Raw genomic sequence first — 49,324 nt, 5'->3', positions numbered from 1 at the left:
CCCCGCGCCCCCCCCCCCCCGCCCCCGACCGCCCGGGGACGGCCGCGAACCCGGCCGCTGCGCGTCCGGCCCCTCCCTAGGGGTCGGGGGTCGGGGCTGAGTGGGCGGCATGTTGGCGTGGTGGCAATAATCGGGGCATGAGTGAATGGAAGGCTTTTACCGTCGAGATCGCCGACAACGTTGCCCAGGTCACGTTGATCGGGCCGGGTAAGGGCAATGCGATGGGACCCGACTTCTGGCGTGAGCTGCCGGAGGTCTTCGCCGAGCTCGATGCCGATCCGCAGGTGCGGGCCGTGGTCGTCACGGGATCGGGCAAGCATTTCTCGTTCGGTCTCGACCTCGCCGCGACCGCGGGCACGCTGGCTCCGGTGCTGGCCGACGACGCGAAGGCTGGACCGCGCACGGAGTTCCTCAAGGAGGTCCGCCGGATGCAGGCCTCGGTGACGGCGCTGGCCGAGTGCACCAAACCGGTGATCGCGGCGGTGTCCGGGTGGTGCATCGGCGGTGGTCTCGACCTGATCGCCGCTGCCGACATTCGTCTGGCCAGCGCGGACGCCAAGTTCAGCCTGCGTGAGGCGAAGGTGGCGATCGTCGCCGACATCGGTTCGCTGCAGCGCCTGCCCGGCATCATCGGCGAGGGCAATCTGCGGGAGCTGGCGTTCACCGCCAAGGACATCGACGCGGCCCGCGCCGAGCGAATGGGTCTGGTGAACGAGGTGTTCGCCGATCAGGAGGCCGTGCTGGCCGCCGCGCACGCGATGGCGCGCGAGATCGCGGGCAACCCGCCGCTGGTGGTGCAGGGCATCAAGGACGTGCTCGAGCAGCGGACCAGCCCGGCGGTGGCCGAGGGCCTGCGTTATGTGTCGACGTGGAACGCGGCGTTCCTGCCGTCGAAGGATCTCCCCGAGGCCATCGCGGCGGTGTTCGAGAAGCGCGCGCCGGAGTTCAAGGGCGAGTAAAGGCGGTTCAAACGGTTGCCCCGGTGACCGTTCTGCCTACATACTTGCATCACACAACTAATTGATTGATGCAAGTAAAGGTAAAAGTGTGAGTGAGAGTGAGCCCGCGATCGACGCGATCGCGATCCAGCTCGTGCGGCTGCATCGGCTGCGCGACCGGGCGATGGCCCAGATCAAGGACCACTCCGGGATCGACCCGGCGGGGTTCATGGTGCTGTTCCGGCTGGTGTGTGACGGGCCGATGCGCTCGGGCGCGCTCGCCGAGGCGGTGCATTCGGACGCGTCGACGGTGAGCAGGCAGGTAGCGCAGCTGGTGGAGCGTGGCCTGGTGGTGCGCGCCGCCGACCCCGACGACGGGCGAGCCACCGTGCTCGAGGCCACCGACTACGGGCGCGAGACCGCCGACCGGATTCGGGCGCGGCGCCGGAATTCCATCGCCATCATCACCGAGAACTGGTCCGCCGACGATCGCGCGCTCTTCGCCGGGCTGCTGACGCGGTTCGTCGAGGACTACGACGAGGCCCGCCCGGTCCTGCTGACCCAGCCGCCCGCACTGAGCACTACGGAGAACGTTTCGTGACGACAACCGCGGCCCCGGTGGAATCACCGGCCGGCTTCACCCATCGCCAGATCCTGACCATCCTGTCCGGGCTGATGCTCGGCATGCTGCTGGCCTCACTCGATCAGACGATCGTGTCGACCTCCATCCGCACCATCGCCGATGACCTCGACGGCTACTCGCTGCAGGCATGGGCCACCACCGCCTACCTGATCACCGCGACGATCAGCACCCCGCTCTACGGCAAGCTCTCGGACATGTTCGGCCGCAAGCCGTTCTTCCTGGCCGCGATCGGTCTGTTCATCGTCGGTTCGCTGCTGTGCACGCTGGCCACGTCGATGTATCAGCTGGCCGCGTTCCGCGCGTTCCAGGGTCTGGGCGCGGGCGGACTCATGTCGTTGGCGCTGGCCATCATGGGCGACATCATCGGACCCCGTGAACGCGCCCGCTACCAGGGCTATTTCCTCGCGGTATTCGGTATTTCGAGTGTGCTCGGGCCCGTCCTCGGCGGGCTGCTGGCGGGGCAGGACACCATTCTCGGCATCACCGGCTGGCGCTGGGTGTTCCTGGTGAACGTGCCGCTGGGGCTGCTCGCCCTGGTGGTGGTGACCCGGGTGCTGCACCTGCCGCGCAAGCCGCACGCCACCCACCGCATCGACTTCGCGGGTGCGATCGTGCTCGCGGTCGGATTGGTTCCGCTGCTGATCGTGGCCGAACAGGGTCGCGAATGGGGCTGGAGCAGTACCTCTTCGGTGATCTGTTACGCGATCGGCGCGATCGGGCTGGCCGGCTTCGTCGTGGTCGAGAAGTTCATGGGTGACGCGGCGTTGATTCCGCTGCGGATCTTCGACAATGTGACTTTCGCGCTCGGCGTGGTGATCTCGTTCGTAGTCGGTGCGGCGATGTTCGGCGGCATGCTGCTGCTGCCGCAGTACCTGCAGGTGGTGCGTGGCGCCGGGCCGACCGAGGCAGGTCTGCAAATGCTGCCGATGGTGCTCGGGCTGATGACCGGTTCGATCCTCTCGGGTCGGCTGATCTCGAAAACCGGCCGCTACCGGGCATTCCCGGTGATCGGCGCGATCATGCTGACGCTCGGGTTGTTCCTGCTGCACCTGCTCGACGCCGACAGCCCGCTGTGGCTGGCGATGCTGTTCATGGCGGCCACCGGCTTCGGCCTCGGCAACCTCATGCAGCCGCTGACCCTGGCCTTGCAGAACGCGCTGCCGCCCAAGGACATGGGCGTCTCGACCGCGTCGGCGACGTTCTTCCGCCAGATCGGCGGCACCCTCGGCGCCGCGGTGTTCCTGTCGATCCTGTTCTCGCTGCTCACCCCGAACATCACCACCGAATTGCAGCAGTCGGCGGCGGACCCCGCCTACCAGCAGGCCGTGATCGAGGGCGCGCAGAGCACCAACCCGGCGGATGCCGCGCTGGCCAAGGGCCTGCTGGCGCACGACACGTCGGCCGCGGGCAAGGTGCTCCAGGACAGCTCGATCATCCAGCAGCTCGACCCCGACCTCGCCAAGCCCTTCCAGGTCGGCTTCGCCGACTCGATGTCGACGGTGTTCCTGGTCGCCTCCGCGGTGGCATTGATCGCCCTGCTGCTGGTGCTGTTCTGGAAGGAAGTTCCGCTGCGGATGTCGGGTGGAATCCAGGCCGATGGCGATGCCAAGGCCGCCGAAGGGGTGGGTGCGCTGGTCGACACCGCCGCGCAGTCCGCCGCGTCAGCCGGGGACCCGCGCGACGAAGACAAGGGTGGTCGAGACCGAGCCGGAGCGCCCCCGGCATGATCATCAGGTGAGTCGATTCGGCAGCGGCGGTGTGGTGCGGCGGTTACGTCGTCTGCCCGCCGCTGTCGGCTATCTGCTGGTGGGCGGGCTGACCGGGGTGGTGTCGCTGTTCGCGGTGGTCGCGCTGGCGATCGTGGCGGCCGCGAGCTTGATCGGGATCGGGATTCCCGCGCTGCCGGAGGCCGTCAAATTGATCCGGCCGCTGCTGGGGCTCGAGCGGCGCAGGGCGGGCAGGTTGCTCGGCACGCCGATCGTGTCCGCCTACCGGCCGTTGACCGGCGACCTGCGTCATCAGCTCGCGACGCTGGCCGCCGATCCGGCGAATCGGCGTGATCTCGCCTGGCTGGTGCTGCACGCGATCATCGGATTGCCGCTGGCCGCGCTGGCGGTGGCACTGCCACTGAGCTCGGTGCAGCATCTCGCTGTCGCGAGTTATTGGAGTGCGCGGGCCGATGGCACTGTGTCCAGCGGCGGCATCATCGTCGATTCGTGGACCGCCGCCGTGGTGAGCGTGGTGGTGGGCATCGTCTACGGTGCCCTCGCACTGCGCGCGCCCGAGGCGGCGAACGCGCAGGCCAGGGTGGCAGGGGCGTTGCTCGCGCCGGATGAGAACGCCGTGCTGGCCGATCGGGTCGTCGAGCTGACCGTGACCAGGGCCGCCGCGCTGGACGCGCACGGTGCCGAACTGCGCCGCATCGAACGCGATCTGCACGATGGCGCCCAGGCCAGAATCGCGGCGGTGATCATGCAACTCGGACTGGCCGAGCAATTGCGCGGCCGTGATCCCGACGCCGCCGATCGGATGGTGCGGACAGCGCAGGACACGGCTTCGGCGGCCTTGGCCGAACTGCGCGATGTGGTGCGCAGCGTCTACCCGCCGGTGCTCTCGGATCGGGGCCTGAACAGCGCCGTTTCCGCGCTGGCCGCGCGCAGTCCGATCCCGTGCGTGCTCGAATCGAACGGCATCACCCGGCGGCCGATGGCGGTGGAGGCCGCCGCCTATTTCGTCATCGCCGAGGCCGTGACCAACGCGACCAAACACTCCGGTGCCGACACACTGTCGATCGAACTGGGTGGGCCGCCCGATCTGCTCACCGTCGAGATCCGCGACGACGGTGTGGGCGGAGCGAGCGCGACCGACGGGGGTGGTCTGGCCGGCATCCGGCGCAGGGCCGAGGCGCTCGACGGGCAGATGACGCTGAGCAGCCCCGCCGGTGGGCCTACTGTGGTGCGGGTGGAGTTGCCGTGCGGGTCGTGATCGCCGAGGACGACGCCCTCCTGCGGGAAGGCCTCGTCCTGCTGTTGAAGACGGCCGGGATCGACGTGGTCGCCGCCGTCGACAATGCCGACGACTTCCTCGCCGTCGTCACCGCCGACCGCCCGGACGCAGTGGTGGTGGATGTGCGGCTCCCGCCTACCTTCACCGACGACGGCCTGCGCGCCGCGGTACGTGCCAGGACGGTCCACCCCGGGCTGCCGGTGCTCGTGCTGTCGTCCTATGTGGAGGACAGTTACGCCTCCGAACTACTCGGTGACGGTGGCGGTGGCGTCGGGTACCTGCTCAAGGAACGGGTCGGCAAGGTCGACCGGTTCCTCGAGTCCCTGCACCGCGTCGCCGCCGGTGGCACCGCGATGGACCCGGAAGTGATCGCACAACTGCTGGTGCGCCGCAAGGTCGACGATCCGCTGTCCACACTGACCGCCCGCGAACGCGAAGTGCTCGCACTGATGGCCGAAGGGCAGGACAACTCCGCCATCGCGGCACGCCTGGTCGTCACCGAAGGCGCTGTGCTCAAACACATTCGCAGCATCTTCGCCAAACTCGGCCTCGCCGCCGACGAATCGGGCCACCGCCGGGTGCTCGCCGTACTGGCCTACCTGAACTCGCGCCCCGGATCGTCCTGACAGACCCGGTCGGTGTCGGGCAGCGTGCCGTCGCGGAGATAGGCATTGACGGTCGTGTCGACGCAGGTGTTCGGGTAGTTACCGTAAATCCAGTGCACCGCAACGTTTTCCAGGGTCACCAGGCGTGACCCGGTCAGCGCCCGGTGCATCACCTGCGCGCCCGCGTGGGTGGTGCGGGTGTCGCCGGTGGACTGGACGATCAGGCTCGGCAGCGCATGGCCGATCACGGTCGGTTGCTCGACCGGGGGCGACGCCCAGAACGCGCACGGCGGGATGTTGTTCGCGAATGCGCCGAACAGCGGTTGATCTGCGCGACTCGCCTCGATATTGCGCCAGTACCAGGCCGGATCGCGCGGAACTTCCACATCGCCGCACAGGACGGCCAACGCGGGTGAGTAGTCGCGTGGCCGCGCGGTGAGCATGAAGGCGAGCGAGGCGGCCAGCTCGGGTTCGGGCCGCACCTCGAGGCCGTCGGCGGCGTCGGCGAGCTGGCGGATCTGGCGGGCCAGCAGCGGATAGTTGCGTGGGTCGTCGAGCCCGCGGTAGAGCACCATCGGCAGGCTGTGTTCGTCGACGGTGAACTCGCCGATCCGGATCGGCCGGTCATTCGCGCGGCGGACCAAGGTCTGCACGGTCGACCTGACCGCGGAACGGTCCGCGCCGAAACGGAACTCACCGTCGTGGGCGGCCACCCAATCGGCCCATCGGTCGAACGCCGCCTCGTTGACCGGGCCCATGGCGCGGATCATCCCGACCGATCCGTAGTGCTCGGGGTCGACGGCACTGTCGAGGACGAACCGGTCGCTGCGTTCGGGGAACAGCTGGGCGAAGACCGCGCCGAGGTAGGTGCCGTACGAGGTGCCGAAGTAGCTGATTCGTTCCTCGCCGAGGGCGGCACGGATGACGTCCATATCGCGGGCGGTGTTGCGTGTGGTGATGTGGTGCAGCCGAGGTCCCTCGTTCGTCGCGCACAGCGCGGCGAGTTCGGCTTGCTGGGCAGTGCTTTCGGCGAAACCGATGCCGTCGAGACCGGCGGACTCCAGCCCGAATCCGTGCTGCCAGCGGCAGTTCACCGGGGTGGAGCGGCCGATGCCGCGCGGATCCATGCCGATCAGGTCGTAGCGATCACGGACGTCGGAGCTCATCGCCTCGCGCACGTCGATCATGAAGTCGAGGCCGGGAGCGCCGGGCCCTCCCGGATTCGACAGCAGCACGCCGCGACGTTTCGCCGGGTCCGTAGCGGGCAGCCGCGAGATGGCCACGGTCATCGTTTCCGCCTGTGGCGCCGAGTAATCCACCGGCACGGTCACCTCCGCGCACTGGGCGCCCGCAGGATCGAGACGCGGATCATCGCAGGACTGCCAGGCCAGCGACTGATGCCGGAAGCGATCGAGCGGGTCGACATCGGCCGATGCCGGTGTAGCGGTGAATAATCCGGCGGCCATGGCGGAGACCGCGACGGCCAGGATCACGCGTTTCATGAGGCGCAGACCACGGTGTCGAACGCCCGCTCGACAACCTCTGCCTGGTCTTTGCTGTTCGGCAGCTCGTTCACGGTGATGGTTATCGCGACGCCGTCGGCGGTGACCCCGGTGCGGGTATCGAAACCGGGGATGCTGCCGCCGTGGGCGACGGTCTTCTTGCCACACGAGGTGGTCTGCACGACCAGGCCCAATCCGTAACCGGCCGAGGGCATTCGGTCGAACTGCACGGTCTGCCGCATCTGTTCCAGCTGCGCGGCGGGCAGCAACTTGCCGTCCAGCAGCGCGAGGAAGAAGCGGTTCAGATCCGAGCCGGTGGCGATCATCGCACCCGCGGTATCGCCCCATGAGGGATCGAAGTCGGTGAAATCGACACGGGCACCGTCGATTTGCTGGTAGCCGCGCGGGTGCGGTGTACGCAAGCCGATGTCGCCGGGTGTGGGAAAGTAGGTGTCGCGCAAGCCGAGTGGCTCGATGATCCTGGTGGTGATCTCGGTGGCGGCGGGGCGGCCGGTGACCTGCTCGATCAGCATGCCGAGCAGGATGTAGTTGGTGTTGGTGTAGACCGAGCGGGCGCCGGGTTCGTGCCGCGGCGGCATCGTCATCGCGATGCGGACCAGCTCACTGGGCGAAAAGTGGCGCAGGCGGATGACTTCAGGGTCGGGTGCGATCTGCTGCGTGCCGGGGGCTGCGCGCAGGCTCGGATCGCCGCCGGCCAGGTAGTCCGGTAGGCCGCTGGTGTGCTGGAGCAGTTGGCGCACGGTGATGCGGTTGCCGTCGTTGCCACTGCCCTGCACGACGCCCGGTAGGTACCGCTCGACAGGACCGTCGAGTTCGACCTTGCCCTCGGCGACCAACTGCATGACCACGGTCGCGACGAAACTTTTGGTGTTGCTGCCGATTCGGACATACGCCCCATCGGGAATCGGTGCGCCCGTCTCGATATCACCGACCCCCGCCGTGACCGTCCGCTCGCCGGCCGCCGTGGTGATCACGGCCTGGGCGCCGGGGAATCCCGCCTGCACCACCGATTCGAGCGCCTGCCGGATCTCCGGCCGATCCGGTTGCGCCGCCGTGGCGCTGTTCTCGGGGCCGCACGCGGTGACGGTGAGTAGTGCGAGCAAGCCGGTCCCGGCCGCGAAGGCACGCAGTGACTTGCTCGAAAAAGTGGTGGTGAGCTGCATGATTCGAGCCTAGGAACGAGCGGGCGCCGTGCCCATGCCGCGCGCACCCGAATCGAAGGTGGTGCCTGCGCTACCAACCTGGGGTGGGGTAGGTGAAGTGACCAAGGGGAGAGCGAACATACCCCTAGGGTTGGCTGTTCAAACCGCTGCGCCGCAATAACTTCGAGAAGTCGAAGTTGTACGCGTCAGGAGAAACACTATGCGCATCAAATCCACCATCGCCGCCGCTCTGCTGGCCGTCGCGACCGTCGCCGGGGTGTCGGCGGTCGGTGCGGGCAGTGCCGCCGCCGCACCGTACGGAACGTACTACGGCACCTACTACGAGCTCTATCAGTGCCGCGCGGCCGGGGAAGATCCGTACACCGGCGGGTATTACTGGGAGTGCACGGAGAGCTGGGACGGCTGGGATCTCTACATCTGGTACTGACACGAAAAAACGGGAAGTCCGAAAACTCTTCGGACTTCCCGTTTCTCGTAGTTCTATCGGCTCAGTGGCCGGCTTCTTTCAGCCGAGTGAAGGACTCGTCGATGATCTTCTCGGCCTCGGCGCGGCCGAGCCACTCGGAACCCTCGACGTACTTGCCCGGCTCGAGATCCTTGTAGCGCTCGAAGAAGTGCTTGATCGCCGACAGTTCGAACTCCGAGACGTCGCCCAGGTCCTGGATGTGATCCCAGCGCGGGTCGCCCGCGGGGACACACAGCACCTTGTCGTCGCCACCGGCCTCGTCGGTCATGCGGTACACGCCCACCGGGCGGGCCTCGACGATCACGCCGGGGAACACCGACTCGGGCAGCAGCACCAGCGCGTCGAGCGGGTCGCCGTCCTCGCCGAGGGTGTTCTCGATGAAGCCGTAGTCGGCCGGGTAGCCCATGGAGGTGTACAGGTACCGGTCGAGCTTGACCCGACCGCTCTCGTGATCGACCTCGTACTTGTTCCGAGAACCCTTGGGAATCTCGATGGTGACGTCGAACTCCACGCCATCTCCTTGCTCGTTCGAGTGCTGGTCTGTGCCGAATCGCCAGATCGTTCTGGGGAACCGTTGCGCAACGAGGATAGTGTGGTGTGCTGGTACACCGGTGCGGCAGGCGGCTGTAGTCGCGCAGTCGAGGCGTGTCGGTCGGCGTTGAGGGAGACACTGTCGTGGTCGATACAGGCGGCAATCCGGGATCACCGGTGCAGGGGCGCCGGAGGTCCCGCTGGATCTGGTTGTCGGCAGTGGTCGTCGCGCTATTGGTGATCGCGGGCGGTTTCGCGGCGATCGCGCAGCCGTGGACGCCGGAATTCCGGCACGGCGGACTCACCGTGGCGCCTCCGCCGGACACGGGTCAGGTGTTTCCCGAGGTGGCCCCGGCCCGATCGGACGCGCCCGCGCCGACGGTGGCGGGCATCGCCGCGGCGCTCGCCGCGGTGGTCGGCAATCCTGATCTCGGTGCGTTCGCGGGTCAGGTGACCGATCCGGGCAGCGGGACGGTGCTGTGGAGTCAGGAGCCGGCCAAGGCGATGATCCCGTCGTCGACGGCCAAGATCATGCTGGTCGCGGCCGCCTTGCTGACCTTGCCCGATGATCAGCGGGTGACCACCGAGGTGCTCGCCGGTGCGCCCGGCGAGCTGGTGCTGGTGGCGGGCGGGGATCCGACGCTCACCACACGGGCAGCGGGCGGCTACTACACCGACGGTGCCCGGATCGCGGATCTGGCCGCGCAGGTGCGGGCCGCCGGCCGCCAGGCGAACGCGATCGTGGTCGACACGTCCGCCTACTCGGGGCCGACCATGGCCTCGGGCTGGGACCCGATCGACATCCCGGAAGGCTCGATCGCCCCGATCGAGCCGATCATGCTCGACGGTGGCCGGTTCGACCCCTCGGCCGACTATTCCCCGCGCACCGCGAACCCCGCGCTGGACGCCGGGCGGGCGCTGGCCGCCGAGCTGGGTATCGATCCCGCCGCGGTGCGAGTGGGACCGGCCGCGCAGACCGGCGCTCAGATCGCGAAGGTCGAATCGGCCCCGCTGCGGGTTCGCCTGCACGACATGATGATTCACTCCGACAATGTGCTGGCCGAGACCATCGGACGTGAGCTGGCGGTGGCGTCGGGTCAGCCCGCCTCCTTCGCCGGCGCGGTCGCGGCTACCACGGCCGCCCTGTCGACGGCCGGATTCGATATCGCCGGACTGCATCTGGCCGACAACAGTGGGCTCTCCGTCGACGACCGGGTGACCCCGAAGCTGCTCGATTCGATCATCGCGACCGCGGCGAAACCGACCGGCAACGCGGCGTTGGTGCCGACCGGAACACAGGCCAGGCCCGAAAACGACCCGCGCGCAGCGGCTCTCGCACCGATGCTGGACTACCTGCCCGTCGCGGGCGGCACCGGCACACTCGCGCCGCGCTTCGTCACGCAGAACCGGCAGGGTGCGGGGTGGGTGCGCGCCAAGACCGGAACTCTGAGCGTGGCCAGCGCGTTGGTCGGATATGTACTCGACCGCGACGGGCGGGTACTCACCTTCGCACTCATGTCGAACGACCGATTGCCGGAGCAGAGCAGGCCGGCGCTCGACGCGGTGGCGGGTGCCCTGCGCAACTGCGGATGCTCGTAGAGAACGGGTGACTATGACCGACAAGACCGAGCGCAAGAGTTCCGGGTTCAGCGGAGCGGTGGACTGGCGGCTGGCCGCGCGAACCGGGGCGGTACTCGCTCCCTCCGGGCCGCGCGCGTCCCGGCAGACGGCCGAACAGGTCGTCGCCGAGCTGGCATCTGCCTCGATACTGGCCGAACTGCCGGTGCGTGAGGTCAGTGGGCTGCTCGACGACCGGCCGGTTCCCGAGGCGCGGATCGTCGACCGGCCAGGGTGGATCTCCGCGGCCGCCGATTCGATGGCGGTACTCACCGGCACCGAATCCGCCGACGGGGGCAAGTTCGTCGGGAAACCCGCGGGTGTCCAGGCGGGGACCATGCTGGCGTTCCTGTCGACCGCGATTCTCGGGCAGTACGACCCGTTCACCGGCGAGGACGGCACCTTGCTGCTGGTCGCGCCCAATATCCTCGGCGTCGAGCGTGCGCTCGGCGTCGACCCGAGCGACTTCCGGCTCTGGGTGTGCCTGCACGAGGTGACACACCGGGTGCAGTTCTCGTCGGCGCCCTGGCTGGCCGGGTACATGCGCACCAACGTGGACATCTTGAGCGAGGTCGGCGAGGAACCGATGAGCGAGATGCTCACCCGATTACTCGGTGAGGTGCGGTCGCGGCGCAACGGCGACAACACCGACGATCCGAACAGTCGAGGGGTGGTGGGGCTGTTGCGTGCGGCTCAGGCGCCGCCGCAGCGCGAGGCACTGGATCGGCTGTTGATGCTCGGCACGCTGCTCGAAGGGCATGCCGATCACGTGATGGATGCCGCCGGGCCCGCTGTGGTGCCGACCGTCGCCGATATCAGGGCCGCATTCGATCGACGTCGCCAGAAGCCGTCCAATCCGATCCAGCGGCTGCTGCGGGCTCTGCTCGGCGTGGACGCGAAGGTCGCGCAGTACGTACGGGGCAAGAAGTTCGTGGACGCGGTGGTCGAGCGGGTGGGGGTCGCGGAATTCAACACGGTGTGGACGAACGCCGACACGCTGCCGTTGCTGGACGAGGTCGACGATCCGGAACGGTGGATTCGCCGGGTGCTGGGGTAGGTCTCGGTAACCTGCACACGTGACTTACGCGGACGGTCGACCGCCGAGCAGGGCCGCGCAGCCTGCTCGTGGATCGCGGCTGCCGTCCGATGATCGAGCGGCGATCGTTCGGTGTGGCCGATGACATCGTCTCGTCCGATGCGCCTGCCGGAGACAGCGGCGGTGCTCGCGGTGCGGCGGGGTGTGCGCGAGTGGGTGGCCGCGCATGGTGGGCGGGGACCGGTGGTTGTGGGGTTGTCCGGCGGGGCGGATTCGCTGGCCTTGGTGGCCGCCGCCGTTGTCGAGGCGGGTGAGGTGACCGCGGCGGTCGTCGACCATCGGTTGCAGGAGGGGTCGGGGGCGGTGGCCGATCGAGCGGTCGAGCAGGCGATGGGGCTCGGGTGTGCGGGGGCGATGGTCGTGCCCGTCGAGGTCGGGCGTGCGGGGGGTGTGGAAGCGGCGGCTCGGGTGGCGCGGTACGCCGCGTTGGAGTCGGTGCGGGACGGGCGGCCGGTGTTGCTCGGACACACGCTCGATGACCAGGCCGAGACGGTGCTGCTCGGGCTGGCGCGTGGATCGGGCGGGCGGTCCATTCAGGGAATGGTGGCGTGGAATGCGCCGTGGGGGCGGCCGTTGCTCGGTGTGCGGCGGGCTCAGACGGTGCGGATGTGCACTGATCTGGGGATCGAACCGTGGGACGATCCGCACAACGCCGACCTCAGGTACACCCGCGTGCGGGTGCGCGACGAAGTACTGCCGCTGCTCGAGGACGTGCTGGGCGGTGGGGTCGCGCAGGCGCTCGTCCGCACGGCCGACCAGTTGCGTGAGGACGGCGCGGTGCTCGACGTCTACGCGGCCGAGTTGCTGCGGAATGCGCGTTCGCACCGCGCGGGCGCGCTTCCCGATGTCGCCGTGGCGCGCCGTCCCGATCTCGATGATCGGTCCGGCTCCAGTGGCCGCGACGACACTGATCGACCCACGCTGTCGATCGAGATCCTGGCCACTGCCCCGCCCGCGTTGCGTCGCAGGGCGGTGCGCGCCTGGCTCGCGGATGCGGGCGTGACCGGGCTCATGAACGCCCATTTACAGGCGATCGACGAGCTGGTGGGTAATTGGCATGGACAGGGCGGGGTGGCGGTGGCGGGCGGCTCGAGGGACCACAGGTTGGTCGTGACGCGCGAACATGGCACGCTGGCGGTGCGAGCACAGCCGCGCATTTGATGCCACGAAGGGACACCCACTTCCGTGTACGGAGACGACATCGCATCGGTGCTGATCACCGAAGACGAGATCAAAGCCAAGATCGAGGAATTGGCCGAGCTCGTCGCCAAGCGGTACCCGCCCGATTCCCCCGAAGGTGACCTCCTGCTGATCTGCGTCCTCAAGGGCGCGATCTTCTTCATGACCGACTTCGCCAGGGCGCTGTCGATCCCCACTCAGCTCGAATTCATGGCCGTGTCGTCCTACGGTTCGTCCACCTCGTCCTCGGGCGTGGTGCGCATCATGAAGGACCTGGACAAGGACATCGCGGGCCGTAACGTCCTGATCGTCGAGGACATCATCGACTCGGGCCTGACGCTGTCGTGGCTCAAGCGCAACCTGTCCACCCGTAACCCGGCCTCGCTGGAAGTCGTCACCCTGCTCCGCAAGCCCGACGCGCTGCGCACCCCGGTCGACGTCGCGCACGTGGGCTTCGACATCCCCAACGAATTCGTCGTCGGCTACGGCCTCGACTATGCCGAGCGCTACCGCGACCTCCCTTACATCGGCACCCTCAACCCGGCGGTGTACTCCTAGTTCCTCCCGGGGGATCGACGACTCTGATCAGTGCCCGGATATCGGCGTCGATCGCGCGGAACAGCGCGTACGAGCCGAGGAAGGCCACGACGCTGCCGAGGTAGACCACGCGCAGCGAGACCATGGTCGGCAGCAGGTCCTCGGTGGGCAGCAAGGTGATGGCGACCATCGCGATCAGCGGGATGGACGCGGCGACCGCCAGATACCAGCCGCAGCGCCGCAGGAGTCCGCGCAGCGCCGCGGCGTCGGTATGGAACCGGTGGCCTTGCTGCAGGAAGGCCGGGTACGCGCAGCGGACCATGTAGAAGGTGATGAGGAAGAACGCGTAGGTCGCCGCCACGGCGCAGCCGATGGCGTTCGACGTCAGAAATTGCACCGTGGTGCGCGTCTCCAGTTCGCCGGTGCTCACCTTCACCGTGGCGGGCAGGATCGCGGCCGCGGTGACCCAGAACAACAGGGCGACGACGACCGCCCGGTCACCCAGGTAGAGCGATTGCCTGCCTGCCAGGCCCAACGTCGCGGTGCCCACGCGGCGCCCGGCCCGTAACGCGCGTGGAACCAGGATCGCGTGGCGGGACAAATAGACCAGGATCACCGCGCCGAGCGCGAAGGACATCACGTTGGTGACCACCGAGACGATGTGCACCGCCTCGCGAGCGGCGGGCTCGAGCCGCTGCACCAGCAGGCCGGAGTTCTGCCAGGTCTTGTATCGCACGGCGAGCGCGTTGGGCACCGCGATCGCCAGCGTCATCAGCGCAACCATGAAGGGCCGCAAGCGTATTCGGTAGGAGCCGGCAGGCGGGTCGACCAGGTTCCTGCCGCGCGGGTCCAGGCAGAGGTCGAACTGTTCGGCGAGGACGGTGCCGTCGGGCCAGCGGTCGTTGCGGTCCGGCTCGAGGCAACGCAGCAGCACCCGGCGCAGCGCGGGCGGGCAGTCCGGCGGGAGTTGCCGCAGCGCGGAATCACTGACGCCCGTGCTGCGTGCGGAGAGCATCGCTTCGAGTCTGGTTCGATCGCCGCAGTCGGGGTCGTCGGCGCCGGTGTCGTCGAACGGCTTGGCGCCGGTGAGCAGTTCCCACAGCAACACACCCAGGGAGAAGAGATCGGAGCGTGCTTCGAGGTCGGCGGCGCTGCGGTCGTAGCCGGGATGGCTGGCCTCGAGCTGCTCGGGTGACATGTACGCCAGCGACCCGCCGAAATACGAGAGCGGGCTGGTGCCCGCGGTCTCGCTGAAGCTGATGTTGAAATCGGCGAGCTTCGGCACGCCCTCGGCCGTGAGCAGGACATTCGCCGGCTTCACATCACGGTGCAGCACACCCCGATCGGCCGCGTGATCCAGTGCCGCGGCCAGGCGTCGACCCAGCCAGGCCACGGTGTCGGGCCAGCTGAGGTGGGCGATCTCGCGCCGCACGCTCGAATCCGCCGGCCGGATCTCGCCCTTCTCCGTCATCGCCGCGTCGATCGCGTCGAGCAGGAGGCGACCGCCGCGTTCGGCGGGTGGGGTCGCGCGGACCCAGCGCAGCAGGCCGAGCAGGGTGCCGCCGGGCAGGAACTGCATGTACAGCAGGCGCAGCCGGGGCGACCCGTCGCCGGGGGGATCGAGGACGAGCTGATCGAAGACGCGCACGATGTAGTGGTGGTCGAGCTGGGCCAGGGTTTGCGGCTCGGTGCCGCTGTCGGCGGAGATCTTCACCGCGACCAGGCGTTGCATCGACCGTTGCCTGGCCAGGAACACCCGGGCGAACGCGCCCACACCGAGCTCGGTCAGCAGCTCGAAGTCGCCGACGCAGTCGCCCACCTCGAACCGGTCGAGCCCGCGGCGATCGGTGGAGTGCATGGTGGCGGTGCGGTCGAGCGAGGGACGGGTCGCCTCGGTGATGACAGTCGAGCTCACGACGGGTCATACGCGCGGACCCGCACGGAAGTTCATCCGCGCCGGAGATCGTCAGCTGACGACGCGTTCCAGTGCTTTCAGGTCGGCTTCGAGTGCGCGGAAGAGCAGGTAGGAGCCGACGAACGCGACGATGCCGCCGACGCAGAGCACCCGAACGGCGACGATCACGGTTGGGATATCACCGGGCGGGAGGAAGGTGACGCCCGCGACGGCGAGGAGAGGGACCGAGGCTGCCACCGCGAGGTACCAGGTGCAGCGGCCGCTCAGCTCGCGCAGCCAGGTGCTGTCGTCGGTGCTGATCTCGCCGTGGCGAAGGAAGATCGGGTAGATGCAGCGGACCAGGTAGAACGTCACGAGGAAGAACGGGTAGGCGACGGCGATCGCCCCGCAGACCATCAGGGATGCGAGGAAATGGACCACGGCGTGCCCGGGGACGTCACCGGCGGCCAATTGCAGCGCGATCGGGAAGGTGAGTCCGGAGACCGCCCACAGCGAGAACACCACGATCACCACCCGGTCGCCGATGCGCAAGGTGTCGTGTCTGGTGCGGCGCAGAATCTGTGGGTCGTACCGACGGCCATGGCGAAGCCCGCGCGGCACGGAGAGCACGAAACGGGCGAGGTAGATGAGCACCGCGGCGCCCAGGGGGAAGAAGACCAGGTTCACGCCCGCGGTGATCACGACGAACGATTGCTGAGCCGACTCGCTGAGCCGACTCACCACCAGATTCTGGTTGTGCTGGATATTGTACCAGGAGGCCAGGGCATTGGGGATGCCGATCGCCAAGATCATCACCAGTAGCGGCCACTTGCGCCACACCATCCGCCAGCTGTCCGGCGGCGGGTCGACGAGGTCGCGGGCGCGGGCATCCAGGCACAGGTCGAACTGCTTGGCCAGCACCGCACCCTCGGCCCAGCGCCGCGACCTGTCCGGGTCGAGGCAGGTCAGCAGCACGCGGCGCAGGGCAGCGGGGCAGTTCGCCGGTACCCGGTCGAGCGCGGCGGGGTCGACGCCGCCGGTTCGCCGCTCGAGCATGGCCTCGAGGGTGGTTTCGTCGCCCCGGCCCTCGGCCGCGGCGGTGTCGTCGTCGAACGGCTTCGCGCCGGTCAGCAGTTCCCACAGGACCACGCCCAGGGAGTAGATATCGCTGCGGGTGTCGAGGTCGGCGGCGGTGCGGCTGAGGCCGGGGTGACAGGCCTCCAGCTGTTCGGGCGACATGTAGGCCAGCGAACCGCCGAAGTAGGCCACCGGGCTGGTGCCTTCGACGGTGCGGCTGAAGCTGATGTTGAAGTCGGCCAGCTTCGGGACGCCCTCGGCGGTGAGCAGCACGTTCGCCGGTTTCACATCACGGTGCAGCACACCGTGCGAGGACGCGTAGTGCAGCGCCTCGGCCAGCCGCCTGCCCAGCCAGGCCACCGTTTCCGGCCAGCTCAGGGCGGCGATCTCGGAGCGCACGCTCGAATCGGTCGGCCGGATCTCGCCCTTCTCCTCCATGGCGGCGTCCACGGCGTCGAGCAGCAGTTTGCCGCTGCGTTCGGCGGGTGGGGTCGCGCGGACCCAGCGCAGCAGACCGAGCAGGGTCCCGCCGGGCAGGAACTGCATGTAGAGCAGGCGCAGGCGCCGCGAACCCGAGGGCGCCGAGTCGGTGTCCATCAGTTGCTGGTCGAACACGCGCACGATGTAGTCGTGGTCGAGCTGGGCCAGCGTCTGCGGCTCGGTGCCGCGGTCGGCGGAGATCTTCACCGCGACCAGGCGCTGCATCGACGTCTGCCTGGCCAGGAAGACGCGCGCGAAAGCACCGGAACCGAGCCCGGTGAGCAACTCGAAATCGCCGATGCGCTGGCCGATCTCGATGCGGTCGAGCGGCTCGAACACGCCGGGATTCGAGAGTGCGTCCGTCGACGTCGCGGCCGAGGTGGCGGTCGCGGTGAGGTCGAGGTGCGGGCTGGTCATCTGGGTACTACGAGTCGAGTCCGCCGTTTGGTTCATCGTCGCGTCGGGATCGTCGGCCCGGTGGGTGCTCTGATCGAGTTCCTCGGTATTGAGCAGGCCACGCAGACTGGCCGCCTGCTCCGGATACTCGCGCAGGCACTCGCGCGGATCGACCCGTTCGCCGCTGTGCCTGCGGATGACGAATTCCTCGAACACCAGCCCGGCGGGCAGCGACTCCCGGTCGAGCTCGGGGAACTCGGCGCAGTAGTGGATCAGCCGCTTGCGGTCGATGCCGGTGCCGGCGTGATGCAGCCAGCGATGGCGCAGGTCGACCCGGATCAGCTCGTGCAGCGCCTGCGCGCGCAGGGTGGCCGCGTCGGGGAGGAACTCGGCGATGTCGGGCGGGCGTTCGTCGACCGCGCCCCACGCGGCGGCGAACGCCTCGACCATGTCGACGCGCACATTCGTGGCCCGACCGGCCGTTGCGTCGGGTTGTTCCCCGCTTCCGGTGTTATCGCTCATCAACCGACCTAAAGGGTTCGCGCGGATCGGTGCGAAATTCATTCCGCCACACCCGCCGCCATCGCCGGAGAGCTGTACTTGAAATGATAACTTGCGCCTCTAGAGCTGATCACCCGAATTTCGACGACCATGCGACGGGGGCGAATCCGCAGATGAACGAAGACCTCACAGCGGTAGCATGGGAGTCCGTCGACGACGACGGCGTAACGGACGCTGAGGTGACGATGGACTCGTCCCGCCCGCCCGCCGACGAATACCCCATCGGCGGCCCCGCAGCGGCACTGGCCGCCCGCGTTCGCGCGGGCACCATCACCCCGGCCGACGTCACCGCCGACGCGCTCGCCCGCATCGCCTCGGAGAATCGCAAGATCAACGCGTTCACGGTGGTGCGCGCCGAGCGGGCGCGGGCCGAAGCGCGAGAACTCGCCGCCAGGCAAGACCTCGACGAGCTGCCGCTGGCCGGTGTACCGGTGGCGGTGAAACAGAACATCGCGGTGGCAGGCGAGCCGACCCGGGCCGGTTCGGCGGCCACCTCCGCGGACCCGGCGAGCGTCGATCACCCGGTGGTGGCCAGGCTGCGCGCCGCGGGCGCGATCGTGGTGGGGTTGACGGCGATGCCCGAGCTCGGTCTGTGGGCCACTACCGACTCCGCGGGGTGCGTCACCCGCAATCCGCGCGATGTCGGCCGGTCGACGGGGGGATCCTCGGGTGGTGCGGCTGCCGCGGTGGCCGCCGGACTCGTGCCGATCGCGCACGGCAACGACGGTCTCGGCTCGATCCGGGTGCCCGCCGCGGCATGCGGGGTCTTCGGTATCAAGCCGGGTAGACACGTGGTGCCCGCACAGATCGGCGCCGATTCCTGGGCGGGACTGGCCGAGAACGGCGTCCTCGCGACCACGGTGTCGGACGCGGCGCTGGCGCTGTCGGTGCTGGCGGGCCGTTCCGACCTGGCCGAACTACGCAAGCCACAGCGACTACGCATCGGACTGGCCGTGGCTCCGCCGTCGCGTCTGGTCCGGATGGATCGGCATTGGACGGCGGCGGCGCGCACCGCGGGTGCGCGCGCGGCGGTGGCCGGGCACGAGGTGCAACCGGTGGAACTGCCCTACGGCGACGCGGCGCTGCTGATGCTGCTGCGCTGGCCGAGCGCGGGTCTGGCCGACGCCGAGGCACTCGAGAACCCCGATCTGCTCCAGCAACGCACCAAACGTCATCTGGCGATCGGCAGGGTGATCCGGCGACTCGGCCTGGTCCGCCCCAGCCAGATCGACCGGACCGAAGCCAGACTGCTCGAATTCTTCGAGGACTTCGACGTGGTGATCACCCCGACGCTCGCCGCGCCACCGCCCAAGGCCAGGCAGTGGAGCGGGCGCGGGTGGGCCGCGAATGTCGTGTCCTCGGTGCGCTACGCGCCGTTCACCGGACTGTGGAATCTGCTCGGCTGGCCCGCGGCGTCACTGCCGATGGGTACCCATCCCGAGGCGCACACCCCGTTGGCCGCGCAGCTGGTCGGTCCGCCGGGCAGCGAGTCCACCTTGCTCGGTCTCGCCGCCCAACTGGAACTGTCGAACTAGACCGCGATCGGCTGCGGCTGCGGTGTGGGCTCGGAGAAGCCGCCGTCGACGGCGCGACCGGCGAATTCCAGAATGGTCGGGCGCGTGTCGTCGGCCCGCCATGCCACCGCCAGCTCACATGGGGTGAGACCGGCGACCGGACGCGCGGTGAGCCCGGGCCAGCGGTACATCGGCACGTTGTTCTCGGCCAGCAGACACACGCCGAGACCGAGGCTCACAGCCTCGAGCTTGTCCTCGGGGGTGGCCGCCTCGGCGCCGATCTTGGCCGCTTTGCCGCCGCGGGCATCGTTGCCGAGCCAGAAGTCGCGGACCGCGCCCGCTTCGGTGGGCAGGGCGACGAAGGGCTCGTCGAGCAGATCGGCGAATTCGATGCTGTCCTGCTCGGCCAGCGGATGCGACTCCGGCAGCAGCACCCAGCGCGGCTCGGTGCGCAGCACCTGCCAGCGATAACGGTTGGGGTCGGGCAGCGGCAGCCAGACCAGCGACAGGTCGGCCTGTCGACCGGCCAGGCCACTGGAGGGGTCGTTCCACGACGCGGCGTGCAGGGCGAGGCGGTGACCGCTCGCGCTCTCGAGGTCGTTGAGCAGACCCCGGCCGAGCGCGGACTGGATTCCGACGCGCAGCACCTCGCCTGCTTCCTGGAGGGACACGTTGGTCACCTCCCACAGCTCGAGGATCTTGCGTGCGCCTTCGAGCAGTTCCTTACCGGCGACGGTGAGGGCGACACTGCGCTGGTTGCGGTCGAACAGGACCACGTCGAGCTGGCGTTCGAGCTGGCGGATCTGGCGTGACAACGTCGGCTGAGCGATATGCAGCCGCTGGGCGGCGTTCGTGAAATGCAGTTCCTCAGCGACGGCGACGAAATACCGCAGATCGCGCAAATGCGGGTCCATAGCACCTTGCTATCAGAATCGGTCGGGAAAATCCAGCCAAAACGGGCAAGGAAGTTCGCGGAAGTGGATCAAAACAGTCACCAGGTTGGTATCGCACAGCATATGGCCTGACATGGTGAGCTGCACCATCGGATTGTCTATTGTTCGTGTCGATCTGCCGCCGAGTGGATCGACGTCACATCTGGGCGGCTGACCAGGGAAAATGCGTCGCTGTTCACATCACCTGGCCCGATGTGGGCAGCACCGCGCCGCTGTCGTGCGCGTCGAAAGGTGCCGCTGACCACGGCGACCGCGACCAGCAAGATCGGCGGAGTGATGTTAGTCACAAACAAGTTTCGAAGCGGTGAATCCGGCTGCGCACCAACAGGTGTCGCAGCCGGAATCGGCTACTCGCTCTTCTTGAGACGCAGCACCGCAGGCAGGTCGATTCGGCGCATCCCGCGGGCACCGGCCGCCCGCATCGCCGCGACCGCGACGACCAGCTTGTTCATGTCGTAGGGGTACCAGAACAATTCCTTGCCCATGGTCGGCAGCTTCGGCTTCGTCATCGCCTGCGCGCGACAGTATTTCCGCAGCCCCGACGCACCGCCCCAGCGTGCGCCGACGCCGGACAGACCCCACCCGCCCATCGGCATCGCGGGATTGAACAGGTTCGAGAACACGTCGTTGATGTTCACCGCGCCCGTGTTCAGCTGCCTGGCCACGCGTTCGCCGCGCGCCTTGTCGCCCGTCCATACCGACGCCGAGAGCCCGTAGATCGAGTCGTTGGCCATCCGGATCGCCTCGGCCTCGTCGGCCACCTTCATCACCGGCAGCGTCGGGCCGAAGGTCTCCTCGGCGACGCACGACATCGAATGGTCCACATCCACGAGCACGGTCGGCTCGAAGAAGGTGCCGACGCCGGTGCGTTTGCCGCCGGTGGTCACCCGGGCGCCCGCCGCCACCGCCTCGTCGACGTGGCGCTGCACGATCAGCACCTGGTTCTCGTTGGCGAGCGCGCCGACGTCGTTCTTCGACTCGCGGTCGTCGGCGCCCTGACGCAAGGCGGCGACCGCCGCGGTGAGCTTGGTGACGAACTCGTCGTAGGCGGGCGCTTCGACGTAGACCCGCTCGACCGAGATGCACACCTGCCCGGCGTTGAACATGCCGCCGAAGGCGATGCCGTGCGCGGCGCGGTCCAGGTCCGCGTCGGCGAGCACGATCGCCGGGTCCTTACCGCCGAGCTCGAGGCTGTAGGGCACCATCCGCTCCGCGCAGGTGGCCGCGATCTTGCGGCCGGTCGCGGTGGAACCGGTGAACTGGATGTAGTCGGCGTTCTCGACCACTGCCGCGCCGGTCGCGCCCGCGCCGGTGACCACCTTGAACACCGGCGGGGCACCGATCTCGGCCCAGCCGCGGGCCAGCTCCACCGCGGACAGCGGCGTCACCTCCGACGGCTTGAGGATCACCGCGGCGCCGGCCGCCAGCGCGGGGAACACGTCGATCGCGGGCATCGCGAGCGGGAAGTTCCACGGCGTGATCACTCCGACCACGGGATAGGGGCGGTAGGCCACGGTCAGCGACTTCACCCGCGCGAGCGGGCTGTGCGGCGACGGGTGCTCGTCGGCGAGGAACTTGCCCGCCCGGCGCGCGTAGTAGCCGAGGATGTCGACCGCGAACGCCGGATCGATGATCGCGTCGACGCGCGGCTTGGCGGTCTCCGATTGCAGCACCGCGGCCAGGTGCTCGGTGTTGTCGATCAGCCAGTCCTGCATCTTCAGCAGCCACTGCTTGCGCCCGGACGGCCCGATCGCTTCCCATTCGGGCTGGTAGAGGCGCAGTTCGCGGACCGCGGCCGCCACGTCGTCCGGCGTGGTGACCGGCACGGTGCCGACCAGATCGCCGGTGGCCGGATTGTGCACTTCGATCACCGCGACGTCTTTGTCGAGTTCGCTCACTGGTCGTTCTCCTCGTGCGTCTGCTGAATTCGGTTCACCGACTATCGCGGCGCGGCCAAGAGGAAGTGGCGTGCCTGCTCAAACAATTAGAACACGTTTCAGTTCTGGATCGAGCTGATTCCTACGGTGCCTCGCTGACCTCGTTCTCGCGCGCCGCGATCCGGCGCAGCGGCGGTTCGGTGGGCGGCGGGACACGGCGATCGGGGAGTTCGGCCAGCAGCGCCGTGGTGGCCGCGGCGATGGCCGCGACGGCCTTGTCGACCGCGGGTTTCGTGGCGCTACTCAGGCCGGAGATGCCGCCGACTTTGCGCACATATTGCAAGGCGGCAGCGTAGATCTCCTGCTCGGTGGCGGCAGGCTCCAGACCACGCAAGACGGTGATATTTCTACACATGTCAGAACCATAGACCTGTGAGGCATGACACGACAGGCGAAGAATAAGGCGATCTGAAAATCTCGTGACGCACGTGAGATTCGCACGCCACCCGTGATCGCGGTCACGGCACTAGACTCGGCCGCATGCCTGCCAGGGGAGTACCAGCGCTGACAACATTTCCGTACCCGGAACTAGATGAGCGCGAAGAAGATCACTGGTCGGGTGCGGGGGTGAGCGACGACGAACTGCGCGCGCTCGCCCTCGGCGCCTTCTACTCCACGCGCTGGGACGCCTTCCACGACGCGATGCTGCTCGGCCCCGAGCGTGAGCACCCGCTCGGCGACCGCCGCGAACTCGCGATCGACACGCTCACCGGCGCCTGGGGCATCACCGACGGCACCGAAGCCCGCGCCTCGATGGAACAGCTGCTCGAAGGCATGCACGCGCCGTTGTATTCGCTGGTCCATCCGCTGGTGATGGCCTCGGTCAACGCCAGCGAGCGCGACCGATTCGGTGAGCGCGCCGACAAGCAGCGCGCGTTCCTGCGGCAGGTCGGTTCGTTTCGGGGGATGGACAATCCCGAAGCGCTGGTGCGCGACTACGACATCTGGGCGCAGGCCATCAAGATCGGCTTCACCGACCATCTCTCGCGCCCGCTACCCAACGACATCCACGCCTGGGATCTGGCCCGCGTCGTCGCGGTGGCCCGCATGGCGTTCACCGCGGGCTACATCGACGCCGACGTGGCGTGGGAATACTGCATGCGCGCGCTGGTCCCCGCGCAGCGCCGCTACCGTAACTGGCGCCAATTCGGCGACGCCTACCTCACCGGCTGGACCTACTGGCAAGCCACCGAGGACCTCGCCGAACTGAAGAACGGCGGCGTCGACCGCCGGATGGAACTGGTGCGACTATGGACCCGGCCCACCAGCCCGTGGCGGCGGATCGAACTCAACGAGCCGGAGCAGAAGGCGGAAACCGAAGCGGCCGAACCGAATTGAGCATCCGGTCCGGCCACCGGCACTACAGGCTGCGCAGGATCCCGCGGCCGTAGCGCTGGAATTGCGTGTCGTCGACCATGCCGAGCGAATGCCGCTCGACCAGTAATTCCCATTCCGCGTAGAGCTGGTTGACACCCGGGTCGGCGGGACCGGCGGCGCCGTCGGCGGCCTGCCTGCGGATGGCGAAATTCACCGCGCAGGTGACCCGTTCGGTGTCGGCGCGATCCACGCCCGCGAAATGCAGCGTGCGATTGCCGTCGTTGATATCGATGCCCGATCCGCCGTGGCGCGTATCCACCTCGCCGGGCGCCGAGCGCGCGCCTTCGACGGTGCGGGCGCCGAGAATCGCGGCCACCGCCAATTCGAAGGCATAGCGCTCGCCGCTGCCGATGGAGATGAACAGCACGCGAGAGGTGGTCGCGGCGAGCAGGCCGGTGCCCGATCCCGCGGGCGGGGCGGCCACGGCGACGGCCGTTTCCAGGACGTATTCGTCGGGCGTGACATACCGGTTCAGCGCGGTGACGGCCGAACGCGCGTCCTTGCGCGGCGCCATCCGGCGCACGGCCCGCTCGACATCGGCGCGGGTGGGACCCGACTTGCCCCACTCGGGAGCGGGCGGGGTGAGATCCGGCGCGGCCACGTCGATGCGCTGGGTCACCATGATCTGGTCGTTGATCCGGTCGACGATGCCGAGGGCGGCAGGCACGTCGTGCTCGGCGATGAGCACCGGAAGGGGAGTGCGGTCGGCGGGAACGCCGGTGAGGACCGCCGTGGGATAACGCAGATAGATCTCGATCACCACCGCTTCGTCGGCGCGCCGATTGAGGCGCACCTTGAGCAGGTCGGCAATGGGAACGTCGAGAACACGTTCGCCGTCGGTACCCGGCCGGAGGACGACGAGCCGTCCACCGCCGTGGCGCAGAATCGCTGTGGGTGTTCGTAGCTCGACGATGTCTATACCCCCTGCGCTGTAGTTGTGTCGTCGCCCACGATAAGGCGGGCATGACATGATTGTGGCCACTTGCCACAACCCGGTCGGAGCGTTCGGGAACCTCTTGCGTTCTCCGGCCGTTTACCAGTGCAACTGCACCAGCAGCCGAACTGCGCGATGTATCGAACTAGACCGTACGCGGTAACGTGGCATGTCCGCATCCGAAACCCGCCGATCTCGACGCTTCGCAAGCACACCCGGAGTAATAACCGGAAAGGACTGGGCCGTCCGGCCGACGCTCTATGAACCGCAAGACAGTGTTTCGCACCTTGGCGATCATCTCGGGCATCATGCTCATGATCTGGCTGTTCAGCTTTCTCAGCGATGACACGCGCGGTTGGGAGAGTGTCGACACTTCCGTTGCGCTGGCCCAGCTCGAGGACAAAGCGAACGTCAAGAACGTGCAGATCGATGACAAGGAGCAGCAGCTCCGCATCGAACTGAACAACGGCAACGAGGCCACGAGCAACAACGCCAAGATCGTCGCCAAGTACCCCAGTGGTGGGGAGAACTCCGCGCAGATCCTCGACGCCGTGCAGAAGTCCGGCGCCCCGTACGACACCGTGGTCAAGCAGGAGAGCTGGCTGTCGCAGCTGCTGCTGTTCATCGTGCCGATGGTGCTGCTGGTCGGCCTGTTCATCTTCGTGATGTCGCGCATGCAGGGCGGTGGCCGTGGCGGAATGATGGGCTTCGGTAAGTCCAAGGCCAAACTGCTGACCAAGGACATGCCCAAGACCACGTTCCAGGACGTGGCCGGTGCCGACGAGGCCGTCGAAGAGCTCTACGAGATCAAGGACTTCCTCCAGAATCCGGCCCGCTACCAGGCGCTCGGCGCGAAGATCCCCAAGGGCGTGCTGCTCTACGGGCCGCCGGGAACCGGCAAGACGCTGCTGGCCCGCGCGGTCGCGGGCGAGGCCGGGGTGCCGTTCTTCACCATCTCCGGTTCGGACTTCGTCGAGATGTTCGTCGGTGTCGGCGCCTCCCGCGTGCGCGACCTGTTCGAGCAGGCCAAGCAGAACAGCCCCTGCATCATCTTCGTCGACGAGATCGACGCGGTCGGCCGCCAGCGCGGTGCGGGCCTCGGCGGCGGTCACGACGAGCGCGAGCAGACGCTCAACCAGCTGCTGGTCGAGATGGACGGCTTCGGCGATCGCTCCAACATCATCCTGATCGCGGCCACCAACCGACCCGACATCCTCGACCCCGCGCTGCTGCGCCCCGGCCGGTTCGACCGGCAGATCCCCGTCGGCAACCCCGACCTGGCCGGTCGCCGCGCGATCCTGCGGGTGCACTCGGCGGGTAAGCCGATCTCGCAGGAAGCCGACCTCGAGGGTCTGGCCAAGCGCACCGTCGGCATGTCCGGCGCCGATCTGGCCAATGTGATCAACGAGGCCGCGCTGCTCACCGCCCGCGAAAACGGTTCGGTCATCACCGGCGAATCGCTCGAGGAGTCGGTCGACCGCGTGATCGGTGGCCCGCGCCGCAAGAGCCGCATCATCAGCGAGCACGAGAAGAAGATCACCGCCTACCACGAGGGTGGCCACACTCTGGCGGCGTGGGCGATGCCCGATATCGAGCCCGTCTACAAGGTCACCATCCTGGCCCGCGGCCGCACCGGCGGGCACGCCATGACGGTGCCCGAGGACGACAAGGGCCTGATGACCCGCTCGGAGATGATCTCCCGGCTGGTCTTCGCGATGGGTGGCCGCGCCGCCGAGGAACTGGTGTTCCATGAGCCGACCACCGGCGCGTCCTCCGATATCGACCAGGCCACCAAGATCGCTCGCGGGATGGTCACCGAATACGGCATGAGCGCCCGTCTCGGCGCCGTGCGCTACGGCCAGGAGCAGGGCGACCCGTTCCTCGGCCGCTCGATGGGCGTGCAGGCCGACTACTCGCACGAGGTCGCCCGCGAGATCGACGAGGAGGTGCGCAACCTCATCGAGGCCGCGCACACCGAGGCGTGGTCGATCCTCAGCGAATACCGCGAGCAGCTCGACGCCTTGGCCACCGCGCTGCTCGAGCGCGAGACGCTGCACCGCAAGGATCTCGAGACGATCCTGGCCGGTGTGGAGAAGCGTCCGCGGATCACCGCGTTCAACGATTTCGGTGACCGGCACCCGTCGGACAAGCCGCCGGTGAAGACGCCGGGTGAGCTGGCTGTCGAGCGCGGCGAGCCGTGGCCGCCGGTGCAGCCCGCTCCGGTGCCGGTGCCCAACGGGGCACCGCCGGTGGAGCCCAACGGCTACCCGGGTCAGCCTTACGGCCAGCCCGCACCGCCCGCGGCCGGTTACCCGTTGCCCGCCGCGCCGACCCAGGCGTTCCCCCGGCAGTCGGGCACGCACGGTTCGCGGCCCGATTACGGCGCACCGGCCGGCTGGTCGGCTCCGGGGTGGCCGCCGCGCGAGGAGCAGCAGCAGCAGCCGCAACAGCAGCCGCCGCAACAGCCGCAGCAGCAGCCCCAACCGCCGCAGGACCAGGGCAGTGCCTGGGGCAGGCCCGAGCAGCAGCAGCCGCGGCACGCCAGCGACGGTTTCCAGCCGTGGGGTGCCCAGCCGCAGCCGCCGGTGCGTGACGCCGATCCGGAGAACAAGGAGTGGGAAGGGCCGAACGGCCGCCACTGACCGGGGGCCAACTACGCTCGAAGGTCGAATGCCGAACAGGTACCGGCGTTCGGCACTGGTTCTCGGATCACGCTCGGCCGTCGAATGTCGGGTGGTCGCCGGCTTTCGGCTCTCGTTCTCGGCCCGCCCGCCTCTGGACTGAGCGCAGAACAGGGCCGAGAACCCGCGGCGCCAGCCGCAAATATCACGGAGGTGCGGAGAAGTTGTCGGCCAACAAGCAGGAACTCGATCCGGCAGGTGAGCTGGGTGCGACCAGTCCGTCGGTGCTGACGGCGCTGGCCACCGGTTTGCCGTTCGATCAGGAGCGCGCCGAGAACGCGGTGCGCGAGCTGTTGCTCGCGGTCGGTGAGGATCCCGACCGCCCCGGCCTGCTCGACACACCCGCGCGGGTGGCGCGTGCTTACCGGGAGATGTTCGCGGGGCTCTACACCGAGCCCGACGCGGTGCTGGCGACCACCTTCGACGAGGGTCACCAGGAACTCGTGCTGGTTCGCGACATCCCGATGTTCTCCACCTGTGAGCATCACCTGGTCTCGTTCCACGGCGTCGCGCACGTCGGCTACATCCCCGGCCCGCACGGCCGGGTGACGGGGCTGTCGAAGCTGGCGCGGGTGGTCGATCTCTACGCCAAGCGCCCCCAGGTGCAGGAGCGGCTGACCAGCCAGATCGCCGACGCGGTGATGCGCCGACTGGATCCGCGCGGCGCGATCGTGGTGATCGAGGCCGAGCACCTGTGCATGGCCATGAGGGGAATCCGTAAGCCCGGTGCCAGCACCACCACCTCGGCGGTGCGCGGCCAGCTGCAAACCGACTCCGCCTCGCGATCCGAGGCGCTGGACCTGATCCTGCGCAAATGAGCGAGCCACTGGTGACCCCCCGTGACCACCGCTCCTGCGTGGTCATGGGTGTGGTCAACGTGACCGCTGATTCTTTCTCCGACGGCGGTCGCTACCTCGATCCCGAACTCGCGATCGCGCACGGTGTGGAGCTGTACGAAGCGGGCGCCGACATCGTCGATGTGGGTGGTGAATCCACCAGGCCGGGGGCCGACCGGGTCGACCCGGTCGCCGAGGCCGCCAGGGTCGCTCCGGTGATCCGGGGTCTGGTCGCCGCCGGGGTGCCGACCAGTGTCGACACCATGCGCGCCGAGGTCGCCGAGGCCGCGCTGGAGGCCGGCGTCTCGGTGGTGAACGACGTCTCCGGCGGCCGTGCCGACCCGAACATGGTGAAAGTCGTCGCCGAAGCGGGCGTGCCGTGGATCCTCATGCACTGGCGGGCGGGCGCCGACTACCGCCACACCGGCCCCGCCGATTACTACGACGACGTGGTCGCCGAGGTGAACGCCGAGCTCACCGCCCAGGTGGACCTGGCTGTCGCCGCGGGGGTCACCCCGGACCGGCTGATCCTCGACCCCGGCCTCGGTTTCGCCAAGAACGCCGAGCACAACTGGGAACTCCTCGCCGCTCTCCCGGAACTGGTGGCAGGCGGTTTCCCGATCTTGATCGGCGCCTCTCGCAAGCGTTTCCTCGGAGCTCTTCTGGCCGACGAATCGGGCCCACGCCCGCCCGACGGCCGCGAAACCGCCACTGCCACCCTGTCGGCCCTCGCGGCCACCCACGGCGCTTGGGGCGTGCGCGTGCACGATGTCCGGGCGTCCCTCGACGCCATCGCCGTCGTCGATGCCTGGCGTCGAGCAGCCGACGCTCGATCGGCCGCGGCCCGAGGGCTCGCGCCGTGAACATCCTCGCTACCCGAACCGCCGCAGGTGTCCGAGTCACCCTCCGAGGAGCCCTCCGATGAACTTGCCTCTGCTGCCGCCGCCCGCGGGCAGGCCCGCGTCGTCGCGGATCGAGCTGCGTGGCCTGCGTGCTTTCGGCAGGCACGGAGTGTTCGATTTCGAGCGTCGTGACGGCCAGGAATTCGTCGTCGATCTGACGGTGTGGGTCGATTTCGCCGCGGCCGCCGCGTCCGACGACCTCGCCGACACCGTCGACTACGGCGCCCTCGCCGAGCGCGCCGTGCGCATCGTGACCGGTCCGCCGCGCGATCTGATCGAAACGGTGGTCTCCGAGATCGCCGACGACGTGATGGCCGACCCGCGGATCGAGGCGGTGGAGGCGGTCGTGCACAAGCCGTCGGCGCCGATCCCGCACACCTTCGAAGACGTGCGCGTGGTGGCGACCCGGTATCGCACGCAGGCCCCGGAGTCGCGCCGATGACTCGCGCGGTGCTGTCGATCGGCTCGAATCTGGGCGATCGGCTCGCGCATCTGCGCAGCGTGCTCGACGCGCTGGGGGAGCGTGTCGTGGCGGTGTCGCCGGTCTACACCACCGCGCCGTGGGGTGGCGTCGACCAAGACGATTACCTCAACGCTGTTGTCACAGTGGAAGATCCGGCCTTCGACGATTACGCCTGGCTGCGTTTCGGTCAGGAGCTCGAGCAGGCGGCGGGCCGCGTGCGCGAGGTCCGCTGGGGTGCGCGCACCCTCGACGTCGACGTGGTCCAGTGCGCCGACAGCACCGGCACGGCGATCGCCCGCGACACCGACCCGACGCTGATCCTGCCGCACCCGCAGGCCCACAACCGGGCCTTCGTCCTGATCCCGTGGCTGGCCGTCGAACCGTCGGCGCACCTTGTCGTCGACGGGGTCGCGCGCCCGATCGCGGAGCTGCTCGCCGGACTCGGCCGGTCCGAGAAAGACGGCGTGGTCCGTACCGATCTGGTGCTACGCGAGGAAAGCGCCGGCTCGTGCTGAAACCCACCCGGGTACTCGACCTCGCGCTGAACGTGGTGGTGGCCGCAGCGGTCGCCTGGGTCGCCACCCGGTTCGCCTATTCCAGCTTCCCGTCGATCTCGGTGGCCGCGGGCGCCTCGCTGCTGCCGGTCGCCGCGATCGAGGCGGCGCTGGGCTTCGCGATCAAGGCCAAGATCGCCGATGAGCAGATCGGCGACGGCCCCGGCCAGATGCACCCGATCAACGTTGCCAGGGGTGTGGCGCTGGCGAAGGCGTCGTTGCAGGTGGGCTCGCTGGCCGCGGGTGTGTGGCTGGGGTTTCTGCTGTGGGTTTTCCCACAGCGCGGGACCGTGACCGCCGCCGCTACCGATTCGCCGGGCGCGGTGGTCGGTCTGCTGGCCGGGTCGGCCCTGGTTGCTGCGGCTTTGTGGCTGGAGTATTGCTGCCGAGCGCCCGAGGATCCGACCGACGATCCCGCTACTACGTAGCAACTTGCGAATGGAACAACCACCACCTTTGGTGGGCCGACCAGCCGATTCCGGCTACCCTGGCCCTCATGGTTTCACCCTCCCGCAGCACGGCGCCCCGACGACGGCGGGACGACGCGGGAAAATTCTTCGTCGGTTTCCTCATCCTGCTCGGCCTGACCGCCAGTGTTTTCCTGATCTTCAGCGAAAACGTCCAATACGTGCGGATCGGCCTGGTAGCAGCGCTGTGGGCAGCGGTGATCGGCGCGCTCGCGGCTACTCGCTACCGCAAGGACGCGGCCGTCGACAAGGCGAAGGTTCGCGATCTGCAGACGGTGTACGAGTTGCAGCTCGAGCGCGAGATCAACGCGCGCCGTGAGTACGAGATGGGCGTCGAGGCACGGGTGCGTGCCGAAGTCGGCGCCGACTCCTCCGAAATCGCCGCACTGTGCGCCGAGCTGACCCTGCTGCGCCAGAATCTGCAGGTCCTGTTCGACGGTGCACTGCCCGACGAGCAACCTGCGTTGCAGGCCGACGCCGTGCGGATCGACGCGTTGCCCGCCGGTGGCTTCAATGCCTTCGACGAGCCCGACCACGATTTCGACGATAGCCCCGAGGATGCCACCGCTGCTTGGTTCGGCCCGTGGCAGCAACCGCCCAGCGCACTGAAACCTGTCTTCATGCAACCGGTTTCGGCAAATTTCGCCGACCCGTACGACGACCCGGTCACCGCCGAGACCTCGGCCGTGCAGCTCGACGAGTACGCCGAAACCCAGCAGGCGACCGCCGCCGCGCAGCCCGCCGCACCGGCCAAGTCGTCGGGAAAGACGCCGCCGCCGCGCCTGTCCTCACCGAACACCCGCCAGGTGACGGAGACGGTCCTCCCGGCCGAGCCCACCACCAACGGCAACTCGACCGCTGCGCCCGAGCCCGCCCCGGCTGCGGCCGAGTCGACCCCGGCACCGGTCGCCGCGGCTGAACCTGCCCCGGCTCCCGCAGCGACGGCCGAGGCCGCCCCGGAGCCCGCCCAGCCCCCGGCCACCCGCCCCGAGAAGGCCCCCTCGGTCGGCACCAGCTCCCGTCGACGCCGCCGCGCCGAAACCGAGGGCACCGCCCGGCTGTCGGTGGCGGACATCATGGCCAACCTCGAATCGGAGTCCACCGGCTCCGCGTCTCCGCGTACCTAGCTGGTCGCAACACCGTTCTCGCACGAGAACATGGGTAACTCACCGACAACAGCCAGCTCGCCCACCGGCGAACCCTCGGCCGCGTCCACCTGTCACCACGCACCTGGGTCTGGCCTGAATACGCGGAGTGGCGGACCAGGTGAGCGCTAGATCACGGTGGGGGCGTGTGGCGGTCCTCGAGTAACTCCCTCTATTCTCGAAGCGAACGTCTGGTACCCGCACCGCGGGACTGGAACGCAAATCGAGAGGACAACGTTGACCTCGAGAAGTGTCAACCCTGATGGCGCAAACACGAGTGGCGACTCCGTGCCCGCACGAATGGATCCAGCGCCCGCACGACTGACGGTGGGAATCGTCTCGGCGGGACGAGTGGGTTCCGCACTCGGCGTAGCGCTCGAGCGAGCCGGCCACGTGGTCTTCGGTGTCGCCGCGATCTCCGACGCCTCGGTGCATCGCGCTCGTACCCGGCTGCCCGAAGCCCAGGTACTGCCGATCGAACAGATCGCCCAGCGCAGCGAACTGCTCCTGCTCGCCGTGCCCGACGCCGAACTGGCCGGGCTGGTCCGCGGCCTCGCCGGTGCGAACGTGGTCCGCCCCGGCACCATCGTCGTGCACACCTCCGGCGCGAACGGCGTCGCGATTCTCGAACCGCTGACGAAGCAGGGTGCGCTCAGCCTCGCGATCCACCCCGCCATGACCTTCACCGGCCACGACGAGGACATCGCCCGACTCGCCAATGCCTGTTTCGGCGTCACCGCCGCCGACGAGGTCGGGTACGCCATCGCGCAGGCGCTGGTGATCGAGATGGGTGGCGAGCCGGTTCGCGTCGAGGAAGACCAGCGTTCGCTCTATCACGCGGCCCTCGCCCACGGCAGCAATCACCTGGTCACGGTGATCGTCGACGCCGTCGCGGCCCTGCGCGAATCCCTCTCCGGCCCCGGTCTGCTCGGCCAGCCGCTGGTCGACGATCAGCCCGGCGGGCTCCCCGAACGGCTGCTCGCCCCGCTCGCCTCGGCCGCACTCGACAACGCCTTGCGTCGCGGCCAGGCCGCACTCACCGGCCCGGTCGCCCGCGGTGATGTCGACGCCGTCGCCGCCCATCTCGCCGCGTTCGGGCAGGTCGACGATCGCCTGGCCGAGGCCTACCGAGCCAACTCGTTGCGCACGGCCCAACTCGCCCACACCGATCCGGCACTGCTGGAGCTCCTCGCCAAGGAAGGCCACTGATGGAACCCCGAGAAGTGCATCATCACCAGGGTGGCGCCCGCGCCACCGGTGCTTTCAAGGCGGGCGTGCTCACCGTGCACCACAATCCCGAGGTGCTCGACACGGTCGCCAAGGCCTTGCGCGGCGCCGGTCGCACGGTCGGTTTCGTGCCGACGATGGGTGCGCTGCACGAGGGGCACCTCGCGCTGATTCGTCAGGCCAAGCTCAACAACCAGGTCGTGATCGTCTCGATCTTCGTCAACCCGCTGCAGTTCGGCGCGAACGAAGACCTCGACGCGTACCCGCGCACTCTCGACGCCGACCTCGAACTGCTCCGCACCGAGGGCGTCGACCTGGTTTTCGCGCCGACGGTTTCCGATATGTACCCGGACGGCATGCGTACCACGATCCAGCCGGGTCCACTCGGCGCCGAGCTCGAAGGCGGCAGCAGGCCGACACATTTCGCGGGCATGCTCACCGTCGTCGCGAAGCTGCTCAACATCACCCACGCCTCCGAGGCGTATTTCGGTGAGAAGGACTACCAGCAGCTCACGCTGATCCGGCAGATGGTGCGCGACCTGAACATGGACGCGAAGATCGTGGCCTATCCGACGGTCCGCGAGCCCGACGGCCTCGCGCTGTCCTCGCGCAACCGCTTCCTCGACGCCACCCAGCGCGAGTCGGCGCTGGCGCTGTCGGCCGCGCTCGCCGCGGGCCGTCACGCCGCGGGCCTCGGCGCGGAGGCGGTCGTCCAGACCGCTCGCTCGGTTCTCGACGCGGTCGAGGGCCTCGATGTCGACTACCTCGAACTGCGCGATGCCAACCTGGGTCCGGCCCCCACCGCGGGCAACGCCCGCCTGCTGGTCGCCGCCAGAGTCGGCGACACCCGCCTGATCGACAACGCTCCCGTAGTACTCGGCGCCCAGATCGACGGGCATCCCGACGCGAACTCCCTCCCTGCCTCGCAGGCGCACTGAAAGGCGACGACGATGTTGCGCACCATGATGAAGTCGAAGATCCACCGTGCCACCGTGACCCATGCCGACCTGCACTATGTCGGCTCGGTGACCGTCGACCAGGATCTGCTCGACGCCGCCGATCTGCTCGAGGGTGAGCAGGTCTGCATCGTCGACATCGACAACGGCGCCCGCCTCGAGACCTACGTGATCGCCGGCGAGCGCGGTTCGGGTGTGATCGGCATCAACGGTGCCGCCGCCCACCTCGTGCACCCCGGTGACCTGGTCATTCTCATCGCCTACGGCCAGATGGACGAGGCCGAGGTCCGCGAGTACGACCCGAAGGTGGTCTTCGTCGACGACCGCAACCGTCCGGTGGAGCTGGGCAGCGACCCCGCGCACGCACCGGAGGGCTCCGGCCTCACCTCGCCGCGCTCGCTGTCGTTCGTCTGAGCCGGGCGGGGGACCCAGGACCATGCTGCTGACGATCGATGTCCGCAACACCGGAATCGAGCTCGGCCTGTTCTCCGGTAGTGGTGAACACGCGACACTGGTGCGGCACTGGCGGATTCACACCAATCCGCTGATCACCGCGGACGAGTTCGCCATGCAGGTGCGCGGTCTGGTCGGCGACGATCTCGATCAGATCGCCGGTGTCTCGGCGTTGTCGACCGTGCCGCCGGTGCTGCGCGAACTGCGCGCCATGCTGGCGCGCTATTGGTCCCATGTGCCGCATGTGCTGGTGGAACCCGGTGTGCGAACAGGCATTCCGCTACTGGTCGACAATCCGAAGGAAGTCGGCGCCGACCGCATCGTCAACTGCCTTGCCGCGTTTCGTAGTTTCGGCGGGCCCGCGATCGTCGTCGATTTCGGCACTGCGATCTGCGTCGACCTGGTCTCGGCCAAGGGGGAATTCCTCGGCGGCGTGATCGCGCCCGGGGTGGAGATCTCGGCCGAGGCGCTGGTGGAACGCAGTGCGATGCGCCGCGTCGAGCTGGCACGGCCGCGTTCGGTGGTGGGCAAGAACAGCATGGAGTGCATTCAGTCCGGCGCGATCTTCGGGTTCGCCGGGCTGGTCGACGGGCTGGTCGACCGCATCCGCGACGAATTCGACGCGTTCGCGGGCACCGATGTCACCGTCGTCGCGACGGGGGCGGGCGCACCGTTGATCGTGCCGGAGTCGGAAACCATCGACCAGCACGTCCCGCATCTCACGCTGACCGGCTTGCGCCATGTCTACGAGCGCAACAAGAAATAGTGTCTGCTAAACTAGCGCTCGTGATCTTCCGTGTGAGCACCCAGGAGTGTTGTCGAGGCTAATCTGCCTCGACCGTTCGAGGCTGACGTTTTCCCTCGACCGATTTCTCACCTCCTGGAGATGCGCTCATGCGTTCTTCTGTCCTTTCCCTTCCGTCCGCGCGCGACGAGTACTCCGCGACGCCCCCGCTCGACCGGGCGATCGCCTCGGCGTTGCCGACCCGGTTGCGGCCCGCTGACCTGCTGCGACTCACCGACGAAGGCGCCGAAGACGTCCTCTCCGGTCGCTACGACCACCTTCTGCCCGCCGACGGCATCTGGCCGGCCGACGAGCGCTGGGCGACCCGCCTCTCGCACGACGACGAGGTCGATGTCTGGCTGATCAGCTGGACGCCGGGCAAATTCACCGATTTGCACGATCACGCCGGCTCGCTCGGCGCCCTGACCGTGCTGAGCGGCGCTCTTTCGGAATACCGCTGGAATGGCACGGAGTTACGCAGGCGCACGCTCGCCGCGGGTGATCAGGCGTCGTTCCCGATCGGCTGGGTGCACGACGTGGTGCGCGCGCCCGCCGTCGCCGAATCCGTCGGTCCGCTCGATCCCACCTTGAGCGTGCATGCCTATTCCCCGCCGCTGTCGGCGATGTCGTATTACGAAGTGACCGGCCACGGAACGTTGCGCCGAACCAAAACCGTCCTCACCGACCAGCCCGAAGGTGATCTGTGATGAGCCGTTTGACGATTGATCAGATGCTCGAGAACGCTCGCGCGCGATTGCACCGGGTGTATGTGTACGACGTGGCCGCCGCGCTGGAGCGTGGCGCGATTCTGGTCGACATCCGACCGGCCGCCCAGCGCGTGCGCGAAGGTTCGCTGCCCGGCGCGCTGGTGATCGAGCGAAATGTCCTGGAATGGCGGCTGGATCCGACCTCGTCGGCCCGGTTGTCCCTTGCCGTTGATCACGACGTGGAATGGGTCATCTTCTGCTCGGAGGGGTACACGTCGAGTTTGGCGGCGGCCGCGTTGCAGGAGCTGGGGTTGCACCGGGCCACCGATGTGATCGGTGGATACCAGGCGTTGAAATCGGCGGGGCTGTTGACGGTCGGCATCGGCGTCCCGCATTTCGCCCGCGAGGTGGACGCGCTGGCCTCGCTGTAACTGCCCCGCACGAATTGTGAAGTGCCTCACTGATTTCGCGAGCACATGGGTAACTCGCTAGCCACCTCCGGGCCCTCGTACGCATAACGTGAGGCCGAGAGCTGACGGCTGTGCTTCCGGACGGTCCGCTGAATACACGGAGGGGCGGGGGAGCGGGGGAGCGGCAAATCCATTTCCGGGGACCGCTAATGTTGTCGAACGTGAGCACTCCTAACCCCGCCGCACCCGGCCGCGCCGCCACTTCCGCTGTGGACATCGATGTTCCCGAGCAGATGCGGATTCGCCGGGACAAGCGCGAACGGCTGCTCACCGAGGGTGGTGAGGCCTATCCGGTGGTGGTGCCACGCACCCACACCCTGGCCGAAATTCGTGCCGCCTACCCGGATCTGGAAGCCGACACCCAGACCGGTCTGCAGGCCGGTATCGCGGGTCGCGTCATTTTCGTTCGTAATACCGGCAAGCTGTGCTTCGCCACGCTGCAGGAAGGCGACGGCACCAAGTTGCAGGCGATGATCAGCCTCAACGGTGTCGGCGCCGACGCGCTGGCGGCGTGGAAGGCCGATGTCGACCTCGGTGACTTCGTGTTCGTGCACGGCGAGGTCATCTCCTCACGCACCGGCGAATTGAGCGTGATGGCCGATTCCTGGTCGATGGCGGCCAAGTCGCTGCGCCCGCTGCCGGTGGCGCACAAGGAGATGAACGAGGAGTCGCGCGTTCGTCAGCGCTATGTCGACCTGATCGTGCGCCCGGAGGCCAGGGAAATGGCCCGTACCCGCGTGAACGTGGTCCGTGCGCTGCGTAACGCGCTGGAGCGCCGCGGCTTCCTCGAGGTCGAGACCCCGATGCTGCAGACCATCCACGGTGGCGCCGCCGCGCGCCCGTTCGTCACCCGTTCCAATGCGCTCGACATGGACCTTTTCCTGCGCATCGCGCCGGAGCTGTTCCTCAAGCGTTGCGTGGTCGGTGGCCTGGAGAAGGTCTTCGAGATCAACCGGAACTTCCGCAACGAAGGCGCCGACTCGACCCATTCGCCCGAGTTCGCGATGCTGGAAACCTACGAGGCCTACGGCACCTATGACGACTCGGCGACGATGACCCGGGAATTGATCCAGGAAGTCGCGCACGAGGCATTCGGTACCCTTCTGGTGACGCTTGCCGACGGCACTGAATATGATCTCGGAGGCGAGTGGACCACCGTCGAGATGTATCCCTCGCTGTCGGAGTCGATCGGTGTCGAGGTCACTCCGGAAACCACTGTCGAGGAATTGCTCGCGCTCGCCGATCGGGTGGGTCTGGAAATTCCTTCGGACAAGGGCTACGGTCACGGGAAACTGGTCGAAGAACTTTGGGAACACGCGTATGGCGACAAGCTCTACGCGCCGACTTTCGTTCGTGACTTCCCGGTCGAGACTTCACCGCTGACCCGTCAGCATCGCAGCAAGCCCGGCGTCACCGAGAAGTGGGACCTCTATGTTCGCGGCTTCGAGTTGGCAACGGGCTATTCGGAACTGGTAGACCCGGTGATCCAGCGGGAACGCTTCGTCGACCAGGCCAGGCTGGCCGCGGCGGGCGATGACGAGGCCATGGTGCTCGATGAAGACTTCCTCGCCGCGATGGAACACGGTATGCCGCCGACCACCGGAACCGGTATGGGAATCGACCGCTTGTTGATGGCACTCACGGGTTCCGGAATCCGGGAAACGATCCTGTTCCCGATTGTGCGACCCACTAGTCGCTGACCAGTGAATTCACGGGGTGAAGACCCCGTGTTGGAAATTTCGCATTTCGGGGTATTCTTGCCTCGGGTATTCGGCCTGGAGGCAGGCTTGACGATTTCGAGAGGACGTTCATCTCATGGCAAAGAAGGTCACCGTTAGCCTGATCGACGATGTCGACGGTGAGTCCATCGCGGACGAGACCATCGAGTTCGCTATCGATGGGGTGTCGTACGAGATCGATCTGTCGGACGCAAATGCGGCGCGCCTGCGCGAGGGCCTGGACGAGTGGGTCGCCAACGCCCGCCGTGTGAGTGGCCGTCGTCGGGTGAAGGCTGCCGGTGCACCCGCGCCGCAGGGCAAGAGCCGCGTTTCCATGGACCGCGAACAGAGCGCCGCAATTCGCGAATGGGCACGCCGCAAGGGTCACAAGGTCTCCGCCCGCGGTCGTATCTCGGCGGAAATCACCGAGGCATACAACAAAGAGGTCGGCAAGAGCTGATTTTTTGGCGGCGCGGGCGCCGCGTGTTCGCGGCCCCGCCGGTCCCGTCGTTGAGGCACCGTTGCTTGCTCCTTCGTCGCCTACGCAACGGCGCCTCAACGACGGGACGGCCGCGAACGGCAGGCTGCGCCTGCCTGCCCCTCCTCGAGGTCGGGGCGTGCGGGGTTGCGTCAGTGGGGAAAACGAGGGAACGAAGGGCTCGGGTTGTGCCGGGTGCGGGGAACAAGGGGCCCGGGTTGTCCCGGGTGTGGGGTCTCGGGACGTAGACTGATGGCCGTGCACAAGGTGTTTCGAGTATCCGGCGGTGTCGCGCAGTGAGTTCCTTCCTGCGGTATACCGACGACACCGGTAAGCAGCATGAATTGGCCCTGGAGGCCGGGCAGCAGCGTGTCACCATCGGGCGCAATGTGCAGGCCGACCTGGTGCTCGCGTGGGATGCCGAGGTTTCCCGGCTGCACGCGGCGGTCGAACATCTCGGTGCGCACTGGACCATCATCGATGACGGGCTGTCGCGCAACGGCACCTTCGTCAATGGCGAGCGGCTGGTCGGGCGGCGCCGGCTGAGTCCCGGCGACCGGATCCGGGTCGGGACCACGCTCGTGCACTTCTTCGATTTCGGCGGTGTGGTGGATGACGCGACGCATACCGCGTCCGGGTCCATCCCCACGATGCGCTCACTGACCGAGACCCAGCGCGCGGTGCTGGTCGCGCTGTGCCGTCCGTACAAACACGGCACCGGATTCGCGACGCCCGCGTCGAACCAGCAGATCGCCGAAGAATTGTTCCTCTCGATCGACGCCATCAAAACCCACTTGCGCGCCTTGTTCGCGAAGTTCGGGGTGGAAAATCTGCCGCAGAACCAGAAGCGCACCCGATTGGCCGCGCTGGCGATGCAGAGCGGCCTGATCTCCGACCACGATTTGTGAGTGCGACGTTCGCGTAGGCCGGTGAGCGTCTGAACTATGTCGCGGATCCGGTCTGGGCGGTTGACTTACTCGTATCACCGGAGCGCGGGATCGAAGCTCCGGACCACGAGTCAGGAGACATCGCATGTTCGCAGTTCGGATGGCCACCATGGTGCTGGCCCTGCTCAGTACCGGACTCATCGCCGGCGTGTTCTACGCCTACGCGATCTCGGTGATGCCCGCTCTGGCCCGCACCGACGACCGCACGCTGATCGACGTGATGCAGAAGATCAACGTCGTGATCATCAACCCCTGGTTCATGTTCGGCTTCATGGGCACGGTCGGTTTCACCGCGCTGGCGGCCGCGCTGCACCTCGGCAAGGAACAGCGCTCGACGCTGATCTGGATCGGAATCGCGTTGGCGCTCAACGTGATCGCGTTCGCGGTCACCGCCGGACTGAACGTGCCGCTCAACGACGCGCTCGCCGCGGCGGGTGATCCGGCGTCGATCGCCGACACCGCTGCTGTCCGTGCGGATTTCGAGGCGACCTGGGTTCGCTGGAATATCGTCCGCGCGGTGCTGCACAGTGCCGCGTTCCTGGTGCTGTGTGGCGCGCTGTTCGCCGCGGGCGTGCAGCAGGGTAAGTCAGGTTCGGCCACCGACGTGGCCGCGGCACCGGTGGCGATGGTTTACGGCCGGTAGTGCCACGCGATCACTAGAACGTGTTCCATGATGAGTGGAACACGTTCTAGTGAGGAGTCGTTCATGCGACGTTGTTCGCTTCTGGTGCTGGCCGCGGCCCTGTTCGCCTGCCTGCCCGCCACCGCGTCGGCCCAGCCCCTCCCGGTCGACTACAACTTCTTCGCGGGCATTCCGCCGGAGCTCACCAACCCGGGCGGCTCGCTACCCGGCGCGAACGATCCGGCCTGCGTCCCCTCGCCCGAGCATCCCGACCCGGTGGTCCTGCTGCACGGCACCGGTGGCGGAGGGCAGACGAACTGGGGTGTGTACGCCCCGCTGCTGGCCAATGAGGGCTATTGCGTCTTCAGCCTCACCTACGGCGCCTACGGCCTCCCGTGGCCGATCTCGGCGATCGGCGGCATGCGTCCCATCGAGCAGAGCGCCGCCGAGGTTTCCGCCTTCGTCGACGGTGTGCTGGCCCGCACCGGTGCCGCGCGGGTAGACCTGGTCGCCCATTCGCAGGGCAATATCGTCGGCAACTACTACATCAAGCGGCTGGGTGGCGGGAACAAGGTCGGCAAGCTCGTCGGGATCGCGCCGCCCTGGCTCGGCACCAATGTGCTCGCGGCGGGCGATATCGCCCACTTCAGCAGGGCACTCGGTGCCGGGCCCGCGTTCGACGCGGTCAGCTCGTCGCTGTGCCAGGCATGTGGGCAGATGCTCACCGGCGCCGCCTTCCTGGCGGCTCTCAACGCGGACGGCGTGTACGACCCGCGCGTCACCTACACCAATATTGTCGCCGGCCTCGACGAGATAGTCGTCCCGCACACATCGGGCCTGGTCCCCGGCCCGAACGCCACCTCGATCGTGGTGCAGGACGGGTGCGCGCAGGACTACTCCGAGCACCTGGCCATCGCGGGCAGTCCGCGCGCGGCAGGCCATGTCCTCAACGCCCTCGATCCCGCCCGGCAGGCCGCGGTTCCGTGCGAATTCGTCCCACCCTTCACCGGTTGAGCCGCGCGGCGCGATTTCGCTGTAGGCAAAACTGAGGTGGAAACGAATGCTGCGACGTGCGCGTTGTCAGTGAGTGACCATGTTGTCGCCGGTCCCCAATAGGGTGGACCGGCGGCGGCGGAATCCCCTGCCAACTAGAGTGGATGGCGGGGGCCGCAACCCCCGGGCTTCATGGCAGGCTGACGGCGAGAGTTGTCGGTCCGACGCCCTAGGTTGTATCGAGCATACTGCGGCGTCTGTTGCCAGAATGTCGGAGCAGGAGAGTGAGGGAGCGATGTTCGAGAGGTTCACCGACCGCGCGAGGCGTGTCGTTGTCCTGGCCCAAGAAGAGGCCCGGATGCTCAACCACAACTACATCGGCACCGAGCACATCCTGCTTGGGTTGATCCACGAGGGCGAGGGCGTGGCGGCGAAGTCGCTGGAGTCCCTTGGCATCTCGCTGGAGGGTGTGCGTAGCCAGGTCGAGGAGATCATCGGGCAGGGCCAGCAGGCGCCGTCCGGTCACATCCCCTTCACCCCGCGTGCCAAGAAGGTGCTGGAGCTGAGCCTGCGCGAAGCGCTGCAGCTCGGCCACAACTACATCGGTACCGAGCACATTCTGCTCGGCCTCATCCGCGAGGGCGAGGGCGTCGCGGCCCAGGTGCTGGTCAAGCTCGGCGCCGACCTCAACCGTGTCCGTCAGCAGGTCATCCAGCTGCTGTCCGGGTACCAGGGCAAGGAGCCCGTCGAGGGCGCCGGTCCGCGCGGCGAGGCGGGGACCCCGTCCACGTCGCTGGTGCTCGACCAGTTCGGTCGCAACCTCACTCAAGCGGCCCTCGAAGGCAAGCTCGATCCCGTCATCGGGCGCTCGAAGGAAATCGAGCGCGTGATGCAGGTGCTCTCGCGCCGCACCAAGAACAACCCGGTGCTGATCGGCGAGCCCGGTGTCGGTAAGACCGCGGTCGTCGAGGGCCTCGCACAGGCCATCGTCAACGGCGAGGTCCCCGAGACCCTCAAGGACAAGCAGCTCTACACCCTCGACCTGGGCTCCCTGGTCGCGGGCAGCCGTTACCGCGGTGACTTCGAAGAGCGCCTCAAGAAGGTGCTCAAGGAGATCAACACCCGCGGCGACATCATCCTGTTCATCGACGAGCTGCACACGCTCGTCGGCGCGGGTGCTGCCGAAGGCGCCATCGACGCGGCCTCGATCCTGAAGCCGAAGCTGGCCCGTGGCGAGCTGCAGACCATCGGTGCCACCACCCTCGACGAGTACCGCAAGTACATCGAGAAGGACGCCGCCCTGGAACGCCGTTTCCAGCCGGTGCAGGTGGGCGAGCCGACCGTCGAGCACACCATCAACATCCTCAAGGGTCTGCGCGACCGCTACGAGGCGCACCACCGGGTCTCCATCACCGACAGCGCGCTCGTCGCCGCCGCCACCCTGGCCGACCGCTACATCAACGACCGGTTCCTGCCGGACAAGGCGATCGACCTGATCGACGAAGCGGGCGCGCGCATGCGCATCCGCCGGATGACCGCTCCGCCGGACCTGCGCGACTTCGACGACAAGATCGCCGATGCTCGCCGGGAGAAGGAAAGCGCTATCGACGCGCAGGACTTCGAGAAGGCCGCGCGTCTGCGCGACAAGGAGAAGCAGCTCGTCGCCAAGCGTGCCGAGCGCGAGAAGCAGTGGCGTTCCGGTGATCTGGACGTCGTGGCCGAGGTCGACGACGAGCAGATCGCGGAGGTGCTGGCCAACTGGACCGGCATCCCCGTCTTCAAGCTCACCGAGGAGGAGACCACCCGTCTGCTCCGGATGGAAGACGAGCTGCACAAGCGGATCATCGGCCAGGAGGATGCCGTCAAGGCCGTCTCCAAGGCGATCCGCCGCACTCGCGCCGGTCTGAAGGACCCCAAGCGTCCGTCGGGCTCGTTCATCTTCGCCGGCCCCTCGGGTGTCGGTAAGACCGAGCTCGCCAAGTCGCTGGCGAACTTCCTGTTCGGCGACGACGACGCGCTCATCCAGATCGACATGGGCGAGTTCCACGACCGCTTCACCGCTTCTCGTCTGTTCGGTGCCCCTCCCGGGTACGTGGGCTACGAGGAGGGCGGCCAGCTCACCGAGAAGGTGCGCCGCAAGCCGTTCTCGGTGGTGCTGTTCGACGAGATCGAGAAGGCGCACCAGGAGATCTACAACACGCTCCTGCAGGTGCTCGAGGACGGCCGTCTCACCGACGGTCAGGGTCGTACGGTCGACTTCAAGAACACCGTGCTGATCTTCACCTCGAACCTGGGCACCTCCGACATCTCGAAGGCTGTCGGCCTGGGCTTCACCCAGTCGAGCGCCGAGGGCTCGAACTACGAGCGGATGAAGCTCAAGGTCAACGACGAGCTGAAGAAGCACTTCCGCCCCGAGTTCCTCAACCGCATCGACGACGTGATCGTCTTCCACCAGCTCACGAGCGAACAGATCGTGATGATGGTGGACCTGATGATCGCCCGCGTCTCGGTGCAGCTGAAGAACAAGGACATGGCGATGGAGCTGACCGATCAGGCCAAGAGCCTGCTCGCCAAGCGTGGCTTCGATCCGGTTCTCGGCGCTCGTCCGCTGCGTCGCACGATCCAGCGCGAGATCGAGGACCAGCTCTCGGAGAAGATCCTCTTCGGCGAGATCGGCGCGGGCCAGACCATTCTGGTCGACGTCGAAGGCTGGAACGGCGAGGGTCTCGGCGAGGACGCCAAGTTCACCTTCGAAGGCAAGACGAAGCTGACCAAGACGTCCGCGACCGACGACAAGCCCGAGGTGGTTCTCACCGGCGCAGCCGAGGGCACCGCGCCCGAGGCCGCCGCCTCCGGCGAGTAGCAGTAACCAGCTGAACCGAAAGCCCGCCCCCTGTATCAGGGGGCGGGCTTTTCGCGTCGCGGATCGTCTACCGATGTGCGCGTTCGAGAACCGGGGCGAAGGCGGTGGCCAGCTCGCCCGGGACGATCAGCTCGTCGATTCCGTAACGCTCGCTGCGGGACTCGAGGATTTCCACAGCGGCCTGTGGATCGCTGGGGAGAAGTCCGGCGGCTCCCGCGGCGCGGAGTTTGTCGGGGGTGTGGCCGAGGCGGGTGCTCAGCCAGATGGGGAGCTGGTCGCCGATGCCGACCAGTTGGAGGGTGAATCGGACCTCGCGGTCGGTGTGGGCGGTGACGGTGCCGACCATTTCGGCGAGGTCGTCTTCGGTCGCGTCCGGTGCCGCCGCCAGCAGAATGCGGTCGGCGTATTCCGCCGCGGTGGTGAGCATTCGAGGCCCGCTCGCCGCGATGACCACCGGTGGCGACGGGTCGACCTGGGCGCGCACCGAGGTGATGGTATCGATCAGCTGGTTTCGTCGTTCGCCCGCCGAACCCCATGGCATGCCGAGCCTTTCGGCCTCCGCTCGTGCGTCCGGTCTGCCGGTGCCGATCCCCAGTTCGAATCGGCCGTCCGAGAGCAGTTGCAGTGCGGCCGTTTCCCGAACAGTCGCAGCGGCGGAGCGGAAGGGTGCGGCCAGGACATTGGGCCGCAATCGCACGGTCTCCGTCACGGCGGCGGCCGCTGCCAGGGCGAGGAGCGGGGACGGCGTGTACAGCGTGTCCGGCAGCATCAGCGTGCCGTATCCCTGCGCCTGCGCCCCGGTCACCGCCTGTGTCCACTCCGCCCCGGACCGCGGCACGAGCACGATTCCGAAACGCATCGCTACTTCCTCCCGCGCGGTTCGCTCAATACCGCGAGCCTGCCGCGATATTCGTCCTCGGTGATCTCGCCGCGAGCGAAACCTTCGCGCAGCGCGCCCACCGCGCCGCCGCGTCCCGCGCACCGTCGGCGGGCGAAGAACACCAGTGCGATCACGGTGATCCAAAAGATCACCGGGAAGATCCAGAAGAACGGCCATGGATGCCACCCTCCGTCGTAGTGGTCGGCCAGCAGGGTCAGCGTCGTCGCGCTGTCGACAATGTTCATGTCTCAACCCTGCTCGCCCGAACGACCGACGACATCGGCCGCGAGACCCGATCCGGCGTACGTCACCGCGCGTACGACCCGTCGACCGGTACCGTGCAGGGCATCGGAGTTCCACCAGGAGGGGTGCACAGTGACGCAGACCGATGGTGCGCACAGCCTCGATGATGTGCTGGCCGGTGTGCAGTGGCGCTTCGCCGGGCGCGACGAGTTCGCGCTGGCAGCGGGCCAGTGGGAGTTCATGACCGAGCCGAGCGCGCTGGTGGTGCTGGACGGGCTGGTCCGGGTCGAAGGGCTCAGCAAGACAGAAGATCTGGCGAGTGGGGACTTCCTGTTCGTGCCCGGCACGGACCGATTCGCGATCAACGCGCTGTCGGACGGCCGGGTGCTCCGGGTGCGCCTGGAACCTGTCGGGACCGGCAGTGCCATGACAGCGCTGCCACAACGGCTGCTGCTGACCGGTTTCGTCGACCACACGCCTCTGGCCGCGACCATGTTTCGCCATCTGGTCGAACAGTGCCCTGACCCGTTCGGCGTCCAAGGCGATCGGGTGGCCACCTTGCTCACGTCGATGGCGATCGAGTCCTGGCATGCCCGTGGTTGCGCGCCGCCACGGTGGCTGCTGAAGGTGAACGAGCCCGGGGTGGCGCAGGCCGTGGCCGCGATGCACGCCGACCCCGGGCAGGAGTGGACCGTCGAGGGGCTGGCGAAGATCGCGCTGGCCTCGCGGTCCGGGTTCGCCGCCCGTTTTCAGGCGGCGACCGGCCTCACGCCGGGCCGGTACCTGACGAAACTGCGGATCGAGCGGGCACAACTGCTGTTGGTCGACCACGCTGTGCCGGTCGGCACGGTGGCCCGCCGGCTCGGCTACCGCTCGGAGACGGCGTTCGGGCGGGCGTTCCGGCGGCAGACGGGCCGCACGCCGTCGCAGTGGCGTCGGGCGGCCCGGACATCGACTGATGTCAGTGCCCCGCTCGGGTGAGTGAGCGTCGGATCAGTACTCCGCCGAGGACCGCGGCGACGGCACCGAGCGCGTAGGTCGGGGCCAGGCCGATGCTGTCCACCCCGCGGCCGCCGATCGCCGAGCCGAGGATGATCGCCAGCTGGAAACCGGCGACGATCAGTCCGCTGCCCGCTTCCATGCGATCGGGCAGCACCCGCGAGACCCACACCTGAACGAGATTGAGAATGCCGCCGAACGCGGCGCCCCACACCACCACGGCCAGGTAGGCGAGTGGGGCGAACGCCGCGGAGGCGATGATCGCGAGCAGTGACAGGCCGACGGCTGCCGGCACCGCCACCAGCAGGGCGCCGAGGTGGCGGTCGGCGAGGGCGCCGAGGACGAAGTTGCCGAGCAGACCACCGACACCGAACAGGGCGAGCAGCACCGGGATCACCGCCGGGCCGGCACCGAGCAGTTCGGCCAGGGCCGGGCGGATGTAGGTGTATCCGGCGAAGTGCCCGCCGACGACGGCGACCATGCTGACCAGCCCGAGCGTTACGCCCGGGGACCGCAGGGCATTGCCGAGTGCGGTGAATCCGATGCCCTTGCTCGGCGCGATCGGCGGCAGCATCAGCCGCACGGCGACGGCGGTGGCGGCGGTCAGCGCGGCCGCGATCAGGAAGGTCGTCCGCCACCCGGCGTAGGTGCTCAGCAGCACACCGAGCGGCACACCGGCCACTGTCGCGACCGTGGTTCCCGCGTTCACGATCATCATCGCCTTGCCGAGCCGTTCGGCCGGGACGAGCTTCGCCGCGATCACCAGCGCCATCGACCAGTAGCCGCCGACAGCCAGACCGAGCAGCAGTCGCGCGATCAGCAACAACACGATGTTCGGCGCGAGGGCGACCACCACGTTCGACACCGCCGCGCCGACGGTCAGCCAGATCAGCAGGGTGCGCCGATCCAGGCGGGGGAACAGTGCGCCCGATCCGAGCGCGGCTACCAGCGCGGTCAGCGCCGTCGCGCTCACCGAGAGCCCGACCACGCCTTCCGGCACATTCAGATCGGTCGCCAGCGCGGTGAGTACACCGGGCGGTAGGAATTCGGCGGTCACCAGCGTGAAGCTGCCGAGGAACATGGTCAGCAGGGCGGGCCGGATTCGGCGATCGGTGCTCTGCACCGCCGCATCGGCCGTCGAAGTCGTTGTCATGCCAGGTGCAACATCGGCTGTCGGCCTCGCACTCGCCCGAAACGCCACCGCATCCGACTCAAACGCCGCGTTCCCCGACGAAGACTGGGGCACACCGGTTCCGACCGAGCGCCGGTTCGAAAGTGGGGTCGGCGGAGCGGTGGAATGTGAGCGCCGGCCCCATGCCCGGGACGCAGGCTTGGCGATACCTTGGCATCTTCTTTTCGCCGGTCAGACGGTCCTCTTTCGCGGCGTACGGTGGGAATTGCTGATCCGACCGACACGGGGGTGTTCGCACACATGACTGATTCCGACCGCACGCTGATCGCCGTTCTGCTCGACCGTTCGGGGTCGATGCAGACGATCAAGGCCGATACCGAAGGTGGGTTGGCCGCCTATTTCGAACAGCAGCGCAGTGTGCCGAAGACGATCGAGGTCACGCTCGCGCAGTTCGACACCACCTACGACGTGGTCTACGCGAATGTGCCGCTGGCTCAGGTGCCTGCGCCGAGTTTGCAGCCACGTGGTGGGACCGCGCTCTACGACGCGCTCGGCAAGCTCGTCACCAGCGTGGGCAGCGAGCTGGCCGGGCGCCCCGAACACGAGCGTCCCGGCACCGTGATCGTCGTGGTGCTCACCGACGGCCACGAGAATTCCAGCCGCGAATGGACCCACGCCGCGGTGAAGTCCCTCATCACCCAGCAGCAAGACGTGTACAACTGGACCTTCGTCTTCCTCGGCGCCAACATGGACGCCGTCGAAGTAGGCTCCAACCTCGGCTTCGACCCCGGCTCGGCCATCACCTACGCCCCGGTCGCGGGCGGCGTCCGAGGCGCCTTCGACGCCCTCTCCGCCTACTCGGCCCGAGCCCAAGCCGCCCCCGCGGGAGCAGCCCGCCGCGCCCGCTTCTCCGCCTCCGAACGCCGGCAAGCCGACCAGGGCAAGTAGTCCTACGCCGCGTCGACCTTCTCGAACCGAGCGACGAACCGAACCTCGAGCGCATACGCCAAACGTTCGAGCATGCCGATTGTCGGTGTCCCGCCCCCGGATTCGATCCGTGAGACCTCGGGTTGACGCAGCCCAGCCCGTTCGGCCAGCTGTGTCTGTGTCAGCCCGAGTTCCAGCCGCCGTTCGCGAATGGCTTCGGCCAGCTCGATCGCCAGAATCGCCTCGGCCCGCCCGGCCTCGTACTCGCCCGCGTCGAACCCGGGGCTGCTCATCCGTTCACGGCGCAGGTCGTCCATCGATGGGTGCTCAGTCATGATCGGTTACCTCCTGTCGAAATCTGTGTGGGCACAACCATGTTCCGATTCGCATACCTTGCGTAGTGCCTTGGCTCGCGCCACCTCGTCGGTCTCCCGCATGCGAGTCTTGCGGAAAACTGTCAGCAGCACGATGCGACGACCCGGAGCGAGCCAGTAGGTGATTCGCATTTCTCGCGGGTGAAGGTGAAAGCGGAGTTCACGTACCCCATCGCCAAGATTGCGCGACCACGGTTCGCTCAGGGTGGTTGCACGTTCGGCCAGCATGCCCACGCACACGTCTACCTGGCCGTACTCGCGTGTAGTCAGTGAGCGCAGCCATCGGGCTACCTCGGGTTCGAGTTCCACCAGGTAGCAATGGTGGCGCTACTGCCAGCCTGGGCGGACCAGGCCTGACTCGTAGGCGAGGACTACGAGCTGGGTGCGGTCGCGGGCGTCGAGTTTGGTGAGGATTCGGCTGACGTGGGTGCGGGCGGTGGCGGGGGACATGTAGAGGCGGGCGCCGATTTCGGCATTGGTGAGGCCTTCGGCCACCAGCGTCATCACCTCGCGTTCGCGGTCGGTGAGTTCGGCGAAGGCAGCGGGGGGTGGTTGTTTGGCGTGGGTGGAGAATTCGGCGAGGAGGCGGCGGGTGACGCCGGGGGAGAGGAGGGCGTCGCCCGCGGCCACCACGCGGACGGCGCGGAGCAGGTCGGCGGGTTCGGTGTGTTTGACCAGGAAGCCCGCGGCGCCCGCGCGGATCGCCTCGAAGACGTATTCGTCGAGTTCGAAGGTGGTGAGGACGACGACGCGGACCGGCGCGAGCTGGGGGTTGTCGGCGATCATGCGGGTGGCGGCGAGGCCGTCGAGGATCGGCATGCGGATGTCCATCAGCACTACGTCGGGGACGAGGGCTCGGGTCATCCGGACGGCTTGCTCGCCGTTTTCGGCCTCGCCGATGACTTCGATGTCGTCCTGGGCGTCCAGCAGTGCGACGAAACCACCGCGCACCAGCGCTTGATCGTCGGCGACGAGTAGCCGGATCTTGGCGGGTCCCGACCCGACCGGCGGCAGTTCGGTCATGCGCCCGCCTCCCTGCCCGGTGAATCCGACGATCGCGCGGACGCGGCCGAAGT

General features: G+C 68.0%; 49 protein-coding genes (1 of these 49 cut by a window edge). 33 read left to right on the top strand and 16 right to left on the bottom strand.

Going from position 1 to position 49,324, the window contains the following annotated elements:
• The first annotated feature begins 137 nt into the window (after nucleotides 1-137).
• The 5 genes from ACWF99_RS16455 (at nucleotide 138) to ACWF99_RS16435 (ending at nucleotide 5,213) form a co-directional block, all read left to right on the top strand.
• Nucleotides 138-959 carry a crotonase/enoyl-CoA hydratase family protein gene (locus tag ACWF99_RS16455; protein ID WP_452536534.1) on the top strand — a complete coding sequence of 274 codons (822 nt, stop codon included), beginning with the start codon at nucleotides 138-140 and terminating at the stop codon, nucleotides 957-959.
• Between the two features lie 88 nt (nucleotides 960-1,047).
• Nucleotides 1,048-1,539, top strand: a complete 492-nt coding sequence (locus tag ACWF99_RS16450; protein WP_452536532.1) for a MarR family winged helix-turn-helix transcriptional regulator — start codon at nucleotides 1,048-1,050, stop codon at nucleotides 1,537-1,539.
• The gene (locus tag ACWF99_RS16445; RefSeq protein ID WP_378631483.1) at nucleotides 1,536-3,308 is read left to right on the top strand and encodes an MDR family MFS transporter; all 1,773 of its coding nucleotides are present in this window, start codon (nucleotides 1,536-1,538) and stop codon (nucleotides 3,306-3,308) included. Before ACWF99_RS16450 ends, ACWF99_RS16445 begins: the two co-directional genes overlap by 4 nt.
• Before the next feature lie 7 nt (nucleotides 3,309-3,315).
• Nucleotides 3,316-4,566 (top strand): sensor histidine kinase, encoded by a 1,251-nt coding sequence (locus ACWF99_RS16440; protein WP_452536529.1) that lies wholly within the window; start codon nucleotides 3,316-3,318, stop codon nucleotides 4,564-4,566.
• Complete coding sequence (locus tag ACWF99_RS16435; RefSeq protein WP_378663900.1) at nucleotides 4,554-5,213, top strand: response regulator transcription factor; 660 nt, start codon at nucleotides 4,554-4,556, stop codon at nucleotides 5,211-5,213. Before ACWF99_RS16440 ends, ACWF99_RS16435 begins: the two co-directional genes overlap by 13 nt.
• On the opposite strand, the gene ACWF99_RS16430 is transcribed toward ACWF99_RS16435, so the two are convergent.
• Complete coding sequence (locus ACWF99_RS16430) at nucleotides 5,183-6,694, bottom strand: alpha/beta hydrolase (protein WP_452536527.1); 1,512 nt, start codon at nucleotides 6,692-6,694, stop codon at nucleotides 5,183-5,185. The two genes, ACWF99_RS16435 and ACWF99_RS16430, sit on opposite strands and share 31 nt — an antisense overlap.
• Entirely contained in the window at nucleotides 6,691-7,878 is a 1,188-nt protein-coding gene (locus tag ACWF99_RS16425; protein WP_452536525.1) for a serine hydrolase domain-containing protein, read from the bottom strand. The genes ACWF99_RS16430 and ACWF99_RS16425 overlap by 4 nt, the downstream gene beginning before the upstream one ends.
• 199 nt (nucleotides 7,879-8,077) lie before the next feature.
• On the opposite strand from ACWF99_RS16425, the gene ACWF99_RS16420 reads away from it, so the two are divergent.
• The gene (locus ACWF99_RS16420) at nucleotides 8,078-8,305 is read left to right on the top strand and encodes a hypothetical protein (protein ID WP_378631491.1); all 228 of its coding nucleotides are present in this window, start codon (nucleotides 8,078-8,080) and stop codon (nucleotides 8,303-8,305) included.
• A gap of 61 nt (nucleotides 8,306-8,366) precedes the next feature.
• Here the strand turns inward: ACWF99_RS16420 and ACWF99_RS16415 are convergent, their stop codons facing one another.
• Nucleotides 8,367-8,855, bottom strand: a complete 489-nt coding sequence (locus tag ACWF99_RS16415) for an inorganic diphosphatase (protein ID WP_378631493.1) — start codon at nucleotides 8,853-8,855, stop codon at nucleotides 8,367-8,369.
• 164 nt (nucleotides 8,856-9,019) lie between these two features.
• Between ACWF99_RS16415 and ACWF99_RS16410 the strand changes: the two genes are divergently transcribed.
• The 4 genes from ACWF99_RS16410 (at nucleotide 9,020) to hpt (ending at nucleotide 13,325) form a co-directional block, all read left to right on the top strand.
• A complete protein-coding gene (locus ACWF99_RS16410) occupies nucleotides 9,020-10,474 on the top strand; it encodes a D-alanyl-D-alanine carboxypeptidase/D-alanyl-D-alanine-endopeptidase (RefSeq protein ID WP_452536522.1) in 1,455 nt (484 codons plus the stop codon).
• A 13-nt stretch (nucleotides 10,475-10,487) separates the two neighbouring features.
• Nucleotides 10,488-11,549, top strand: a complete 1,062-nt coding sequence (locus ACWF99_RS16405) for a zinc-dependent metalloprotease (protein WP_378631496.1) — start codon at nucleotides 10,488-10,490, stop codon at nucleotides 11,547-11,549.
• A 138-nt stretch (nucleotides 11,550-11,687) separates the two neighbouring features.
• Nucleotides 11,688-12,749: a tRNA lysidine(34) synthetase TilS gene (tilS, locus tag ACWF99_RS16400; protein WP_452536636.1), complete on the top strand. Its 1,062-nt coding sequence runs from the start codon at nucleotides 11,688-11,690 to the stop codon at nucleotides 12,747-12,749.
• A gap of 24 nt (nucleotides 12,750-12,773) precedes the next feature.
• Nucleotides 12,774-13,325, top strand: a complete 552-nt coding sequence (gene hpt / locus ACWF99_RS16395; RefSeq protein ID WP_056819061.1) for a hypoxanthine phosphoribosyltransferase — start codon at nucleotides 12,774-12,776, stop codon at nucleotides 13,323-13,325.
• Here hpt and ACWF99_RS16390 read toward each other — a convergent pair.
• Together ACWF99_RS16390 and ACWF99_RS16385 are read right to left on the bottom strand one after the other, a co-directional pair.
• The gene (locus tag ACWF99_RS16390) at nucleotides 13,303-15,219 is read right to left on the bottom strand and encodes a serine/threonine-protein kinase (protein ID WP_452536520.1); all 1,917 of its coding nucleotides are present in this window, start codon (nucleotides 15,217-15,219) and stop codon (nucleotides 13,303-13,305) included. The two genes, hpt and ACWF99_RS16390, sit on opposite strands and share 23 nt — an antisense overlap.
• Nucleotides 15,220-15,270: 51 nt before the next feature.
• A complete protein-coding gene (locus ACWF99_RS16385; protein WP_452536518.1) occupies nucleotides 15,271-17,673 on the bottom strand; it encodes a protein kinase domain-containing protein in 2,403 nt (800 codons plus the stop codon).
• A 224-nt stretch (nucleotides 17,674-17,897) separates the two neighbouring features.
• Here ACWF99_RS16385 and ACWF99_RS16380 point away from each other — a divergent pair, with 224 nt between their 5' ends.
• Nucleotides 17,898-19,247, top strand: a complete 1,350-nt coding sequence (locus tag ACWF99_RS16380) for an amidase (RefSeq protein ID WP_452536634.1) — start codon at nucleotides 17,898-17,900, stop codon at nucleotides 19,245-19,247.
• Here the strand turns inward: ACWF99_RS16380 and ACWF99_RS16375 are convergent.
• The 3 genes from ACWF99_RS16375 to ACWF99_RS16365 form a co-directional block, all read right to left on the bottom strand.
• Nucleotides 19,244-20,140 (bottom strand): LysR family transcriptional regulator, encoded by an 897-nt coding sequence (locus tag ACWF99_RS16375; RefSeq protein WP_378631508.1) that lies wholly within the window; start codon nucleotides 20,138-20,140, stop codon nucleotides 19,244-19,246. The genes ACWF99_RS16380 and ACWF99_RS16375 overlap by 4 nt on opposite strands.
• A gap of 386 nt (nucleotides 20,141-20,526) precedes the next feature.
• Nucleotides 20,527-22,077, bottom strand: coding sequence for an aldehyde dehydrogenase family protein (locus tag ACWF99_RS16370; RefSeq protein WP_378631509.1), 1,551 nt, complete (start codon nucleotides 22,075-22,077; stop codon nucleotides 20,527-20,529).
• A gap of 121 nt (nucleotides 22,078-22,198) precedes the next feature.
• Nucleotides 22,199-22,471, bottom strand: a complete 273-nt coding sequence (locus ACWF99_RS16365; protein ID WP_378631511.1) for a DUF2277 domain-containing protein — start codon at nucleotides 22,469-22,471, stop codon at nucleotides 22,199-22,201.
• Nucleotides 22,472-22,596: 125 nt separating this feature from the next.
• Here ACWF99_RS16365 and ACWF99_RS16360 point away from each other — a divergent pair, with 125 nt between their 5' ends.
• Nucleotides 22,597-23,454, top strand: coding sequence for a DUF1266 domain-containing protein (locus tag ACWF99_RS16360; protein WP_062991379.1), 858 nt, complete (start codon nucleotides 22,597-22,599; stop codon nucleotides 23,452-23,454).
• A 22-nt stretch (nucleotides 23,455-23,476) separates the two neighbouring features.
• Here ACWF99_RS16360 and ACWF99_RS16355 read toward each other — a convergent pair whose 3' ends face one another.
• Nucleotides 23,477-24,463 (bottom strand): hypothetical protein, encoded by a 987-nt coding sequence (locus ACWF99_RS16355; RefSeq protein WP_378631513.1) that lies wholly within the window; start codon nucleotides 24,461-24,463, stop codon nucleotides 23,477-23,479.
• A gap of 224 nt (nucleotides 24,464-24,687) precedes the next feature.
• Between ACWF99_RS16355 and ftsH the strand changes: the two genes are divergently transcribed.
• The 19 genes from ftsH to ACWF99_RS16260 all read left to right on the top strand — a co-directional run bounded on the left by ftsH (nucleotide 24,688) and on the right by ACWF99_RS16260 (nucleotide 43,693).
• Entirely contained in the window at nucleotides 24,688-27,069 is a 2,382-nt protein-coding gene (gene ftsH / locus ACWF99_RS16350; protein WP_452536515.1) for an ATP-dependent zinc metalloprotease FtsH, read from the top strand.
• Between the two features lie 242 nt (nucleotides 27,070-27,311).
• A complete protein-coding gene (gene folE, locus ACWF99_RS16345; RefSeq protein WP_378632433.1) occupies nucleotides 27,312-27,926 on the top strand; it encodes a GTP cyclohydrolase I FolE in 615 nt (204 codons plus the stop codon).
• Nucleotides 27,923-28,807, top strand: a complete 885-nt coding sequence (gene folP, locus ACWF99_RS16340) for a dihydropteroate synthase (RefSeq protein ID WP_452536513.1) — start codon at nucleotides 27,923-27,925, stop codon at nucleotides 28,805-28,807. Before folE ends, folP begins: the two co-directional genes overlap by 4 nt.
• A 58-nt stretch (nucleotides 28,808-28,865) precedes the next feature.
• Nucleotides 28,866-29,288, top strand: coding sequence for a dihydroneopterin aldolase (folB, locus tag ACWF99_RS16335; protein WP_378631517.1), 423 nt, complete (start codon nucleotides 28,866-28,868; stop codon nucleotides 29,286-29,288).
• A complete protein-coding gene (gene folK / locus ACWF99_RS16330) occupies nucleotides 29,285-29,824 on the top strand; it encodes a 2-amino-4-hydroxy-6-hydroxymethyldihydropteridine diphosphokinase (protein ID WP_378631519.1) in 540 nt (179 codons plus the stop codon). The genes folB and folK overlap by 4 nt, the downstream gene beginning before the upstream one ends.
• Nucleotides 29,818-30,291, top strand: a complete 474-nt coding sequence (locus ACWF99_RS16325) for a DUF3180 domain-containing protein (protein WP_101464734.1) — start codon at nucleotides 29,818-29,820, stop codon at nucleotides 30,289-30,291. The genes folK and ACWF99_RS16325 overlap by 7 nt, the downstream gene beginning before the upstream one ends.
• A gap of 68 nt (nucleotides 30,292-30,359) precedes the next feature.
• Complete coding sequence (locus ACWF99_RS16320) at nucleotides 30,360-31,457, top strand: DUF6779 domain-containing protein (protein WP_452536510.1); 1,098 nt, start codon at nucleotides 30,360-30,362, stop codon at nucleotides 31,455-31,457.
• A 318-nt stretch (nucleotides 31,458-31,775) separates the two neighbouring features.
• Complete coding sequence (locus tag ACWF99_RS16315) at nucleotides 31,776-32,684, top strand: Rossmann-like and DUF2520 domain-containing protein (RefSeq protein WP_452536632.1); 909 nt, start codon at nucleotides 31,776-31,778, stop codon at nucleotides 32,682-32,684.
• Nucleotides 32,684-33,640 carry a pantoate--beta-alanine ligase gene (gene panC / locus ACWF99_RS16310; RefSeq protein ID WP_378631522.1) on the top strand — a complete coding sequence of 319 codons (957 nt, stop codon included), beginning with the start codon at nucleotides 32,684-32,686 and terminating at the stop codon, nucleotides 33,638-33,640. Before ACWF99_RS16315 ends, panC begins: the two co-directional genes overlap by 1 nt.
• A 12-nt stretch (nucleotides 33,641-33,652) precedes the next feature.
• Nucleotides 33,653-34,072 carry an aspartate 1-decarboxylase gene (gene panD, locus ACWF99_RS16305; protein WP_378663937.1) on the top strand — a complete coding sequence of 140 codons (420 nt, stop codon included), beginning with the start codon at nucleotides 33,653-33,655 and terminating at the stop codon, nucleotides 34,070-34,072.
• A 22-nt stretch (nucleotides 34,073-34,094) separates the two neighbouring features.
• Nucleotides 34,095-34,877 (top strand): type III pantothenate kinase, encoded by a 783-nt coding sequence (locus ACWF99_RS16300; RefSeq protein ID WP_378631525.1) that lies wholly within the window; start codon nucleotides 34,095-34,097, stop codon nucleotides 34,875-34,877.
• Nucleotides 34,878-35,005: 128 nt separating this feature from the next.
• Nucleotides 35,006-35,602 (top strand): cysteine dioxygenase, encoded by a 597-nt coding sequence (locus tag ACWF99_RS16295; protein WP_378631527.1) that lies wholly within the window; start codon nucleotides 35,006-35,008, stop codon nucleotides 35,600-35,602.
• An 8-nt stretch (nucleotides 35,603-35,610) separates the two neighbouring features.
• Entirely contained in the window at nucleotides 35,611-36,033 is a 423-nt protein-coding gene (locus tag ACWF99_RS16290; protein ID WP_378632437.1) for a rhodanese-like domain-containing protein, read from the top strand.
• A 272-nt stretch (nucleotides 36,034-36,305) separates the two neighbouring features.
• A complete protein-coding gene (gene lysS, locus ACWF99_RS16285; RefSeq protein ID WP_378632439.1) occupies nucleotides 36,306-37,772 on the top strand; it encodes a lysine--tRNA ligase in 1,467 nt (488 codons plus the stop codon).
• A 115-nt stretch (nucleotides 37,773-37,887) separates the two neighbouring features.
• Nucleotides 37,888-38,250: a histone-like nucleoid-structuring protein Lsr2 gene (locus ACWF99_RS16280; RefSeq protein WP_067454241.1), complete on the top strand. Its 363-nt coding sequence runs from the start codon at nucleotides 37,888-37,890 to the stop codon at nucleotides 38,248-38,250.
• Nucleotides 38,251-38,564: 314 nt separating this feature from the next.
• Nucleotides 38,565-39,176: an FHA domain-containing protein gene (locus ACWF99_RS16275; RefSeq protein ID WP_101464728.1), complete on the top strand. Its 612-nt coding sequence runs from the start codon at nucleotides 38,565-38,567 to the stop codon at nucleotides 39,174-39,176.
• Nucleotides 39,177-39,300: 124 nt separating this feature from the next.
• Nucleotides 39,301-39,858, top strand: a complete 558-nt coding sequence (locus tag ACWF99_RS16270) for an anthrone oxygenase family protein (RefSeq protein ID WP_378631529.1) — start codon at nucleotides 39,301-39,303, stop codon at nucleotides 39,856-39,858.
• A gap of 63 nt (nucleotides 39,859-39,921) precedes the next feature.
• Nucleotides 39,922-40,851, top strand: coding sequence for an esterase/lipase family protein (locus ACWF99_RS16265; protein WP_452536505.1), 930 nt, complete (start codon nucleotides 39,922-39,924; stop codon nucleotides 40,849-40,851).
• Nucleotides 40,852-41,125: 274 nt separating this feature from the next.
• Complete coding sequence (locus ACWF99_RS16260) at nucleotides 41,126-43,693, top strand: ATP-dependent Clp protease ATP-binding subunit (RefSeq protein WP_378631531.1); 2,568 nt, start codon at nucleotides 41,126-41,128, stop codon at nucleotides 43,691-43,693.
• 67 nt (nucleotides 43,694-43,760) lie between these two features.
• Here ACWF99_RS16260 and ACWF99_RS16255 read toward each other — a convergent pair whose 3' ends face one another.
• Nucleotides 43,761-44,552: an LLM class flavin-dependent oxidoreductase gene (locus tag ACWF99_RS16255; RefSeq protein WP_452536503.1), complete on the bottom strand. Its 792-nt coding sequence runs from the start codon at nucleotides 44,550-44,552 to the stop codon at nucleotides 43,761-43,763.
• A gap of 2 nt (nucleotides 44,553-44,554) precedes the next feature.
• Nucleotides 44,555-44,818 (bottom strand): SHOCT domain-containing protein, encoded by a 264-nt coding sequence (locus ACWF99_RS16250; RefSeq protein ID WP_378631534.1) that lies wholly within the window; start codon nucleotides 44,816-44,818, stop codon nucleotides 44,555-44,557.
• Nucleotides 44,819-44,948: 130 nt separating this feature from the next.
• Here ACWF99_RS16250 and ACWF99_RS16245 point away from each other — a divergent pair, with 130 nt between their 5' ends.
• Nucleotides 44,949-45,797 carry a helix-turn-helix domain-containing protein gene (locus ACWF99_RS16245; protein ID WP_378631535.1) on the top strand — a complete coding sequence of 283 codons (849 nt, stop codon included), beginning with the start codon at nucleotides 44,949-44,951 and terminating at the stop codon, nucleotides 45,795-45,797.
• Here ACWF99_RS16245 and ACWF99_RS16240 read toward each other — a convergent pair.
• Nucleotides 45,778-46,968 carry an MFS transporter gene (locus ACWF99_RS16240; protein WP_452536500.1) on the bottom strand — a complete coding sequence of 397 codons (1,191 nt, stop codon included), beginning with the start codon at nucleotides 46,966-46,968 and terminating at the stop codon, nucleotides 45,778-45,780. The two genes, ACWF99_RS16245 and ACWF99_RS16240, sit on opposite strands and share 20 nt — an antisense overlap.
• Before the next feature lie 279 nt (nucleotides 46,969-47,247).
• On the opposite strand from ACWF99_RS16240, the gene ACWF99_RS16235 reads away from it, so the two are divergent.
• Nucleotides 47,248-47,895, top strand: a complete 648-nt coding sequence (locus ACWF99_RS16235) for a vWA domain-containing protein (RefSeq protein WP_378631539.1) — start codon at nucleotides 47,248-47,250, stop codon at nucleotides 47,893-47,895.
• A gap of 2 nt (nucleotides 47,896-47,897) precedes the next feature.
• Here ACWF99_RS16235 and ACWF99_RS16230 read toward each other — a convergent pair whose 3' ends face one another.
• The 4 genes in view from ACWF99_RS16230 to ACWF99_RS16215 are tightly spaced (at most 18 nt apart) and all read right to left on the bottom strand, a layout consistent with a single transcriptional unit that may run on beyond the window.
• Nucleotides 47,898-48,209, bottom strand: coding sequence for a helix-turn-helix domain-containing protein (locus tag ACWF99_RS16230; RefSeq protein WP_378631540.1), 312 nt, complete (start codon nucleotides 48,207-48,209; stop codon nucleotides 47,898-47,900).
• A 6-nt stretch (nucleotides 48,210-48,215) separates the two neighbouring features.
• Nucleotides 48,216-48,557 carry a type II toxin-antitoxin system RelE/ParE family toxin gene (locus ACWF99_RS16225; protein ID WP_452536497.1) on the bottom strand — a complete coding sequence of 114 codons (342 nt, stop codon included), beginning with the start codon at nucleotides 48,555-48,557 and terminating at the stop codon, nucleotides 48,216-48,218.
• An 18-nt stretch (nucleotides 48,558-48,575) separates the two neighbouring features.
• Nucleotides 48,576-49,271 (bottom strand): response regulator transcription factor, encoded by a 696-nt coding sequence (locus tag ACWF99_RS16220; RefSeq protein ID WP_452536495.1) that lies wholly within the window; start codon nucleotides 49,269-49,271, stop codon nucleotides 48,576-48,578.
• Nucleotides 49,268-49,324 carry the end of a sensor histidine kinase gene (locus ACWF99_RS16215; RefSeq protein WP_378631545.1) on the bottom strand. It continues 1,224 nt past the right edge of the window, so only the last 57 of its 1,281 coding nucleotides appear in the window; the start codon falls outside the window, past its right edge; its stop codon occupies nucleotides 49,268-49,270. Before ACWF99_RS16215 ends, ACWF99_RS16220 begins: the two co-directional genes overlap by 4 nt.

The organism is Nocardia sp. NPDC055002, from assembly GCF_053608825.1.
This window is presented reverse-complemented; position numbering and strand designations above follow the sequence as displayed.

Excerpts from the sequence above, each read along its gene's own strand:
- folP (WP_452536513.1), top strand. The coding sequence starts at position 27,923 with ATGAGCGAGCCACTGGTGACCCCCCGTGACCACCGCTCCTGCGTGGTC.
- ACWF99_RS16380 (WP_452536634.1), top strand. The coding sequence starts at position 17,898 with ATGGACTCGTCCCGCCCGCCCGCCGACGAATACCCCATCGGCGGCCCC.
- ACWF99_RS16385 (WP_452536518.1), bottom strand. The coding sequence starts at position 17,673 with ATGAGCGATAACACCGGAAGCGGGGAACAACCCGACGCAACGGCCGGT.
- ACWF99_RS16365 (WP_378631511.1), bottom strand. The coding sequence starts at position 22,471 with ATGTGTAGAAATATCACCGTCTTGCGTGGTCTGGAGCCTGCCGCCACC.
- ACWF99_RS16355 (WP_378631513.1), bottom strand. The coding sequence starts at position 24,463 with ATGTCATGCCCGCCTTATCGTGGGCGACGACACAACTACAGCGCAGGG.
- ACWF99_RS16315 (WP_452536632.1), top strand. The coding sequence starts at position 31,776 with ATGGATCCAGCGCCCGCACGACTGACGGTGGGAATCGTCTCGGCGGGA.
- ftsH (WP_452536515.1), top strand. The coding sequence starts at position 24,688 with ATGAACCGCAAGACAGTGTTTCGCACCTTGGCGATCATCTCGGGCATC.
- panC (WP_378631522.1), top strand. The coding sequence starts at position 32,684 with ATGGAACCCCGAGAAGTGCATCATCACCAGGGTGGCGCCCGCGCCACC.
- ACWF99_RS16265 (WP_452536505.1), top strand. The coding sequence starts at position 39,922 with ATGCGACGTTGTTCGCTTCTGGTGCTGGCCGCGGCCCTGTTCGCCTGC.
- ACWF99_RS16320 (WP_452536510.1), top strand. The coding sequence starts at position 30,360 with ATGGTTTCACCCTCCCGCAGCACGGCGCCCCGACGACGGCGGGACGAC.
- ACWF99_RS16375 (WP_378631508.1), bottom strand. The coding sequence starts at position 20,140 with ATGGACCCGCATTTGCGCGATCTGCGGTATTTCGTCGCCGTCGCTGAG.
- tilS (WP_452536636.1), top strand. The coding sequence starts at position 11,688 with ATGCGCCTGCCGGAGACAGCGGCGGTGCTCGCGGTGCGGCGGGGTGTG.
- ACWF99_RS16230 (WP_378631540.1), bottom strand. The coding sequence starts at position 48,209 with ATGACTGAGCACCCATCGATGGACGACCTGCGCCGTGAACGGATGAGC.
- ACWF99_RS16240 (WP_452536500.1), bottom strand. The coding sequence starts at position 46,968 with ATGACAACGACTTCGACGGCCGATGCGGCGGTGCAGAGCACCGATCGC.
- ACWF99_RS16270 (WP_378631529.1), top strand. The coding sequence starts at position 39,301 with ATGTTCGCAGTTCGGATGGCCACCATGGTGCTGGCCCTGCTCAGTACC.
- ACWF99_RS16295 (WP_378631527.1), top strand. The coding sequence starts at position 35,006 with ATGCGTTCTTCTGTCCTTTCCCTTCCGTCCGCGCGCGACGAGTACTCC.
- ACWF99_RS16280 (WP_067454241.1), top strand. The coding sequence starts at position 37,888 with ATGGCAAAGAAGGTCACCGTTAGCCTGATCGACGATGTCGACGGTGAG.
- ACWF99_RS16300 (WP_378631525.1), top strand. The coding sequence starts at position 34,095 with ATGCTGCTGACGATCGATGTCCGCAACACCGGAATCGAGCTCGGCCTG.
- ACWF99_RS16405 (WP_378631496.1), top strand. The coding sequence starts at position 10,488 with ATGACCGACAAGACCGAGCGCAAGAGTTCCGGGTTCAGCGGAGCGGTG.
- ACWF99_RS16455 (WP_452536534.1), top strand. The coding sequence starts at position 138 with ATGAGTGAATGGAAGGCTTTTACCGTCGAGATCGCCGACAACGTTGCC.
- ACWF99_RS16260 (WP_378631531.1), top strand. The coding sequence starts at position 41,126 with ATGTTCGAGAGGTTCACCGACCGCGCGAGGCGTGTCGTTGTCCTGGCC.
- ACWF99_RS16235 (WP_378631539.1), top strand. The coding sequence starts at position 47,248 with ATGACTGATTCCGACCGCACGCTGATCGCCGTTCTGCTCGACCGTTCG.
- ACWF99_RS16420 (WP_378631491.1), top strand. The coding sequence starts at position 8,078 with ATGCGCATCAAATCCACCATCGCCGCCGCTCTGCTGGCCGTCGCGACC.
- ACWF99_RS16425 (WP_452536525.1), bottom strand. The coding sequence starts at position 7,878 with ATGCAGCTCACCACCACTTTTTCGAGCAAGTCACTGCGTGCCTTCGCG.
- folK (WP_378631519.1), top strand. The coding sequence starts at position 29,285 with ATGACTCGCGCGGTGCTGTCGATCGGCTCGAATCTGGGCGATCGGCTC.
- lysS (WP_378632439.1), top strand. The coding sequence starts at position 36,306 with ATGCGGATTCGCCGGGACAAGCGCGAACGGCTGCTCACCGAGGGTGGT.
- ACWF99_RS16430 (WP_452536527.1), bottom strand. The coding sequence starts at position 6,694 with ATGAAACGCGTGATCCTGGCCGTCGCGGTCTCCGCCATGGCCGCCGGA.
- ACWF99_RS16360 (WP_062991379.1), top strand. The coding sequence starts at position 22,597 with ATGCCTGCCAGGGGAGTACCAGCGCTGACAACATTTCCGTACCCGGAA.
- folB (WP_378631517.1), top strand. The coding sequence starts at position 28,866 with ATGAACTTGCCTCTGCTGCCGCCGCCCGCGGGCAGGCCCGCGTCGTCG.
- ACWF99_RS16255 (WP_452536503.1), bottom strand. The coding sequence starts at position 44,552 with ATGCGTTTCGGAATCGTGCTCGTGCCGCGGTCCGGGGCGGAGTGGACA.
- panD (WP_378663937.1), top strand. The coding sequence starts at position 33,653 with ATGTTGCGCACCATGATGAAGTCGAAGATCCACCGTGCCACCGTGACC.
- ACWF99_RS16220 (WP_452536495.1), bottom strand. The coding sequence starts at position 49,271 with ATGACCGAACTGCCGCCGGTCGGGTCGGGACCCGCCAAGATCCGGCTA.
- ACWF99_RS16250 (WP_378631534.1), bottom strand. The coding sequence starts at position 44,818 with ATGAACATTGTCGACAGCGCGACGACGCTGACCCTGCTGGCCGACCAC.